The organism is Pseudoalteromonas xiamenensis (assembly GCF_017638925.1).
Classification (GTDB): domain Bacteria; phylum Pseudomonadota; class Gammaproteobacteria; order Enterobacterales; family Alteromonadaceae; genus Pseudoalteromonas; species Pseudoalteromonas xiamenensis.
The window spans coordinates 1-57671 of sequence record NZ_CP072133.1 but is presented as its reverse complement, the minus strand read 5'-3'; the positions used below and the strand labels follow the sequence as shown (position 1 = coordinate 57671).

The 57671-nt window shown below is 42.7% G+C and carries 40 protein-coding genes, 2 tRNA genes and 10 pseudogenes (1 of these 52 running past the window's edge); 22 read left to right on the top strand and 30 right to left on the bottom strand.

Annotated elements, in window-relative coordinates; translation table 11 throughout:
• From J5O05_RS00470 to J5O05_RS00400, 15 genes and pseudogenes are all read right to left on the bottom strand, one after another.
• On the bottom strand, nt 1-3390 hold the 5' portion of the coding sequence (locus tag J5O05_RS00470; RefSeq protein ID WP_208843128.1) for an NAD-glutamate dehydrogenase. The gene continues 1449 nt to the left of window position 1, outside the view; only the first 3390 of its 4839 coding nucleotides appear in the window; its start codon is at nt 3388-3390; its stop codon lies off the left edge, out of view.
• A gap of 201 nt (nt 3391-3591) precedes the next feature.
• Nucleotides 3592-5923 (bottom strand): annotated as a pseudogene (locus J5O05_RS00465) (efflux RND transporter permease subunit).
• Nucleotides 5923-6960: a WD40/YVTN/BNR-like repeat-containing protein gene (locus J5O05_RS00460; RefSeq protein WP_208843127.1), complete on the bottom strand. Its 1038-nt coding sequence runs from the start codon at nt 6958-6960 to the stop codon at nt 5923-5925. The pseudogene J5O05_RS00465 and the gene J5O05_RS00460 overlap by 1 nt, the downstream one beginning before the upstream one ends.
• A gap of 135 nt (nt 6961-7095) precedes the next feature.
• A pseudogene (locus J5O05_RS00455) lies at nt 7096-8465 on the bottom strand (DUF1329 domain-containing protein).
• A 10-nt stretch (nt 8466-8475) separates the two neighbouring features.
• A pseudogene (locus J5O05_RS00450) lies at nt 8476-10591 on the bottom strand (DUF1302 domain-containing protein).
• Nucleotides 10592-10817: 226 nt separating this feature from the next.
• Nucleotides 10818-11039, bottom strand: coding sequence for a DUF2835 domain-containing protein (locus J5O05_RS00445; protein WP_208843126.1), 222 nt, complete (start codon nt 11037-11039; stop codon nt 10818-10820).
• Nucleotides 11039-13628: pseudogene (pepN, locus tag J5O05_RS00440) on the bottom strand (aminopeptidase N). The gene J5O05_RS00445 and the pseudogene pepN overlap by 1 nt, the downstream one beginning before the upstream one ends.
• Nucleotides 13629-13677: 49 nt before the next feature.
• Nucleotides 13678-15140, bottom strand: a pseudogene (gene nhaC, locus J5O05_RS00435) (Na+/H+ antiporter NhaC).
• A gap of 329 nt (nt 15141-15469) precedes the next feature.
• Entirely contained in the window at nt 15470-17500 is a 2031-nt protein-coding gene (prc, locus tag J5O05_RS00430; RefSeq protein WP_208843125.1) for a carboxy terminal-processing peptidase, read from the bottom strand.
• A 13-nt stretch (nt 17501-17513) separates the two neighbouring features.
• Nucleotides 17514-18197, bottom strand: coding sequence for an RNA chaperone ProQ (gene proQ, locus J5O05_RS00425; protein ID WP_208843124.1), 684 nt, complete (start codon nt 18195-18197; stop codon nt 17514-17516).
• 15 nt (nt 18198-18212) lie between these two features.
• Nucleotides 18213-18491, bottom strand: coding sequence for a hypothetical protein (locus J5O05_RS00420; RefSeq protein WP_208843123.1), 279 nt, complete (start codon nt 18489-18491; stop codon nt 18213-18215).
• Entirely contained in the window at nt 18491-18949 is a 459-nt protein-coding gene (locus tag J5O05_RS00415; RefSeq protein ID WP_208843122.1) for a GAF domain-containing protein, read from the bottom strand. The genes J5O05_RS00420 and J5O05_RS00415 overlap by 1 nt, the downstream gene beginning before the upstream one ends.
• A 118-nt stretch (nt 18950-19067) precedes the next feature.
• A complete protein-coding gene (locus tag J5O05_RS00410; RefSeq protein WP_208843121.1) occupies nt 19068-19454 on the bottom strand; it encodes a hypothetical protein in 387 nt (128 codons plus the stop codon).
• 222 nt (nt 19455-19676) lie between these two features.
• A tRNA-Ser gene (locus J5O05_RS00405) sits at nt 19677-19767 on the bottom strand.
• Between the two features lie 44 nt (nt 19768-19811).
• Nucleotides 19812-19902: transfer RNA gene (locus tag J5O05_RS00400), tRNA-Ser, on the bottom strand.
• Between the two features lie 250 nt (nt 19903-20152).
• Between J5O05_RS00400 and J5O05_RS00395 the strand changes: the two genes are divergently transcribed.
• The 5 genes from J5O05_RS00395 to J5O05_RS00375 are packed head-to-tail and all read left to right on the top strand — an operon-like array spanning nt 20153 to nt 22167.
• A complete protein-coding gene (locus J5O05_RS00395) occupies nt 20153-20818 on the top strand; it encodes a Bax inhibitor-1/YccA family protein (protein ID WP_208843120.1) in 666 nt (221 codons plus the stop codon).
• Between the two features lie 55 nt (nt 20819-20873).
• Nucleotides 20874-21224 (top strand): DsrE/DsrF/TusD sulfur relay family protein, encoded by a 351-nt coding sequence (locus J5O05_RS00390; protein WP_208843119.1) that lies wholly within the window; start codon nt 20874-20876, stop codon nt 21222-21224.
• Entirely contained in the window at nt 21221-21577 is a 357-nt protein-coding gene (gene tusC, locus J5O05_RS00385) for a sulfurtransferase complex subunit TusC (RefSeq protein WP_208843118.1), read from the top strand. Before J5O05_RS00390 ends, tusC begins: the two co-directional genes overlap by 4 nt.
• On the top strand, nt 21574-21834 hold the full coding sequence (locus J5O05_RS00380; RefSeq protein ID WP_208843117.1) for a DsrH/TusB family sulfur metabolism protein: 261 nt from the start codon (nt 21574-21576) through the stop codon (nt 21832-21834). The genes tusC and J5O05_RS00380 overlap by 4 nt, the downstream gene beginning before the upstream one ends.
• A gap of 3 nt (nt 21835-21837) precedes the next feature.
• Nucleotides 21838-22167: a TusE/DsrC/DsvC family sulfur relay protein gene (locus J5O05_RS00375; protein ID WP_208843116.1), complete on the top strand. Its 330-nt coding sequence runs from the start codon at nt 21838-21840 to the stop codon at nt 22165-22167.
• A 95-nt stretch (nt 22168-22262) separates the two neighbouring features.
• Here the strand turns inward: J5O05_RS00375 and J5O05_RS00370 are convergent, their stop codons facing one another.
• The 3 genes and pseudogenes from J5O05_RS00370 to J5O05_RS00360 form a co-directional block, all read right to left on the bottom strand.
• Nucleotides 22263-25046 carry a collagenase gene (locus tag J5O05_RS00370; protein ID WP_208843115.1) on the bottom strand — a complete coding sequence of 928 codons (2784 nt, stop codon included), beginning with the start codon at nt 25044-25046 and terminating at the stop codon, nt 22263-22265.
• 410 nt (nt 25047-25456) lie between these two features.
• Nucleotides 25457-26251 (bottom strand): annotated as a pseudogene (locus tag J5O05_RS00365) (SDR family oxidoreductase).
• 9 nt (nt 26252-26260) lie between these two features.
• A complete protein-coding gene (locus J5O05_RS00360) occupies nt 26261-26527 on the bottom strand; it encodes a hypothetical protein (protein ID WP_208843114.1) in 267 nt (88 codons plus the stop codon).
• Between the two features lie 132 nt (nt 26528-26659).
• Between J5O05_RS00360 and J5O05_RS00355 the strand changes: the two genes are divergently transcribed.
• Nucleotides 26660-28222 carry a Na/Pi cotransporter family protein gene (locus J5O05_RS00355; RefSeq protein WP_208843113.1) on the top strand — a complete coding sequence of 521 codons (1563 nt, stop codon included), beginning with the start codon at nt 26660-26662 and terminating at the stop codon, nt 28220-28222.
• Here J5O05_RS00355 and J5O05_RS00350 read toward each other — a convergent pair.
• A complete protein-coding gene (locus J5O05_RS00350) occupies nt 28201-29661 on the bottom strand; it encodes an amidohydrolase family protein (protein ID WP_208843112.1) in 1461 nt (486 codons plus the stop codon). The two genes, J5O05_RS00355 and J5O05_RS00350, sit on opposite strands and share 22 nt — an antisense overlap.
• A gap of 233 nt (nt 29662-29894) precedes the next feature.
• Between J5O05_RS00350 and J5O05_RS00345 the strand changes: the two genes are divergently transcribed.
• The gene (locus J5O05_RS00345; protein WP_208843111.1) at nt 29895-30116 is read left to right on the top strand and encodes a hypothetical protein; all 222 of its coding nucleotides are present in this window, start codon (nt 29895-29897) and stop codon (nt 30114-30116) included.
• A gap of 24 nt (nt 30117-30140) precedes the next feature.
• Nucleotides 30141-30728: a type 2 periplasmic-binding domain-containing protein gene (locus J5O05_RS00340; protein ID WP_208843110.1), complete on the top strand. Its 588-nt coding sequence runs from the start codon at nt 30141-30143 to the stop codon at nt 30726-30728.
• Between the two features lie 18 nt (nt 30729-30746).
• On the opposite strand, the gene msrA is transcribed toward J5O05_RS00340, so the two are convergent.
• Nucleotides 30747-31973, bottom strand: coding sequence for a peptide-methionine (S)-S-oxide reductase MsrA (msrA, locus tag J5O05_RS00335; protein WP_244370036.1), 1227 nt, complete (start codon nt 31971-31973; stop codon nt 30747-30749).
• 196 nt (nt 31974-32169) lie between these two features.
• Between msrA and J5O05_RS00330 the strand changes: the two are divergent.
• From J5O05_RS00330 to asnB, 7 genes and pseudogenes are all read left to right on the top strand, one after another.
• Nucleotides 32170-33683 (top strand): annotated as a pseudogene (locus tag J5O05_RS00330) (leucyl aminopeptidase).
• Between the two features lie 77 nt (nt 33684-33760).
• Nucleotides 33761-34369: a 5-oxoprolinase subunit B family protein gene (locus tag J5O05_RS00325; RefSeq protein ID WP_208843108.1), complete on the top strand. Its 609-nt coding sequence runs from the start codon at nt 33761-33763 to the stop codon at nt 34367-34369.
• A gap of 32 nt (nt 34370-34401) precedes the next feature.
• The gene (locus tag J5O05_RS00320) at nt 34402-35343 is read left to right on the top strand and encodes a 5-oxoprolinase subunit C family protein (protein WP_208843107.1); all 942 of its coding nucleotides are present in this window, start codon (nt 34402-34404) and stop codon (nt 35341-35343) included.
• Nucleotides 35340-36074: a DUF969 domain-containing protein gene (locus tag J5O05_RS00315; RefSeq protein ID WP_208843106.1), complete on the top strand. Its 735-nt coding sequence runs from the start codon at nt 35340-35342 to the stop codon at nt 36072-36074. Before J5O05_RS00320 ends, J5O05_RS00315 begins: the two co-directional genes overlap by 4 nt.
• A complete protein-coding gene (locus J5O05_RS00310) occupies nt 36071-37087 on the top strand; it encodes a DUF979 domain-containing protein (RefSeq protein ID WP_208843105.1) in 1017 nt (338 codons plus the stop codon). Before J5O05_RS00315 ends, J5O05_RS00310 begins: the two co-directional genes overlap by 4 nt.
• Nucleotides 37087-37758 carry a pyroglutamyl-peptidase I gene (gene pcp / locus J5O05_RS00305; RefSeq protein WP_208843104.1) on the top strand — a complete coding sequence of 224 codons (672 nt, stop codon included), beginning with the start codon at nt 37087-37089 and terminating at the stop codon, nt 37756-37758. Before J5O05_RS00310 ends, pcp begins: the two co-directional genes overlap by 1 nt.
• A 254-nt stretch (nt 37759-38012) precedes the next feature.
• Nucleotides 38013-39682 (top strand): annotated as a pseudogene (asnB, locus tag J5O05_RS00300) (asparagine synthase B).
• A 78-nt stretch (nt 39683-39760) separates the two neighbouring features.
• Here the strand turns inward: asnB and pssA are convergent.
• Nucleotides 39761-41087: pseudogene (gene pssA, locus J5O05_RS00295) on the bottom strand (CDP-diacylglycerol--serine O-phosphatidyltransferase).
• Between the two features lie 255 nt (nt 41088-41342).
• On the opposite strand from pssA, the gene trxB reads away from it, so the two are divergent.
• From trxB to infA, 4 genes and pseudogenes are all read left to right on the top strand, one after another.
• Nucleotides 41343-42299 carry a thioredoxin-disulfide reductase gene (gene trxB / locus J5O05_RS00290; RefSeq protein ID WP_208843102.1) on the top strand — a complete coding sequence of 319 codons (957 nt, stop codon included), beginning with the start codon at nt 41343-41345 and terminating at the stop codon, nt 42297-42299.
• 92 nt (nt 42300-42391) lie between these two features.
• A complete protein-coding gene (aat, locus tag J5O05_RS00285) occupies nt 42392-43108 on the top strand; it encodes a leucyl/phenylalanyl-tRNA--protein transferase (protein ID WP_208843101.1) in 717 nt (238 codons plus the stop codon).
• Nucleotides 43101-43806: pseudogene (locus J5O05_RS00280) on the top strand (arginyltransferase). Before aat ends, J5O05_RS00280 begins: the two are co-directional and overlap by 8 nt.
• A 93-nt stretch (nt 43807-43899) precedes the next feature.
• Nucleotides 43900-44118, top strand: coding sequence for a translation initiation factor IF-1 (gene infA, locus J5O05_RS00275; RefSeq protein ID WP_005493784.1), 219 nt, complete (start codon nt 43900-43902; stop codon nt 44116-44118).
• A 138-nt stretch (nt 44119-44256) separates the two neighbouring features.
• On the opposite strand, the gene clpA is transcribed toward infA, so the two are convergent.
• Both clpA and clpS read right to left on the bottom strand, forming a co-directional pair.
• The gene (clpA, locus tag J5O05_RS00270) at nt 44257-46521 is read right to left on the bottom strand and encodes an ATP-dependent Clp protease ATP-binding subunit ClpA (RefSeq protein WP_208843100.1); all 2265 of its coding nucleotides are present in this window, start codon (nt 46519-46521) and stop codon (nt 44257-44259) included.
• A 29-nt stretch (nt 46522-46550) separates the two neighbouring features.
• Nucleotides 46551-46868, bottom strand: a complete 318-nt coding sequence (gene clpS / locus J5O05_RS00265) for an ATP-dependent Clp protease adapter ClpS (RefSeq protein ID WP_208843099.1) — start codon at nt 46866-46868, stop codon at nt 46551-46553.
• Between the two features lie 205 nt (nt 46869-47073).
• On the opposite strand from clpS, the gene cspD reads away from it, so the two are divergent.
• On the top strand, nt 47074-47289 hold the full coding sequence (gene cspD / locus J5O05_RS00260) for a cold shock domain-containing protein CspD (protein ID WP_208843098.1): 216 nt from the start codon (nt 47074-47076) through the stop codon (nt 47287-47289).
• Between the two features lie 319 nt (nt 47290-47608).
• Nucleotides 47609-49831 carry an NADP-dependent isocitrate dehydrogenase gene (locus J5O05_RS00255; RefSeq protein ID WP_208844433.1) on the top strand — a complete coding sequence of 741 codons (2223 nt, stop codon included), beginning with the start codon at nt 47609-47611 and terminating at the stop codon, nt 49829-49831.
• Between the two features lie 97 nt (nt 49832-49928).
• Here the strand turns inward: J5O05_RS00255 and J5O05_RS00250 are convergent, their stop codons facing one another.
• The 7 genes from J5O05_RS00250 to nagK all read right to left on the bottom strand — a co-directional run bounded on the left by J5O05_RS00250 (nt 49929) and on the right by nagK (nt 56951).
• Nucleotides 49929-50303, bottom strand: a complete 375-nt coding sequence (locus tag J5O05_RS00250; protein ID WP_208843097.1) for a PH domain-containing protein — start codon at nt 50301-50303, stop codon at nt 49929-49931.
• Between the two features lie 221 nt (nt 50304-50524).
• Complete coding sequence (locus J5O05_RS00245; protein ID WP_208843096.1) at nt 50525-51703, bottom strand: cystathionine beta-lyase; 1179 nt, start codon at nt 51701-51703, stop codon at nt 50525-50527.
• Nucleotides 51704-51707: 4 nt separating this feature from the next.
• Nucleotides 51708-52628, bottom strand: a complete 921-nt coding sequence (gene nudC / locus J5O05_RS00240; protein ID WP_208843095.1) for an NAD(+) diphosphatase — start codon at nt 52626-52628, stop codon at nt 51708-51710.
• Between the two features lie 96 nt (nt 52629-52724).
• Nucleotides 52725-53519 (bottom strand): glucosamine-6-phosphate deaminase, encoded by a 795-nt coding sequence (nagB, locus tag J5O05_RS00235; RefSeq protein WP_208843094.1) that lies wholly within the window; start codon nt 53517-53519, stop codon nt 52725-52727.
• 215 nt (nt 53520-53734) lie between these two features.
• Entirely contained in the window at nt 53735-54859 is a 1125-nt protein-coding gene (nagX, locus tag J5O05_RS00230) for a transmembrane glucosamine N-acetyltransferase NagX (RefSeq protein WP_208843093.1), read from the bottom strand.
• Between the two features lie 62 nt (nt 54860-54921).
• Nucleotides 54922-56043 (bottom strand): N-acetylglucosamine-6-phosphate deacetylase, encoded by a 1122-nt coding sequence (gene nagA, locus J5O05_RS00225; protein WP_208843092.1) that lies wholly within the window; start codon nt 56041-56043, stop codon nt 54922-54924.
• Nucleotides 56040-56951, bottom strand: coding sequence for an N-acetylglucosamine kinase (gene nagK / locus J5O05_RS00220; RefSeq protein WP_208843091.1), 912 nt, complete (start codon nt 56949-56951; stop codon nt 56040-56042). The genes nagA and nagK overlap by 4 nt, the downstream gene beginning before the upstream one ends.
• Before the next feature lie 246 nt (nt 56952-57197).
• Between nagK and J5O05_RS00215 the strand changes: the two genes are divergently transcribed.
• Nucleotides 57198-57461, top strand: a complete 264-nt coding sequence (locus J5O05_RS00215; RefSeq protein ID WP_208843090.1) for a hypothetical protein — start codon at nt 57198-57200, stop codon at nt 57459-57461.
• The last annotated feature ends 210 nt before the right edge of the window (nt 57462-57671 follow it).

The following is a 57671-nucleotide window of genomic DNA, read 5'->3' as shown; positions in this document are numbered from 1 at the left end:
TAGAATTTTCGCACCCAACTCACCACCGTTGATACGTAGTGCGTCGTTTGCACGGTCACCTACATCCGCATTCGTTTCTTTAGAATGCTTAATGTATGTACCGATACCGCCGTTCCACAACAAATCAACAGGCATTGTAAGTAATGCTTTAATCAATTCGTTTGGTGTCATCGCCGCTTTTTTCGTGCCGATCATTTTCTTCATTTCAGGCGTCAACGTAATTGACTTCGCTGCACGAGAGAAAATACCACCGCCTTCTGAAATTAACGATTTATCATAGTCTTCCCACGATGAACGCGGCAATTCGAACATGCGTTTACGCTCTTCCCACGATTTTGCTGGGTCTGGCGTAGGATCAATGAAGATATGCATGTGGTTAAACGCGGCTTGTAAACAAATATGTTTCGACAACAACATACCGTTACCGAATACGTCACCAGCCATGTCACCAATGCCTACCACGGTGAAATCCGTTGTTTGACAGTCAATGTCCATTTCGCGGAAATGACGTTTAACTGATTCCCAACCACCACGAGCAGTAATACCCATTTTCTTGTGGTCATAGCCGATTGAGCCACCTGATGCAAATGCATCGCCCAACCAGAAGTTATACTCTTCAGCGATACCATTTGCGATATCAGAGAATGTAGCAGTACCTTTATCCGCAGCAACTACAAGATATGGGTCATCTTCGTCATGACGAACAACATTCATTGGCGGAACGATGTCACCATGAATAATGTTGTCAGTAATATCTAATAAACCGCGAATGAAGATCTTGTAACACTCTTGGCCTTCCTTAAAGAATGCTTCACGTTCTGTCGGCAGTTGCTTACATACGAAGCCACCTTTTGAACCTACAGGTACGATAACCGTGTTTTTAACATTCTGCGCTTTAACAAGACCAAGTACTTCTGTACGGAAATCTTCACGACGGTCAGACCAACGAAGGCCGCCACGAGCCACTTTCCCACCACGTAAGTGAACACCTTCAACGCGAGGTGAGTAGACGAAAATTTCAAATGCAGGTAATGGCAACGGCATATCTGGAATGCCACGAGATTTGATCTTGAACGAGATGTAAGACTTGGCTTTTTCATCACGGTCTTTTTGATAGAAGTTTGTACGCAGTGTTGCATTGATCATGTCAACGTATAGACGGATGATACGGTCGTCATCTAGGTTTGCTACGTTTTCAAGTTCTGCGTATACCGCTTCAATAATTTTCTCTAATTGCTTCTCAGTACCTGGCTTCTTAGGATCGAATTTCTTCGTAAACAACTCAACAATCATCTGTGCAATGTGTGGATAATGCTCAAATGTTGCTTCGATGTAGTTTTGCGAGAATGTCACACCGATTTGGCGCATGTACTTCGCGTAAGCACGAAGGATTGAAGCTTCACGGCCTGTCATGTTACCAATTAGAACTAAACGGTTGAAGCCGTCGTTTTCTAAACGGTTGTTCCAAACGTTGGTCAGTGCCGCACGGAATCGAGCGGATACTTTATCAAAGTCAGCGATGCGTTTGCTGTCTAGGATCATAGAGAAATCCATGATCCAGTTTACTTTACCGTCAGTGGTTTTAACTGGGAATGGCGTTTCACCAATTACGCGCAAGCCAAAGTTTTCAAGCATTGGCATAACATCAGAAAGATGAATTGGCTCATCTTTGTGGTACAAGCTCAAGCGCACGATAGAGGTATTCGCTTCCTCTTGAGGACGGTAGAATAGAATTTCTAACTTGTTCTCTTCCGTTAATTGCTCAAGCTTTTCAATATCAACCACTGCCGCACTTGGTAGAACTTGATCTTTATATGAGTGTGGGAACGCATTCGTGTATTTACGTGTCAATTCGTTGCCACGTGATTCACCCGCACCTTCAAGCAACGCGCTTTGTAGTTTATCTTCCCACGTACGAGCAGCTTCTCGTAAATTATTTTCGATGTCTTTCACGTTAATTTCGATGTTATTGTCCGCCACGCGAACGATGTAATGAGTACGAGCTAGTGTTGATTCCGAGAAGAAAGTAGTAAATTCCACTTTTTCTTGAGAACCAAACGCATTAGCCAACAGAACTTGCGTTTCACGACGCAGTGCAGTGTTGTAACGTTCACGAGGAACATAAACCATGCACGAGAAGAAGCGACCATATACGTCTTTACGAACGAATAGACGGCACATGTCACGTTCTTGTACTTGCAGAACGCCTGTTGCGACTTCAAGCAATTCGTTTTCACGCGCTTGAACTAATTCATCACGCGGGTATGTCTCTAAAATGTTCAACACTGCTTTGTAAGCGTGTGTGCCACGTGCAAAATCACACATTTCCATGATGCGATTTATTTTACTTTTCAGAATAGGGACGTCGCGAGCACTGTTGTTGTAGAAGTTAGAAGAGAACAAACCGATGAAACGATCTTCACCAATTACATTGCCTTCCTTATCGAAACGTTTGATACCTACATAGTCGATGTAAGCAGGACGGTGAACGCGTGAGATAGAGTTCGTTTTTGTTAACACGAGTAAATTGTTGCTACGCGCTTCTTTTCGTGCGCCTTCTGGCAGACTCGATAAGAACAAACTTGCATCGTCCTCAGAGTTTTTCATCAGACCTAAGCTTGTACCGGTAACCGCTTTAAGTTCGTAATCACCTTTCACCGGTGTTAAGTCGTATTGACGGTAACCCATGAACGTGAAATTGTCGCTCACTAACCAATTCAAGAATTCAGATGCTTCTGCAACTTCATGCTCTGTACATTGATGTGGACGTGTTGGTAGAGATTTTGAAACTTCGACAAGTTTATCGCGGATAAGCAGCCAGTCTTCAACTGCAACTGAAACATCGCTTAGCGAAGATTTAAGTTCAGCCGTAAAACGCTCAATGACTTTATTATCCGTTTGACGGTCGATTTCAATAAAGAACACCGTTTTCGTTGACGTTGATTCTTGCTCAGCTTTCAAATTAGAAATAGCTGAAATAACGCCTTTTTCATTACGTTGTAATTTGAGAGGAGTATGTAACAACAGATGAGAAACAATGTTTTCGCGGTTCATCGCCATACGGACTGAATCAACCAAAAATGGCATGTCCTTTACGATGATTTCGACGATAGTGTGAGACGATTGCCATCCGTCTTTTGCTACCTCTGGGTTAAAAACACGGATGAATGGCTCATCTGTGTTATTTTTTTCTAGCGCATTCCAGAGACTAAGTGCAGCACCGTAGAGATCACTGTCGTTACGTTTTACCAAATCCTCTTTCGACATGTTGCTGTACAGGGATTTGGCAAATTTCTCAACGAGTGACACATGCTCAGCGTGAACTTTCTTTTGGATCAGCTTGCATACATTATCGAGGATAACTGATGCTTGACCTTCATTTTGTGTCATATGTGTTCCTTAATCTATACCACCTTTGAACGGTAGATTATTGTACAGCCATTTATTAGCGTGGAGTCAGGTGAATTTTAACCTTTCTTACGCTAATAAACAGCCTTTTCGACGAAAACATTTCAAGCTTTTTCAGCTGTTTGCTCATCTATTCACAAAATATAGATATAAATCGTTAATGACGACTTTTTCATGGAACATTTATTCACATTTATTTTTCTGGTCAGACCAGATGAAGGCTCCAATGGCTGGTAAAAGTAGTACTGCACCCAACATATTTACCAAAAACATGAACGTCAAAAGGATGCCCATATCAACTTGGAATTTAAGCGCAGAGAAGATCCATGTACTCACACCCACGGCCAATGTGATGCCGGTAAACAGCACCGCACTACCTCGTTCAGCGAGCGCATTACGATAGGCGATGTTCAGAGCAACACCCTGCTTAAGTTGCCCCATCATTGACGAAAGAATGTAGATACCGTAGTCGACACCGATACCAACTCCTAGCGCAATAACAGGCAATGTAGATACTGTTAAACCGATCTCTAAATGAACCATTAATGCTTGAGCTAACGTTGATACAATATAAAGTGGCAACACCACCGCGATTGTTGCACGAACGCTTCTAAAGCTAATCAAACATAAAACGATTACAGCACCATAAACATAGACCATCATTGGCATTTGTGCAGCAGACACCGATTCATTCGTTGCAGCCATTACACCAATCGGACCTGAAGCCAATTTAAACTGAAGTTTGTCTGTCCCCTCTTCTTTAGCAAACTCTTTTACCGAGGCAATGACGTGTTCGATAGTTTCTGCTTTATGGTCTTGCATGAACACGATAATAGGCATAACCGAGCAATCGCCATTTAGTAAACCTGTACTTGTTTCAATGCGAGAAGTTGCTTGTACCAATGATGCTTCATTACGAGGGATCATTTGCCACTTCAAATTGCCTTCGTTGTAACCTGCGTTCACCGATTGCGACACACTACTCAACGAAACAGCTGATTGCACACCTGGGAGGTTTTCTACACGCCATTGGAAGCGACTCACGCGTTCCATCACTTCATGTTCAGTACACGCGACGGGATACGCCTCCACAATCACTTTAAGGATGTCTGAGCTGATTGTGTAGCGATCGTTAATCAAAAAGGTATCTTGGTTGTAGCGCGCATCTTCGTGAAGTGCTGGTGCACCCGCTTGCAAATCACCAATCTGCATTTTTTGCGATTCAACATAGCCAAAGGCAAACAGTAGCGTTGCAACAGCTAAAATTATTGCGGCCCATTTTTTATCCGTCGCTTTTACCAAAATTTCCCGAAGTGTCGCCAGCACGGTATGTGAAGAGTCGTGTCCATCACCGATACGATGAATATGGCTAGAATCAAAATAAGACGCCATGACTGGCAACAATACCAAGTTAGTGAAGATGATGACGCCAACCCCTAAACTCGCTGTGATGGCAAGTTCACGGATAATACCGATGTCGATTGCAAGTAACGTTAAAAAGCCTACCGTATCCGATAGGAGTGCGATGCCTCCAGGTATTAATAAGGCTTTAAAGCTCCCTTGAGCGGCGACTTTACTCGTTACTCCTTCGCCCACTTTCTTACCTATCGCATTTATCATTTGCACGCCGTGTGATACGCCTATTGCAAAGACTAAAAACGGCACAAGGATAGACATTGGGTCCATTCCAAAGCCTAAAACAGACAATAAGCCCATTTGCCACACAACAGCTATCAGTGAACACAAAATCGGTAGCAGGGTCAGTTTTAAACTTTTACAGAACAGCCAAACCATCACAAACGTGAAAACGATGGCAATAGCAAAGAACAGCACAACGCCTTTCGCCCCTTCTGCGATATCGCCAGCCATCTTCGCAAATCCGATGATGTGAATGCTGACTTTATCTGTACTCAGTGGAGTCCCTAATTTGTTCTTCTAGCTTTTTAGCAAATTCGAGTGTATCGAGCTTTTCTTGAGTTTGAGGATCAATTTCCATCAGTTGAGCCGTTACCATCGCACAAGAATAGTCAGATGCAACCATGCGACCAACAACTTTTGCCTTCTCGATGTTTTGCTTTACAACGGCCAGCCCTTGTTCAGTCGGGGCAAAATTAGCAGGAATAATCGGGCCACCCGCGAAGCCATCCTCAACAACCTCAACGAAACGCGCACTTGGCGCAAAAATCGAGTTAACGAGAGGACGATTTACACCTGGAATGAAATACAACTGGTCATGGACAGCCTTCAGTTGAGTGAAGAAAGGTTCATTGAATATGTCGCCGTCATTATCACATACAGAAAGAAGTATACTGTTCGCACCACCAAATTGTTTCTCGTGCTTTAAATACACTTTCATGTATTCATGATTGAGCGGGATGTTTTTCGTAAATGCGGCGTCTAATTGAATATTGGTGGCTTTTAGCCCGAGCCAACCCGTCATCAAGACAAACAACACTAAAACAAATGCACGATGTCTAAAAATGACATTTTCCGTTAATTCTAAAATACTGCGCATTAGTTCTTATTCTCCACACTCTTGAGTCCACTTTCTGTTGCCAGGATCAGTTTTCCATTCGTCGCTACTGCAGATAAAATAGACTTGCCACTTTTCATACTGATTGTTTCTATTTGCTCGCCATTACGAATGAATATCAAGCCACTGTTCGCAACTAAAATCTCTTTGCCTTCAGACTCAACAATGCTGTTAATCGTCGACGTTTTATTTAATTCAATTCGTTGCCAGCTATCGTTAAGTAACTCATCAAACGTGGTCACAAACGCATTACCACGAAGACCCGCTACAATAACTTCGTTTTTGTTATTAATGGCAACGTCAAAAAAAGAACCGTTATAAAACTCATTTAAACGTGTCCATGTTTCACCTTTATTTTGACTAACCGCTACTAGCCCCATTTCGCCAACAATAATCCAAGTGTCGCCTTTAGCTGCAAAGCGATTGAAATGCGGTAGCATAAATGCGGTCTCATCTTTGTATGTTGCAGGGTCAGACTCTTTCAAATCCGCTAAGTAGACTTTATCGTCTTCCAATAACAAATCGTCTAAAAAACGTTTATGCCAATGTTCACCTGCATCGGTTGTCTCATACAACATGCCGTATGCGCCGATTGCAATACCATGTTTTTCATCTGAAAACGCGATGTCTAAGCATGGTTTGTCGACTTCGGGTAAATATTGTTGAATTGTCCAGTTATTACCGCCGTCCTGAGTGTGCAAAATAGTTGCATCGTGACCACATGCCCAACCTTGTTGTGCATCAGTAAAATAGACCGCGGTAAGCAGCGATTGTACAGGAGAGTTACCTTGAGTCCAGTTTTCGCCATCCTTACTAATAACGATAGTTCCGTGTTTACCCACAGCAACATAGGATGTTCCGTTAAATACCAGATCAGTAAACAGGGTTTTCTCAGGATGGGCAACCTGAAGCGCCGCTTCCGGCGTGAGCGTATCGGGAAGTCGAGTATCGTAATCGCCTGCGTGCGAAGCAAAACTTGCACACAACAACGCTACACTCGCTTTTAGCTTATACATCATAAAGAAGCTCTCTTAAACGGGTTCGGGAGATGAAGTCTTACAGGACAAGACAGGCAAGCGAGTGCTTGCCTGTTGCGGTTGGAACTAGGTACCCGATTGGAGCGACAACTCCAATCGTAGTCCCATATTACACGCTTATCGAGTACCCTCACGACGTAACGCATTTGGCGTAAACTCGTTGTCTTGGAACGTTTGGCTAAAATCGTACATCTTTTCTTCGTTATCCAAACCAATTGCTAGGTAACGGCGAGAGTTAAGATCGTGATATACGTCTAGCGTACTCCAATGGGTTGGCACTTCATAGTAATTTAGACCGTGCGCCATCGCGACACGATATAATTGATCACGGTTATCATACGAATCCGCGATGTGGATTTGCCAGCTGTCTTCATCAATAAAGAACACACGTTTCTTATAAATGTGACGAGTGCCTTCTTTTAGATTCGCTTCAACAACCCACACACGGTGTTTTTCATAACGGACGTGTTCCGGGTTAATATGGCCTGGCTTGATAATATCTTCATACTTCAGCTTGTCACTATGCAGTTTGTAGCTGTTGTACGGGATATACATCTCCTGCTTGCCTTTAAGCGTCCACGTGTAACGGTCCGGAGAGCCGTTAAACATATCGAAGTCATCGGTAGTACGAAGACTGTCAGACGCTGTTCCTGGTGCATCATAAGCAACGTTTGGTGCACGGCGTACACGTCGTTGCCCAGTGTTATAAGTCCAAGCTTGGCGTGGTGTCTTTACTTGGTCCATGGTTTCATGAACAAGTAATGCAGTACCAGCAAGACGTGCTGGTTCTGTTACGGCTTGTTTGAACTTAAATAGAATGTTTGATTCTTCAAGTTCTTTCGGCGTAACCGATGGTTCAGAGTACTTAACTAACAATTGCTCATCAAATCCAATGATATTGAAATCACCAGACTCAGTTGGCATAGCTTGACCACCAAAACGCGCAATTGAAAGGCCACGATAACGTAACAAATGGTTCCAGATAGCCTCTAAACCATTTTGCGGTACAGGGAAAGGAATACCGATTGCGGTGTTTTTAATACCGTTACCATCTCCAATTAGCTCTGCAGTCGTTGCATACGTTTTTGTTGCATCGTAAACGAACTGAGGATAAGCCGCACTGCGACGCGTTGGATAGATGTTCATTTTGAAAGTGTCTGGATACGCTTCAAACAATGCCACTTGCCCTGAGACTTCAGGTATTGTTTGTATTGATCTAGATTCGCTTTCGTAATTGTTAGAATAATTTTGTCATCTGCGTAGGGATCTGGATGGTGCATGCCAACCGTGTAACCTGCGATTGGTTTAGTAATACCGCCATCCCATGCTGGAATAGAACCGTCAGCATTACCCGCTTTTTCTGCACCGATTGGCGTTAAATCTTTGCCTAAACGAGCGGCTTGATCAGCAGTCATCTTTGCCATAACCACTGGTGCCGAGAATAACCCGATTAGGGCTGCAGCAATAAGAGTTGGTTTTTTAAACATACTTAAGCCCTTAGATTGAATACTTGATATTGAAAGACACGAAATCACGGTCTGCGAATGTATTAGTCGCGCCGCCACCCCAGAACGCGTTATAACCAAAGTCAAATGACCATGCGTTTTGGTAGTTAAAGTTAAGCGTTACGCCCAACGACTTTCTGTCTTCGACGAATAAGAACATTGGATCTGGTGTCGTGCCATTCACGTCGTGAGAAAATACAACACGTGGCGAGAAGTTTACGCCCGAGAATAGGTTGTTGTATTCACCTTTTGCAATTAAACGGTAACCCCAAGACGTTGCCGTTGGGAACGGATTCGTTTCAGGACCATTTGAAAGTGCAATGTGCAGTAAATCGTAACTATTGCCAGGGACACCTTCAATTGTGCCACTACGTCCAGTACCCGCGACGTTTAGACGTAATTCGTCGTAAGTTGGCATGTCTTTGATAGTTACAACACCAGCCTCGCCCACAACTGCCCAACTATCCGCTCCTAAAGATGGACCGAATAGATGTGTTGCAGTGAACTGTAACTGCATTGTATCGCGCTCAATGTAACCCTGTGCGATTTCACCTGGATTAACATAAGCGACTTGGTCACCCTGACTCATTTGCGATAGACCCGCAAAATCAGGACGAATACCAGCATAAGCCAATTGTTCAGCCATACCAGCATACAATAGCTCTACGTCATCAATCTGTAGAGGTTCACCTTTACGATAAGCAAATTCACCCGACACCGCCGTTTCACCAACCGTCGTATTGAAGCTTAAACCATATAGTTCGATATCTTCAGGGTAAACGATTTGGCCTTTTGTGAAGGCATTCAGGTTTGTAATGTTATCTTCAGTAATTGTATTTTGGCTGATGTAAGCCAAATCTTTCGCAATCGCCGCTTGAGTAAAGTTAGACGCTTTACCTGAAATAAGTGGTACTCGACTATGGTAATTCGTGTAGTACAAACCAAATTCTGTTTCATTTAGTTCAGGTGAATACCAAGCAAGCTTAAGACCGTACTGTCCTGCATCTTGTGGTTCTGTTTTACCTGCATCCCCTTTGCCTTTAAGCGCCACCTTAGTTGGGTAGGCTAAATACATTTGTGCAAGTAGAGACTGTGCAGATGCACTTGTTAAAACGGCAGGATCTGTTGCGTCTAGACCCTTCGCAGTTAACGCACCTTTCCAATATGTATCTAAATTATTTAGCACGGAAGTAAGGTGGGTTAAATCGATATCAGGATTTGACGTAAAGCCTAACTGGATATTTTGAGAGTAGCCGTTTTCAGATGCGAAATCGTTGGTTGAGAAGTAACTACCAGTAGCTGGAAGACGTGTTTCTTGCCACTTATATTGGTAAAACGCTTCTAGCGTTAAATTTTCCGTTACGCCTAATGACGCCCAGAACATACCTACAGGTATAAAGGCTTCTTTAAGTTCTGCACCTGCCGCTTTTAAACGGTCAATATCAACTGGGTTTACGTTGATACCGTGAGAAATTAACGTACTTTCACCCCAGTTTAGCACTTGTTGTCCAACACGTACCGAGAGTGGGTTATTACCGTTATTTAAATCAAAGTTTGCCCAAACAAATGCATCAAGAAGACGGAAGTCTGAACAGACTAATGCTGCTGTGTCATCGTTTTCACATGGGTCAACAGAAGCGCCAGAAACTGGATTTTTGTATGCGAAATCACCGTCTTCCATGGCAAAATCATAGAAGTACATGAAACGCGAAAAAATCCCCCAGTTTTCCTGACGGATTGAAAGTTCGTGTGTACCTTTGATTAATTGAGAGAACGTATCACCCGCGTCGAAGTTTAAATCGCCCGCGTCACCATTATTCGAGTATGCACCAGGTTGAGTCCCATACTTCTGAGGATGAGTATATCGTATTCCCTATCGCTGCATTATAGCCAGTCCAATTGAAGCGAGGATGGTTACTTTTACCGATGAAGGTAAAATCACGGTCTTCGATACGGATACTTTGACCGTAAGAAAACGTAGAATCGAACGTAACATCAAATTCGCCAACTTCAAAACTTGCAGCTTGAGCAGCTGTGCTGCCAACTAGCAATGCAGCACTAAGACCGAGCGTGATTTTATTTTTCACAAATTGCAGTCTTGTTGTCATTATTTCTCCCCCCTTTGGCGGGTAATTATTATCAAGTTATTGTTTTTTGTTGTCGTAACGATAGAAGCGAATTTGTAAAAATACAAATTGAACGCGTTCAATCGGTGCATATACTTGCTAATGTTGACACATTTTTACTTGGTAAGACGTCCAACCAGATAAGTTATAACACGTAATTTAAGTTTAGAACAAACCCATTTAACAAAAATACAATATTTATATGCGATTAAAGTATTTTTTCTAAGCTTTGAAACTGATTGTTTTCAGACAAGATTAATCTGAATCGACCACGTATCCCTATTGAACTGATAAAAGGACGTAATCGAGCAGCTGGGAAGCGTATTCGCTTCCCATCATCAGACATAACTTGTACAAACTGCACTGTACCTTGGTAATAATGCATACATTGATCATGCGTCAGTGCGAGTGAGAACAAATATTCCTTCATTAGCCCGCTAGCGCCTTTTCTACCTTTTCAAATAGATCGTCACTTAGATTCGGTAAATCGGCGAGTCGCTGTAGCTGAGACTTCATTTGTTCAGCCCGATGTCCATCAAAGCGCTTCCAACCCATAAATGGCGTTAGCATTCTTGACGCATTTTGTGGATTAATATCGTTTAACTCAATGAGCAAATCCCCAAGAATTTGATAACCCAGCCCGTCAATTCTATGAAAATGACGAACGTTTGCGCGTGCAAAGCTTCCGATCAAAGCCCTTACACGGTTAGGATTACTTTTATCAAAACAAGGATGTGTAAATAGCGATTTTAAGCGGGCAATTGCATTTTCATCTCTACGCATTGCCTGCATTGCAAACCACTTATCCATGACCAACAAATCATGTCGCCATTGACCATCAAAGCGAGTCATTGATTCTTCAAGTAATGAATGCGTGGCGCCAACCATCGCACGTAACGCGCCGAGCTTGGTCGTCATGTTTGCACTAAGCGCCGCGTTTTCCAACCAACCATCAATTTCAGCATCTGAAACTTTAGCAAGGTAATACAAACAAGTATTTTGAAGCGAACGGACGCCTACCCCTTGTGCATTTAGAGCATGATTCTCTGCCAAATTCGCATAGACAGTGCGCCAATATGGTTTCAGTTTTTCGGCGAGTTGCTGTTCAAAACCATCGATAATCTCGATAAGCGCGTCCACTGGTGTTGTATCAAACTGACTCGCGAGTGTTTCAAAGTTCGGCAGTATTAATAATTCGCTTAGTAATGCTAAATCACCAACGGGCTTTTCCAAAAGCGATTTACACGCATCAACTATTCTTGAGTCAATATCACGTGTTTCGTTATTTACTGCTTCAACAACCGCATGGGTAAAGATTTGCTGCATGGCTTCCCAACGAGAATAGTCACTTCGGGCAAATTTAAGAATATGGAGCTTATCTTCTAGGCACTGTTCAAATTGAACTTTAACGGGCGCGGAAAAATCTTCTAGCAACACGACGACAGGCTCATTTTGAATATTCTCAAACTCAAATGTTTGCTCGTAGTCACTTAATTGAAGAACATTATTAACAACGTTTGATGCATTGCTGAGGTCAATGTCGTTACCGTTAAGATCTAGCAATTGAATCGCAACTGGAATAAGTAGTGGTGGTTGACTGGCATTGTTTTTAGGTGGACGCTGAGTCAACGTCAGCGTAAAGCGACGGCTTTGCTCATCGAACTTCGACTTTGCATTTAACGTTGTCGTTCCATGCTGGTTGTACCACAATTTAAATTGGCCGAGGTCCACATTATTTGCATCGGACATTGCAGCGACAAAATCATCACAGGTCGCCGCTTGTCCATCATGGCGTCCTACATACAACTGCATTCCTTTTTGAAAACCTTCCTCGCCGAGCAGAGAATGCAACATCCGAATCACTTCCGCACCTTTGTTGTATACCGTAACGGTATAGAAGTTATTCATTTCAATTACTTTCTCAGGGCGAATTGGGTGCGCCATAGGCCCTTCATCTTCCGCAAATTGATGCATTCGCATGGCATTGACCGCATCGATACGATTGAGACCTCTCGAGCCAAGATCTGAACTAAATTCTTGATCACGAAATACGGTTAAACCCTCTTTCAAGGACAACTGAAACCAATCGCGACAAGTGATACGGTTACCAGTCCAGTTATGGAAGTACTCATGACCGACGATTGATTCAATTGTATGGTAGTCTCTGTCGGTCGCAGTTTCCTGATTAGCGAGAACGCAGGCACTATTGAAGATATTTAGTCCTTTGTTTTCCATCGCGCCCATATTGAAAAAGTCGACCGCAACTATCATGTAAATATCGAGGTCGTATTCAAGATTGAATCGTGTTTCATCCCATGCCATAGCTGCTTTTAACGAGTTCATTGCATGTGGCGCTTTTGGCAAGTTTCCTTTGTCTACAAATAAAGCGAAGCTCAACGTCTCTTCCTGAACGAGTTTTAAACGTATCTTTTAAAACGTCAAAATCACCTGCGACAAGTGCGAATAAGTAGCTAGGTTTACGATACGGATCATGCCATGTTGCATAATGACGACCGTCGCTTAACTGCCCTTCTTCTATCTTATTGCCATTTGAAAGTAGATAAGGGATATGTTGGGCTGCAATTACTTTAACCGTATAAACAGTTAATACATCTGGTCTATCAAGAAAATAGGTAATTTTCCTAAAACCCTCGGCTTCACATTGCGTACAGTATGCACCTGCAGATTGATATAAACCTTCCAGAGAGGAGTTGTTTGCAGGATCAATTTTAGTCTTAATTTCTAAGCTAAAACGCGAAGGTAGCGAAGATAGGATTAATTTGTTCTCACTCAGTTCATATGAGTCAAAGGCAACGCCATCGACTTTGAGCTCTACTAAATCCAAATCAACGCCATCTAAACTTAATACCGTTGTCGCATCAGATTCTGCTACCCAAATTGAGTGCGCTGTTACGAGCGTCTCATTTGGCGAGAGTTCAAAGGTCAGTTCGATAGACTCGGCATGGTGGCTAGGAGGAGTGTAATCCTTTAAATACTTTGCTTGAGGTTTTGTTGACATGATGACTTCCTTAAAAAAACGCCCCAACAATGTTGAGGCGAATTTTGCATTATTCTGCAGAGTCTTCCAAGTGCTTAGGCTTTATCTTCAATATTTTAATACCTAAGTAGGCGTAGACTATCGCAAGGACAGGATTTATTAAATTAAAGAACGCATAAAAGGCATAGTCAAATGGATTAACCATCAAAACGCTTTGCATATAAGCGCCGCAAGTATTCCAAGGGATAAGTGGAACTCGTGATCGTACCGCCATCTTCTAAAGTACGAGACAAGTTAACCGCTTTGAGGCCTCGCTTCTTATATTCCTCTTTAAACATTCTACCTGGCACAACGATTGCGATGTATTGATCCGCTGCTACGGCATTAGTGCCAATACACGTCGCGATAGTCGCGGCGATAAGCGAGCCTGTTCGACGTGCAACTTTCAAAATGCTTTTAACAAACATTTCAAGCAAACCTGTTTTTTCCATGATTGCACCGAACATGAGTGCAGTCATCACCAACCAAGTGGTCGTAAGCATACTCGCCATACCGCCACCGCTTAGCAGGTCATTCATTTTTGTGTCGCCAGTGTCAATACTAAACCCTGCGAAGAACGTTTGCCACACGAGTTTGAACTGCCCAATCAATTCGCCTTGACCAACTTCTACTTGTTTTGCAATTAAGTCACCTTGAAACAGAAGAGCCTCAAACGGCGCCTATCACGGCACCAATTGAAATTGCGGGAAACGCAGGCATCTTCCTGATTGCTAACGTCAATAGAACAATTAGCGGAACCAACATCACTAAACTGATGTTAAAGTTAGCTTGCAAAATACTGACTATCGCTTCTATTTGATGTGCCTCGCTCGACACTTCAGCATTAAATCCCATCACTAAGAAAATAATGAGCGCAATAACGAAACTAGGAACCGTTGTCCAAAGCATATGCTGAATATGGTCAAACAGATCAGCGCCAGCAACTGCAGGTGCCAAATTGGTTGTTTCAGAAAGTGGGCTTAATTTATCTCCGAAATACGCTCCAGAAATTACAGCACCTGCCGTGACTACATGATCTAACCCTAGACCGGTCGCAACGCCCAGTAATGCAACACCTATCGTTGCAGCGGTAGTCCAAGAACTACCGATACTCATCGCAACGATGCCACATATTAGGCAACTCGCAGCATAAAACCACTGAGGATCAATAATCTGCAAACCGTAATATATTAATGTCGGTACTGTGCCTGACAATAACCATGTGCCAATAAGTGCGCCGACCATGAGCAAGATCAAAATAGCGCCTAGTGATATTGTGATACCTTTGATCATCGCTTCTTCAAGCGTTTTCCATGTGTAGCCATTTTTCAACCCAATCAAGGCTGCAGTGAAGGTTGCAAACAACAACGCAATTTGGTTTGGACCTGACGAGGAATTATCACCAAACAGAAATACAGCAGCTCCAAGTAAGCTGACCAAAACTGTAATTGGAATAAGAGCGTCAATATAGGTAGGTTGTTTTATTTCTTTCAAGACTCGTTGCTCCGATGCGCAGCAAGATGCGCTTATTATTATTTTCTACTTTATGACTATTTCTAGTTTGCTGAACTGCCGATTACTCTCTATGGGTACTCTAGCCGAACTCACATTCAGTTGATTTACTTGCATGTCTCTCAGTTAGACTTCTTAGCGACCAAGGCTTACGTATCAGTTAACTTGCACAATCAACTAAAGACTTACCGTTGGCAGCCAACACCCTATTTGAACTAAGCACTGATAAATAGACATTGGTATAAAGACGCCATGATACCAAAGCAAGCGAGAGATGCGTAATAAAAAAGGCGCTAAGGCGCCTTTTTTGCTTATTTTGTATTCTTAGCCAGTCGGCCGTAGGTGATTAAATCCTGAGTAATCAGAGCGGCTTCTTCCAAAAATGGGTCAAGCTCAGCTAATACTTCAGGTGCATCGTCCAACTTTTCGATTTTATCTTTGCCAAGACGAGCTAAGCGTTCATTTGCTCGTTTCAATGCTCGTGCATCGCGCTCTTCTCGTTCTTGAATACGTTTAGCTTCAACAAGTGAAATCGTCTTATCGTCTTTTTCTTTCTTATAGCGTTCAATATCTTCGAACACGTAATTGAATTCTGGCTCAGATTTAATACGTTTGTTGTGTAATTCGCTTAAGTAACTTACCGCCCCACCTAATGCGTCAACTGTGCTGTACTTTGCGCGTAAAATACTATCCCAAGGTAATGCATTATCCTCTTGGCTTTCACCCCAATCAGCTGGATCAACTGCGGACGGGAACGAAATATCAGGCACAACACCTTTATGTTGGGTACTACCACCGTTAATGCGATAGAACTTCGCAATCGTATACTGCACGCTACCTAGAGGGTTATCATACAGATCATAAGCACGGCCAAGTGGTTTGTGCTGTTGAACGGTACCTTTACCAAAGGTTTGCTCACCAATGATAACCGCACGACCATAATCTTGCATTGCAGCAGCAAATATTTCAGATGCGGATGCACTGTATCTATCAACTAAAACCGTCATAGGGCCATCATAAAAGACAACGCCATCTCGGTCTTCTTGAGCTTCGATACGGTTGTTAAGCGTGTGAATTTGAACCACTGGACCTTGGTCGATAAACAAACCGGTTAGTTGAGTCGCTTCATAGAGCGAACCACCGCCGTTTTGACGAAGATCGATAATGATCCCGTCCACTTTCTCTTCTTTTAATTTCGCAATTTCTGCTTTAACGTCTTTAGAGAGGTTGTTATAGAAACTTGGTATTTCTATCACCCCTACTTTACTCGTTAAATTCGAATAATTTGCATGGAATACTTCAGATTTCGCTGCACGGTCTTCTAAACGGATTTTGTCACGTACGATTTCGACCACTTTTGGCGTACCGTGAGCGTCTGCACCTTTCAAATACTGTAAACGGACTTTAGTACCTTTTGGACCCTTGATGAGATCGACAACGTCGTCTAAACGCCAACCAATCACATCAACAAAGTCTTCTTTATCCTGTGCAACACCAATGATTTTATCGTCAGCTTTTATTTGCTCTGATTTATCCGCGGGGCCACCCGGGACAAGGCTGCGGATCACTGTGTAATCTTCGTCATAGCCAAGTACTGCGCCGATACCTTCAAGCTCAAGCTCCATGTCCATTTTGAACTGCTCTGCACGGCGTGGAGAGAGATAAGAAGTATGTGCTTCAATGCTGCGAGCAAAAGAATTCATGACGATTTGGAAAGCATCTTCTGCATTTGATTGAACCAAACGTTTTAACGCGTTTTTATAGCGTTTAGTCAAAACGTCTTTTATGCCAGCCCAATCTTTACCCGTCATTTTTAGACGCAACGCATCATATTTAACCCGTTGACGCCAAATCTCATCAAGTTCAGCCGTAGATTTCGCCCATGTGGCGTCTTCACGATCAAACTCGTAGTCATCTTCTTTATCGAACGTCATTTCCTTATCAAGTAAAGAAATGGCGTATTCGTAACGTTCAAAACGACGTTGTAGGGCTAAATTGAAAAAATCAAAAGCAAAGTCTAACTTGCCAGAAGTTAAACCATCGTCAAATGCGTTTTGGTATTTTTTAAAGGCTTCTACATCGCTTTGTAACAAGACACTTTTGTTAAAATCAATGGTGTCGACAAAGCGATCAAAAATTTGAGCTGAGAGCACATCGTTTAATTCGATGTGCTTGTAGTGCGCACGAGTAAATAAGTTTGTCACCCTTTTACTTGCTATTGCATGCTGACTTTCCTGTTTCAAATGGGGAATGTCTTTTTCCGTTATTTCATCTGTCGAAGCAATCGTAGCGAAAGATGCAAATGCTGCAGCGAAAGAAATGAGTGACCAAGTTTTACTCATACGCGACTCCTTTTTAGATAAAGTACAAACTGTCTGCTTTGGTTTTGACTTGCATTCCTGTGACGAGTTCAACAAATACTTCGTCTTTATTCACTTCAGTAATCGTGGCATTTACTAAAGTCTGGCCAAGCTTCACTTTAACCTTTGCATTTACTTTAACTTCAGAGGCAGGTAATAGCTCAACTTTGCCAGTACGCTTCACAGGCGCTTCAGCAGGTTTACTATTTACTCTAGCTCGTTTGTCGTCACCTTTGTTACGATCAAATGGACGCTTTTTGTAAGGTTTTGTGTCAGACGAACCACCTTCACGAGGTGCACCATCACGTTTCACAAATGGACGTTTGCCTTTAGGTGCTGGTTTTTTCGCACGTTTAGCACGTGATTCTTCTAACGCTTTTTGAGCATGTTCAATATGTTCTGCTTCGATTTTCTCTGCTTGATTACCGTCTAAATCGATACGGAATTCATTTTGAGTAACAGATTCAAGGTAGCGCCAGTTAGACGTGTACTTGCGAAGTGCTTGACGAACTTGCGTTTTGCTAACTTGCTCAGAGCCTTCAATACGCTCCGCAATATCCTTAAAAATACCCACTTTAAGTGGTTTGATGCCGTCTTTGGCTTTGAAGCAATTCGGGAATTCCTTATAAAGGAACTCCAACACTTCGTTTATGTCTTTTAGCTTGTTTGTGGTTTCCATTTTTGAACCTATTTATTACATCTGCTCATCGAGAGATGAGTGAACATATTGCGTAACCCAGTCAGTTAGCTCTTCAAATTCAGCGTCCAGCAAAGCCATGTCGCCGCGAAGATGCTCCCAAATACCATTTATAATTTCGTCTATCGTTTCACAATCAAGATCGTCCGGAAGAAGATCCCATGCAAAATGAATTAATTCGTTGAGTGTTTCGGCAACTTGCTCTTCTTCCCCTTCCCAATCACCTACATCAAAATGACTGAAAAGATAGTCTTGGACTTGAAGTAAATCTTTCATTAAAGCGTTGCCTCAAACGCTTTTACTAACGCTTCTAAACCAATTTTGTCCTGTTCATCAAAACGGCCAACGGAAGGACTATCAATGTCCAACACAGCGATAACTTCACCATTTTTATAGACAGGAATTACAATTTCCGAATTAGAAGCTGCATCGCAAGCGATATGACCTGCGAATTCGTGTACGTCAAATACAAGTTGAGTAGCGCGCTGCGCAACTGCAGTGCCACACACGCCTTTACCAACGGGGATACGAATGCATGCTGGTTTGCCTTGGAAAGGACCAAGCACGAGCTCGTTTGGAGAATCCATCAAGTAAAAACCAACCCAATTAATGTCTTCTAACGACATCCACAACAATGCACTGATGTTTGCCATATTGGCAATTAGGTTTGATTCCCCTTCAGTTAGCCCTCGAGCCTGAAGAGTTAAACTTTGGTAAAAATCTTGCTTCTGCATGAAGTACTTCGAAAATAAATACACAGAAGCTTAAGGTACTCTTTCATGGCGCTAAATGAAACCTTTTCCACTGAAAAAGTGTTATTTCTCTGTAAATTTAGCGCACCTAGGACAAATTTTAAGCAAGCTTTACGCTCGACCTGCGCAAACCGAATAAAAACAAACCAGCAGCTAATCCCGACATAATTGCATTGACGAGAAACGCCGCCCCAGATGTAGCGGCGAAAATATAACTGAACACAGCTCCACCTAACAAACCTGCAGTCAAAATCACACTGTAATTCACCATGCCTTTTTTGACCGAATATAGGTATATGGGTACCACAAAGAATGCCATGGCAAGACCAACAATATGCGCATTTGCCACTGCACTTAGTAATAAAGCAAAGAAGGTAGCACTAGACCCTCCTTCGAGTGTCAACGAATAAAACAGCCCCAGCGTAACGCCCACAATTACCGGCGACAAAAACGAATAACCTACGCCTTTTACAATATTTGCTTTCATATTGATCTCATTACTTCACATCATTACTAGACAGCATGGCGGAGATAAGCCGATATACAACTCGACTTTGGTATTATGAATGAGTAAGCCTAAATGAAAATTAAACGGGAAATTAAAAGATAAAAGAGAATGGTGAAGGCAAGCTGGCTTGGTGATGCAATCATTGGGATGGTATGGCGCAAAAAACAAAAAAGCCGCTACATCGTAGCGGCTTTCTATATATGGCGGAGAGATAGGGATTTGAACCCTAGATACGCTATTAACGTATGCCGGTTTTCAAGACCGGTGCTTTCAACCACTCAGCCATCTCTCCTAAACCGATGAACACTGTACCTCGGTACACTATTCTAAATTTGGTGGCGGAGAGATAGGGATTTGAACCCTAGATACGCTATTAACGTATGCCGGTTTTCAAGACCGGTGCTTTAAACCACTCAGCCATCTCTCCGCAGCGGGGCGAATAATAGAGAAACTATTTTGTAATGTGAAGTGTTTTTTTCAAAAACACGTTTAAGTGGTTACTTTTTGTCACATGCGTTTATAAAAGGATCATTTTGATTAAAATTTATCTACTTAGAACTTTTTAGGTCACTGTAGGTCTATATAATCGAGTTTAAATTGCCCTATGTGTCCAGTCTTGATAACCTTACTTTAGGTACCATATAGGAAATTAAATAGCTTTAACTAAGGAGTTAAGCATGGCGTTTAACCAGTCGTATCAAAATGCAAGACCCCTGTCGTCTTCTATCGAGACGAACAAGGTTCTTAAAAACACCTACTTTTTATTAGCAATGACATTGGCATTCAGCGCTGTCACTGCGGGAATTTCAATGACGATGGCTTTGCCTCGCTTCACTGGCATGATTTGTTCGTTAATTGGGCTTGTGTTGCTGTTCGTTATTCAGAAAAAAGCAAACTCATCATCTGCAATTGGTCTTGTATTCCTATTTACTGGGATCATGGGATTTGGTTTAGGCCCATTGTTGACTCATTACGCGACGATGCCTAATGGCGGTATGTTGATTATGCAAGCGCTTGGCTCAACGGCGCTTATTTTCTTCGGATTATCCGCTTACGCTTTAACTACCAAGAAAGACTTCTCTTTCATGGGTGGTTTCCTAATGGTCGGCTTAATTGTTGTGATTATCTCAAGCCTAGTTAACCTATTCCTAGGTAGCTCGTTGATGTTCATGGTTATCAATGCTGCCGTTGTACTTATAATGTCGGGACTTATCCTTTTCGATACGAGCCGTATCATAAACGGTGGCGAAACGAACTATGTCTTGGCAACCGTAAGTTTATACCTAAATATTTATAACCTTTTCACGTCATTGTTGGCTCTTTTAGGTGCAAGTGATGACTAAGCAAAATAGTTTGCTAAAATAAGCCCCAAATTTGGGGCTTTTTTTTGGATAACTTTTGGCATCGTTTGTTTTATCTCTGCACAGCTCACCAAGCGTGCTCAGCGCTTTACAGGCGCTTTCACGATTCGCACAAGCCGCATTGAAAAATGGGCATCGTATTGATTGTGTCTTTTTATATCAAGACGGCGTGTATCACGCTCAAGAGGGTATCAACCAACCAACAGACCAACTTAGTATTAATCAGCTTTGGTTAGACTTAAAGGCCTTATCGATTCCCTTACTCTTATGCGTTACCGCTGCGGAAAATCGGGGAGTAGCAGCAGATACTGGCCTATTCGACGTGGCCGGTTTAGCTGAATTTGCAATGAAAACCAGTAAAGCGGATAAATGGGTGCAATTCAAATGACAAAAGTCTTGGTAATTACAGAACACGCCCCCTACCATCTGAGCAGTTTAAAAGACGCTCTAGATATGGCACTTATCTTTGCTGCCGTTGATGCAGAAGTTGCATGGTTATTCGTCGGACAAAGTATTCATTCGCTTCGCAAAAACCAAAATCCTAGAATCCTTGGTATGAAAGATGTGTTTAAATCAATGAAAACGCTTGATATATACGACGTTGATCAGCTTTACGTAAGCCAACAGTGCCTTGAAGCGAGTGGTCTCACAGCAGATTGTTTAGTATTAGAGGTAAAAGTATTATCAAGTGATGAACAAAGCACATTGATAAACTCATTTGAGAAAGTGGTCACGTTATGATGAATACCTTGTACATCTTTACTAGCGCAGAATTGAAGTCGCATCAACTCGCAATGCTTACTGAAAACGATAGTGTATTGTTGACTCAAGATGCTAGTTATTGCGTTTCACGCTTCGTGGATTTAAAGGGCGATAAGTACTTACTTGATTCATGCGCACAAGCTCGAGATGTGAAAGCGCCAGCTCCCTTTAAAATGGTTACAGATGAAGAGTTTGTGGCTCTCGTACTCTCACATAAAACAAATATTACTTGGTAAGTCATGATCGAATTTAATGGCAACACAATTGAAACGGATAAACACGGCTATTTACTCGACCATACACAATGGTCTGAAGAACTTGCCGAATTACTCGCTATCGAAGAGAAAATCGTTCTTTCCGCTGCTCACTGGGAAGTAATTCATTTTGTCAGGAACTTTTACATCGACTATGAGACGAGTCCGGCAATTCGAATGCTTGTTAAAGCCATGGCCAAAGCACTTGGTGAAGACAAAGGAAACAGTATGTACCTTTACAAACTTTTCCCAAAAGGCCCCGCTAAGCAAGCCACAAAAATTGCAGGTCTGCCAAAACCCGCAAAATGTATATAAATATGAATAAAATAAAAGGCTGGAATATATTCCAACCTTTTAAATTTGACCCCAATTTATTTTAACTGGGTCTATGATGACGTGTAACATGCGGGCTAGTTGCACCACCCATCATTGTATTTAACTAAAATAGTGGCTCCTTGTGCGTTACCTGTCACCTTCAAGTAACCCCAGTATTGCGATTGATTTGACAGGTTAATACATTCGCCATTCCCTGTTCTAAACGAACTCGCCTCAACATTACTTTCTGTTGGCCATCCTGCATTACTGTATTCTAGACCAAGGTCACCAGAACCATTTGCGGTCTCAATACTAATGCTTTGTTGACCACTGACGTTTTCTAAACTCAACCAAATCGGGGCTGTATTTCCTAAACACGTCGCAACGCCTGCAGAGAGGCGTCCGCCAGTCACGGGACCCTGAGTAGCGCAAGCATCCGGTAGATTGCTCGCAGGAGAGGTATAATTTGCAACCAAGCTCACACTTGAGAAAGCGTTGTATCCGCGCAGCATAACATGGTAAGTCCCGGCAGTTGGTGAAGCAACATCACAGCGCTCGCTATTACCGCCAACATACGGTCGACAATCGAAACTTGTTGTGCTCGGTGCACTATCGAACTTGACGTAAAGATCCGCGTCACCAGTGCCACCGCTTGTCACAAAACTTAAATCGGTCGCGCCACTTGGTACATTGAACGTAAAACGCTTTTCTTCGTCCTGACTACCATTCACTGTTACCGCAACGCCCTTATTTAACACAGTACCTGTGTTACCAGCTAATACCTTAGCTGTCGTCGTAACTTGTGAAGATAATCCCTGATTATCCGTTACGGTGAGCTTCACGTTGTAAGTGCCTTCACCTGCAAACGTATGACTCGGATTGGCTTCGTTACTTTGCGTCCCATCACCGAAATCCCACAAATAGCTTGTGATTTGACCATCAGGATCGTTAGAGCCATTGCTACTGAACGCAATAGCTTGACCCGCCGTTGCCTCATATGGACCATTGATTTGTGCATTTGGAGCTTGGTTTGACGAACCCGACGCTAAGTCTTGAGTCCACTGTGTAAACTCGTTTGCATAGCTACTTGCCCAGCTGTTTGTTTTTGCTTTATAGCCCGCCCAATCCCCTACTCTCGTTTTTGACAGCATTGATTCGACTTCCGCAAAATGACGTTCAAACATAAAACGCACGGCTAAATAGCCCCAGCGATAAATACGATCTTGATCGAAACCATCGTAAGTTGTTGCAAATACTTCGCCAAGCGAATAGACACTGCCATCTTTTATCGTATCGATTGCAGCTTGGTTATCATTTTGATTCGCAATATATTCGGCAACCCCTTCACTCCACCAAACCACATCTTCTGTTGGCGCATTAAAATCACCATACATGTCAAATCGGCCATCTAGATAATGCACATACTCATGTTCTAAATTCCAGATATAGTGATCTGGCTTAGCGTAGCTGGCTTCATAAGCAATGAAGTTTGCTTGATTCCCTACTTTACTAGGGTCTCCTTCCAAATACATGCCTCCATTATTTGTGTCTATTTTGAAAATCGCTTTCGCGTATTTCTGATAATCCGCACTGCTATTAAAGATGTTTACCTGTAAAAACGTATTATTGTCGTTCGCAACCGGTTGGTTGTTTGTGGTAAGGCTCGTATGGAATCGAGATTCTTCTGCTTCCATAGTGGTACAGGCCGATTGTAGCTGTAATGCTGTCAGTTCTTGAGCACGGATTTTTATTGTAGAGCTACACTCATGTATTTGAGCAAGCACTTGTGATTCGAGCGTCTTATCAAAGTTACAAATAGTGTATTTGCTACAATCAGAATAGTAACTTGCAACATCTGCTGCATTTAACCAAAGAGCGTCACCGTATCCGTAGCTTTTATAAGTAGAAAACAGCGTATTAAGTGCAGCATCGACTCTAGTTTGAATATTACCATCAGAATACTTAGTTAAACGTGCAAGCTCCCCAGCCGCGTTGACCGCAAGGTATTCAGCATCCGAACCCACCATCCACGTTTTTTGTGTAAATTGCGCAAGAAGGTCGACAAGTTGCGCATCATTTTTTGCAAGGTTAACGTAATTAGTGTTCCATTGGCCTCGATATAAAAGCGTGAAGACATTATTTACCGCACGACGCATATTGCGTGTTGCTGCGTAGTTTTGATCCCATTTTGACAACCACGTTTTTACGATAGGCAAATACACATCCTGAAGCTCTGTGCTGTCCATAGCAATTAAAAATTCGCCCAGTACCGCACCATGAGCATCGCTATTGTCATAGAAATGGCTATTCGCAACAAACGCATCTATCGCGGCGCGAGCTTGTGTAGTCACTTCGGCAGAGAAGGTAACACCATCGTTATAAAATTCTGCATAGAAACCCGCTCGCAAAAATAAAATGAGCGCTTCGATATCGGCGTTTCCATCACCTTGGTAACTTTGCGCTGCCGCTTTTGTGCTTTGCGCTGCTGCAATCATTTTCTCCGACGTAAAAATACCAACTTGCTGTCCTGCACTTGCCGAAAATAAATCATTGACGCAATCAGGACCTTGATTGGTGATCTGCGAAACAACCGTTTGAGCTGATGCGTTCACAAACGCCGCAGTATCACATGTTGCAAGCGCGTCGGACGTTGCCACATTCAAAATTTGCTTACTGAGTTTGAGTTGGTGAGCGACATGCTCTGCTTGTTGAGATTTTTGAGGTGCTCGATTGTCGACCGTATTTATATGCGCATGTGCTGACACATCGATTTGCTCATTTTTTAACGGTGCAAAATCTCGAACGTCATTTGTATTCGCTTGTATGCTAAGGCTTAAGCCAAGAATCGGCATCGCCATCATTATTTTATTTAGTTTCATATTGTACCTTCAATGTTGTATCCAAACCCGATTGGGCGATCATAAATTAACACTAAATAAACAATGTATACAATATATTTTATATAACTTTAACGAATAAACTGCTTACTTCCTATCCAAACTTGAATTAACTAATTGTTTTAAATTGGTATTTTTTACATTGTAGCAGTTTGCAAAATAAAATGAGTTAAGAAGACTCTCAAGAATTACGTGTTAAAATTTGAATTTACGGTTTACTGAGTTAGCACTTGTAGAAAGCGAATAGCATTCGGAAGTAGTAAATCGAACTTTCGTTTTCGCATGGCGACCGATAAACTGGTCGCATTAACGGATTGGTTATATATCTAGTCTGTAAGACATACACAGCAAAACGACGTATTGACTGCGCTCGAGTTCTGTTTACTGGCGATTTAATTTTGAGGGCGAGCTGACGTCCCTGCGAGTAATCCGCCGTCGATGTTTAATTCGATCCCTGTAACGTATTTCGATTCATCAGAGGCCAAGTAAATGCATGCATACGCAACATCGTCTGGCTCGCCCATTACCTTTAATGGTACATCCGCCGCAATAGCGGCTTTTGCAACTTCAAGTTCCTCGCGGTCCGTTGGTAACATTTGAGCTCACATCGGCGTAAAAATTGCGCCAGGATGAACGGAATTACAACGGATTGAATAGCGCTTTTCAGCACAATACAGAGCGACTGATTTAGTATGGTTTCTGATTGCGGCTTTGCTTGATGCATACGCAGCCGCCGCTGGGATCCCAACTAAGCCAGAACGCGACGAAATGTTGATAATGCTACTCGCACCACGGTTTTTCATTGCACCAATGGCATATTTACACCCAAGCGCAACTCCCAGAAGATTCGTGGCATGCACGTGTTCCCATGCTTCAATACGAAAGTTTTCGGGGTCATGCGCTTCTGGAAATTCCTCAAATCCGGTTATGCCTGCGTTATTGACTAGCACATCCAAACCTCCAAACTGTGTGCTTACCCAATTAAATGTTTGTTGCCAATGCGTGTCATGTGACACGTCAAGTTGCATAAAATAGGCATTGTCACCCAACTCTGAAACCTCAAAAGGCAACGGGACCTTATCGGTTAATATCACGGTGGCGCCATGTTCTAAAAATCGTTTCGCTATTTGTAGACCAATCCCACGCGCAGTTCCCGTGATTAACGCAACTTTTTCTTTTAATCGCATAAACAATCCTTAATATTCGTTGATGCCTACTACTGCGCCAGCTCGCACCTTAACAAGCACAGTCGTTGATGATAGGTATATGGGATAACAACCATCCGACAAGTTCGTCGCGCAAAGACGATTTAGTTTGCCGATCAATTCTTGCAAATCTGCTGAGGGATCTAATGATTGAGGTAACGTTGAGGTGCTCGGCTTTGAATAGCGTGTAACAGCCTGTCTGAGTTGTTTTGCTTTTGAGATAAACGTTTGTAGTTTAACCATCTCCATTTGACGCATATTTACTAAATCCTTTAGTTATATCAAAGTAGTGTACCATAAATGTAGATATAGTAAGTCTGCTTTTTCTTACTTGGCTTTTTGAATTATGATTTCAAGATACGCAAAGGATTACAATCATATGGTCATCTTATGACAGATCAGTTACTTATTGCCTTCGGCGCACTCGGCTTGATACTGCTTGGTATGGAATGGATGAGTAGCGGACTCAAAGCTTCATCCGGACCTAAATTCCTACAAGCGCTTGAAACTTGGACCACTACGCCAATTCGAAGTGTGCTTTTTGGCACAACAGCAACGGTCGCTGTGCAAAGCTCAAGTGCGATTACTGTAGCGACAATAGGCTTTGTTAATGCAGGCGTACTCTCCTTGCGCAAGGCTGCATTTGTCGTATATGGCAGCAATGTCGGTACTTCACTTACAGGGTGGTTTATCGCGCTGGTAGGTGTGCAATTTAAAATAGACGCATTTGCGTTGCCGTTAATTGGGCTTGGCGCTGTTGCGAAGCTATTTGGTTCTAAAAGTGCCATCAAGGGTGCTGGCGATGCTGCAATTGGGTTTGGCGCCTTATTTTTAGGTTTATCTTTCCTCAAATCCAGTTTCGATGCCTCTGGATTTAGCTTAGACATTCCATTTTTGTCTGAGTCTGGACTAACTGGTTTATTGCTTGCGGTACTCATCGGTACTCTACTTACGGCGCTTATGCAGGCTTCTGTCGCCGTGATCGCTCTTGTATTGACGGCGGTGTCAACCAGTACTATGGACATACATGTGGCAGCTGCGTTTGTAATTGGCGCAAACCTTGGCACAACATCTACTGCTTTAATGAGTACGCTTGCGGCCACCGCAAATGCAAAACGGCTCGCGTGGCTACATGTTATTTTTAACTTGCTTACCGCACTAGTGGCGGTTTTATTGATGACGCCGATTCTGGAATTAATTCATCTACTTGAGGTAAAGCTTGCGATTGAGTCGAGTCCCGCTATCAGTTTAGCTATTTTCCATAGTCTCTTTAACATCATGGGAGTGCTGTTAATGTGGCCAATGACAGACCGACTCGTGGCGTGGTTGTCAAACCGTTTCAAAGGCAAAGCTGTAGCCCTAAAATACGTCGATACAAGCAGCCTTTTGCTGCCAGATACTGCGGTAAAAGCGATCGGCAATGAGCTGTTAGATCAACTTATGAAACTGGGGCATGTAGCCGCTCAGTCTGACAGTTCGGCCACATCTTTAGACAAAATCATGGATAGCATTCGTTCAAAACAAAAGCGCATCGCTGAATACTTAGATAAGTTGAGTGAAACTCCATTAACGAAAACACAAGCGCGGGCATTAACCGTTCTTGCAAAAAGCCACTTGCGTTTAGATACCGTGATCCAGTTAATTTCTAAATTAAACAATTCGTTAGCCCCTTTTAATGGAAACTTTGCAGAAGAACGAACGCTTTGGCAAAGTTTAGTAACTACGGATTATGATTCGACGAACTTTAAACGCGGATATCGAGCTTATTTAAAAAGCATTGATAAACAAAAACAGGCTATTTACAACGCCTCTTTGTCTCATAAACTTACGCATGAGAAAGCCACTGAGCTGGTCCTATCGATACATGAAGTAAAGCGGATGAATATTCAACTGATTAAAGCGTCTTCTGCGCTACGTAAACTTTTAGCTGATTATGAAATGACGGACTCGTAAACGCACTTACCATCAACCCAAGTTTGATTAACGTGAACTTCATCCAATTTGACTGAATGAACAAACGGATTCTCGGAGAGCACAACAAAATCAGCTGCGCCACCAGCTTGTAAAGCGCCAAATTGATTGGCGCTTTCAAGGCAACGTGCCGCATTTGTCGTTATGCATGCCAAGGCGCTCGATAACGGCAATGCTTCCTCAGGGTGCAACTTTCGGCGCGCAATGCCCACATATCCTGGCGCGGTCAGCATTTCTCGATTCACTGCGTGATTTAAGAGGCGAAGAGCACCTAAGGGTCGTTCTGGGAATTCACAGGAAAAAGCCATCATTGGCGATTGCTCAATTATTGTCCGATAAGGGAATAATGTTGCCGTATTAAGCTTGTCACCTCCCCGAGACAGGTTATATCCATCAAAGCCAATTTCATCGGGATACGCAATCGATGTTCCCATTAAACATGTAGGAACAGTGCTTGTGTCCTCTTGCAGTAAAGTCTTGCACACTTTTAACGGTTTTGCAGAGTGATTAACTAGGCTCAATAGACTTTCATCCGCCCTTACGCCAATGGCGGTGATCCCTTGTTTGATCGCTTCAAAAGCATAGTTCTGACTTAACTCATGCACAGATTGAAATGACAAATTTAGTTGATCTGCGGGGATAACTTTAGCTAACCACGAAAACTGGCGGCTTCTTAATCCTCTATTTTGCTCCAGAAAACGCAGAAACAGACGGATATTGGGATATCTCGCCCTCTCAGCGTCATCCAGTGTTAAATACAGTGCTGTTGCAGCAAGGCTATTCACATACGCGACGTTACCATGCTTCTCAAAAATGCAGATAGGTCGCTGCACCGCTAAGCTGTCTAGAAAGTTGATTAGATGTTCTTCTGTGTCGGTATTGTCAAATGGTGTATACGGAAGCAATTCCGCATCAAGACCGTATCCGATTAACCACTGATTCGCAGGTAGGCTCTTCTCATAATAGGAAATTGCTTTTCCGATATAGTTTAGATTGTAGTTAGGCATGGGATGTTGCCAATTTGCTTGCAGACCAAAAGGCCCTAGATGGATCCAGGAGTGTGTCGCAAGTCCTGCGAGCCAATCCACTCTCGGTAGTACGAATCCAGGTACAACACACTCACTTTCAGCTAACTCAATTGTATTTAGTTCTTTCGCGAAACCAGTATCTTTGGCAAGTTGCAATACGGACCAATAGTTCCCTATCGCTTCAACGATCCCGTTTTGGATGAATATGGCTTCGTGGTGCTGCTCTCCTGTGTAAATATTGCCTTTAACAATAAAAGTAGCGTTTAAATCTGATTTCTCTTCAATAGAGCAGACATCATTAAACCTATCAAAGACAACGTCCTCTTCGACCACCTTTTGAATACAATCAAATCGGTACTGGACTAGCGGATTAAACAACAACGCACTTGGCATAACTTACTACTTCACGCTCAAACTCAACTGACGTAATTTTAGTTCTGATGCTCGGTTTTTCCGATTACACTTCATTACAGCAAAGGTAACTTGTTTCTCACATTGCCAAAAACAACATTTTTCTCCTAAACTGAACGAAAGCCGAATCAAATTATGTGAAACATGTGTACCGATTGTTGTTGATATTCAGTTTTTTTCTTCCTTTTACTAGTTCTGCTGAAAGACCATTTAATGTGACTTATGAATATGAGTCAGAGCTTCATGTTGTAACTGGAAAAGCCTATAAAAATGGCATTTTATTTAATAATGACCGAGAAAATGTCGTTCGATTAGTCACGTTAAACTGGCCACCTTACATTGATGATTCACTTTGTAACAAAGGATGGGTCTACCAGCTCACCGTTGCCCTCTTCCACCAAGCGGGTTACGGCGTCTATATTGAATTTTTGCCTTGAACTCGTGCGGTAAGGGAAGCAGAATTGGGTAAAGCGGATGTACTGTTCCCCGAATACTTTATTGAAGCCAATGCTCCTTCTGATGTCGTTACAGGCATGCACAGGACAGATTTGCTCAGATTATCCGCACCGATCCCTGGTGGCGAAATCAACTTTTTGAAACTTAAAGATACTGAACTTGAATTCAATGGTAATCTATTGAGTATTATCAATAAAATGATAGGTGTGGTTCGTGGGTATCAAAATACGCCTGAATTTGACGCGTTGATGGACGCTGGGAAACTAAATATCGTTGAGGCGGTCGATGACCTCCAATTATCACGCCTGCTGATGAATAAACGTGTTGAGATCATTATCGGGGATCCTCAGGTCATTCAAAGCAGCATTTTGATGTCTGAAGAAACATCGGCTCAAAAAAGGCAGTGGCTCACCGAATTAGACATCGTCGAGCCAAGTTTAGCCTACAACCCACTCTATTTTGCCATTAGCAAACGGGTTAAAAACAGTTACACCATCCTAGAAAACATTAATGACGCTATTAATCGATTCAAGCAAACTGGAACACTTAACCGAATAATTGAAACTGCAAAATCACAGTGTCACCAGTACTAAGTTAGGCTGAGCAAAAGGTTATTTTTTCTCGACAAAATCTAAAACAGTAGCATTAATACAGTATCTATCTTCACCATTTGGTCCCTCACCTTTAAAAACATGCCCCAAATGAATACCGCTCGACTTGGAACGCAGCTCAGTTCGCACCATGCCATGACTCAAATCTTGATGAAATGTTACACTTCCCTCTACCGGTTTTGTAAACGATAACCATCCAGTTCCTGAATTAAATCTATCCGACGTTCTAAAGAGTTCCGCACCACTCAACTTATCAACGAATGTGCCTTCTTTGGTATATTTAAACAATTCGTATTGCTTACAGAACGGTCTATCGGTACTTTTCGAAAATGCCACGTGGAATGCTTCTGTATCGCCTAGTTTGAACGCGCCCAGCGCTTTATAAAATGAATCTCGGTCCATAAATCCTTGCACGCCATACACTTCTATTCCATTGTCCATGAATAAAATAGTGGGTGTTGCCCAAGTCGCCGTTTTCACAGTGAGGCCGTCTAGTTGGTCTGCAAAACGGTAGGTAATCTGAATATCACCTTGATAGTCATTAACTACTTTGCCTTTGAACTTTTCGCAGTACGGACAATAACTTCGCGACTCTATTACCACTATGTGCTTACCCTTTTTAAGTAAGCTATTGTCCACCGCCATTTCTTTCTTTGCTTTAAAAACAACCCCTGTGCTGTGGTCTGGGCAATAGCCATTTGGATTTTTCGCAAGATAGTTCTGGTGATACTCTTCAGCTGGAAAGAAATTGCTCAAAGGCTTTATGATTGTCGTTATTTCGCCATACCCTCCGCTTGTCAACAAGCGTTGATACTCCTGCTTGACCTGTTTCGCTTCTCGAAGTTGTTCATCATCCGATGTCAAAATAATCGAGCGATATTGCGTCCCTATGTCGTTACCCTGCCGATTCAATTGAGTAGGATCATGGCTTTCAAAATAGGCCTCAAGTAATTTTCGAGTCGCCAACTTTTGCGTGTTGTAAGTTACTTTCACCACCTCCGCATAGTTATTAGGATCCATTTTACGTGATCGTTTTGTTATCTCTCGGTAGGTCGCCATGAAGCCGTTCCCATCCGCATAACCCGATTCCGCGTCAATCACGCCATCAAGCGACTCATAACGTTTTTCAGCACCCCAAAAACATCCTGAACCTAACACGATTGTCTTTAAATGGGTGGATGCCTGAGTTTCAGTCGCGGCTAGAGTGTGACCTGAAGCAATAAGCATTAAGCCTAAAATTAATGATATTAATACGCGCATTACATTTCCTAAATTGACGTGCTCTGAAAATAGAGACCTTAGAAACGATTAAGATATTTCACCAATTTATCTATCCCAAATTTTCATAACTTCACCGCGTGGAAATAGGCACACCCAATAATTTGCTGTAAAAAGCGCAAGTCAAATTATTTGGAGATTTGCAATGTCTACTATCCGTACAGTCGCATTGACTGCTGCAATGATAGCGAGCGCCTCCGCATTTTCTGCGGACGTTCAGTTTTCACAAAAGCTAAACGCTGAAGCCGGTACATTAGTACTGTTTAAGAATGAACTCATTAGCGCAAGTTACCCTTTCTTGCATGAAATGACGCAACAACAGCTCGAAAAGGCAATGCAAGCTGCTCAGTTCAATGGTAAACACGGTGATTTTATTGAGGTGCTCGCACCAACAAACAGTAACTATGACCGCATCGTCATTGCTGGCATTGGCCATAAAAATGAGTCTCAATGAAAGTACGATGACGAAACTCGGCGGCAATCTCCACGGTTATTTAATCAAAAAAATGGTCAAGCAAGCCGAAATCGCATTTGATGATGTAGAGGGCGCTATCCCAAATAACGAGTCTCGCTGCAGAATTAGCGCACGGTATTCGTCTACGCGACCACACCTTTGACGAGTACAAAACTTCAACCGTCTCTCACGATTTGCGCTATCTTTTCGATGTTAAAAACACCGATGCTACAGAACGTGCGTACCAACAACTAATGCATATTCAACAAGGCGTATTTTTAGCGCGTGACTTAACTTCCGAAGTTGCGAGTGAAATGACACCTGTAGACTTTGCGAATTCAGCTAAAGAATTGGAATCCCTTGGCGTTACGGTAACCGTCCTCACACCAAACGAAATGAAGACGTTAGGTATGGGCGCGCTAGAAGGAGTTGGGCGCGGAAGCGTTGATGGCGCTCGACTTGTTGTTGCACATTATAAGGGGTCAGACACATCACCCATCGCGCTAATTGGAAAAGGGATCACATTTGATTCCGGTGGATACAGCATAAAAACAGGTGCTTCTATTGCGCGTATGAAGTCTGACATGGCGGGGGCTGCAGCAGCACTAGGTACAGTAAAAGCGATGGCCCTTAGCAAAGCAAAAGTTAATGTAGTGGCTGTAATGGGTATGGCTGCTAACATGGTGTCTCAGTATTCTATTGCGCCCGGTGACGTACTTCGAACCGCACAAGGCACTACGGTCGAAGTCGTTAACACAGATGCCGAAGGCAGACTCGTTCTAAGTGATGCCATGTGGTATGCGAGAACCTATTTTAAACCAGATATCATGATTGACATCGCGACATTAACCGGCTCAAAAGTCAGTGCGCTTGGCGATCGCTATGCTGGCATTTTTTCAACAGATGATGAACTCGTTACGCAACTAACCATTGCAGGAAAAACGGTTAATGAGCAAGTGTGGCGTTTACCGCTTGGGTATGAAGACCAGCTCAAATCAGATATTGCCGATCTAAAAAATATTGGCAGTGGTGGCCCTGGCGCAACAACTGCCGCGGCATTTTTACAGCATTTTGCTGGAGATACGCGTTGGGTACACTTGGACATTGCGGGCAATGCTTTAGCGTCGAAAAGTCAGGGTGAAGTACCGGCTGGTGGAACCGGATTTGGAGTTCGTTTGCTGAGCGAATGGCTTTTAAGTAACTAGTCGTACCAAAAAGGTCATGCATTTGCGTGACCTTTTCGTTATTCTCAAATAAAAATAATTAAGCTGTACAAAACACTATGCTGAATTGCTATGTCCTTTCACCATCAATATTGGTCTTTGACGCTATTGCTGGTAAGCCGTCCACGGAATTAGTTGATCCGTTGACCTTCCTTGCAATTCAACAACATTGTACGTTATCGGAAGATTTTATCGATATTGTGCCTACGGCAAACAGCATCACGTTGTATTTGAGAGATCTAAAACGCCGTGAATTCTGGCAAAATTATATTCTGGAACATTATCTAAAATTTGAATACCAACGTGCCAATGCCACAGTCCATCACGTACCCACCCGCTATGGTGGCGCCTATGGTGTTGACCTTACTGCCTTGTCTGCTCTATTGAACCTGTCAGTCGATGAGATAATTACGCAGCACAGTTCTTTCGAATACATCGTCTCATTTATGGGTTTTTTACCCGGATTTGGCTACCTAACTGGTCTACCTCCTGCTCTTCACGTTCCGCGGAAAGCAGTTCCATCAACCAAAGTCCCTCGTGGTTCTGTTGCTATTGCCGAAGCACTAAGTGCCATATATCCAAGTGCATCGCCGGGTGGTTGGCATGTGATTGGTCAAACCGATTTAAAACTTTTTGAGCTCCACTTCACCTCACCCATGCCTGTTTAAACCAGGCGATGTTGTTCGATTTGAGGCACTCAATGATTGAAGTAATTAACCCTGGTCCACTTTCCACGGTTCAAGATTTAGGACGATTTGGTCATCGACAACAAGGTATTCCGCAGTCAGGAGTGCTTGATCCTCTCGCCTTGATCATAGGGAATCGTTTGCTCGGTAATGAGGACGACGCTGCTGCTATTGAAATAACGGCAGGCAACGCTGTTTTCCGTTTTATGGAAGACTGTTCATTTGTGCTGATGGGCAGCAGTCTCAATGCAACACTTAACGACATGCCAATACACAGTGGATGGTGCATGCAAGCCAAACAAGGCAATGTATTAAGACTCAAAGGATCCCAACATGCGTTGAGAAGTTATTTATGCTTCGCTGGTGGCATCGATGTTCCGCTGGTTTTAAATTCCCGCTCTACGGATATTCAGGGGCAGTTTGGTGGGTTGTCTGGAAAGCCATTACAATCAGGCACTGTTATTTCGTTATTTAAACCACACCAAACACAGGTATCCGCACAAGGCGCACTTCAACCGCCCTACTTCAATCACATCCGAGTTTTACCTGGTCCTCATCTCGCTTGTTTTGACGAACACTGGAAGTTACGGTTTACTGAAAAACCATGGTCGGTTCAATTATCGAGTAACCGCATGGGTACTCGCTTGATACGGGATGATGTCGAATTTTTTAACCACAATATTCGCATTCCATCTCAAGCCGTTCATCCAGGTGTGATCCAACTCCCACCGAGTGGAGAAGCGATGGTTTTACTAGCAGATTGCCAAACGACAGGGGGTTATCCAATCATCGGACAAGTGATTGAGGCGGATTTGCGGCATTTTACTCAACTGGGTGCAAGTGAACCTGTTTACTTTGAATTTGTGGATATAAACACAGCAACAAAAGCACACGAAACGACATTATTCCATTTAAATCGAATTAATATTGCAATAGAGAACAACAAGAAAAAATGACTGAATTAAATTTGCTCCCTCTCATTGGGATCGTGGTCGTTGTCGCGGGATTTGCCTTTCGCTTCAATCCTTTACTGGTAGTCACTTTAGCAGGCCTAATTACTGGTTGGGCCGTTGACTTAGATTGGCTATCGCTTATTTCAACGTTCGGCGAAAAATTTATGAACGCTCGCCAACTCGCGAGCCTACTGCTCATTCTGCCTATCATCGCATTACTCGAACGCTATGGACTACAACAACGGGCGAAAGACTGGATAGCAAGTATCAAAAGTGTAACGAGTGCACGCATCTTAATGGTTTATTTTGTTGTCCGCGAATGTTCATCCGCACTTGGATTACTGAGTTTGGCAGGTCAAGCGCAAACCGTTCGTCCACTGCTTGCTCCAATGGCTTTAGGTGCTGCTGCGAATACCTATGGTCCACTGCCAAAGGAAATCCAAGATAAGATTAGTGCACATGCAGCAGCCTGCGACAACATCGCGATGTTTTTTGGCGAAGACATCTTTATCGCTTTTGGTGCTGTATTGCTTATGGATGCGTTCTTAAGAGAAAATGGAATTCAAGGCATCGAACCACTCCATATTGGACTGTGGGCTATTCCGACCGCACTTGCTGCGCTGATATTTCATTGTTTTAGACTTGCTCGTTTAGAAGCCTCGCTCAGTCAAGACGTGCAAAAATATATCCAACAAAAGCAAGAAACGTCAGTGGTTGAAGGAGAAATGCAATGAATGTCATTTCAACCACAACTTCATTGGCACCGCCTGCCGTGTTTGAAATTAATCATGTCTTTCTTGTCATCGGCTTGCTTGTCGCCTTTCTAGTAATTAAAACACTTAAAGACAAAGGTCATCCCAAACGCTACTCCACCGCATTATTTTGGGGATTATTTGGTAATGTTTTTTTGTTTGGTGATATATCAATAACTCTTTTTGGCGAGCAAGTCACTCACGTGTGGGTTGGCTTTTCCGTCATTGCAATAGCCCTACTAGCCGGCTTTGGGTATGTATCACAGGGCACATACGAGCAGTTATCCGAACAACAAAAAAAGCAAAGTGCCGATAGCATAGGTAATAAACTTTTTATTCCTGCTGTACTGATCCCCATCATTACCGTCATTAGCACAGTACTTTTGTCAGATATCAATCTCTTTGGTTTGTATTTATTTGATCAACAGCACATTACTCTTGGAGCGTTAACATTAGCTTGCCTCGTTGCGTTACTTGTTGGTTGGAGATACACCGGTGGTTCACCGTTGATCGCAGTAGGCGAATCAAGGCGCTTAGTCGATTCAATTGGCTGGGCAGCTATTTTACCTCAGATGCTTGCGATGTTGGGCGGAGTGTTTATCGTTGCGCAAACGGGCGATTCAATCAAAGAACTGGTCACGCTATTTGTTACACCTGAAAACAAATTTATGCTTGTGGTTATTTATTGTGTTGGAATGGCTATATTTACCATGATAATGGGCAATGCTTTCGCCGCATTTCCAGTCATGACAGCGGGTATAGCTATGCCGTTCCTGATTGAAATGCACGGCGCGTCCCCTGCTCCTTTAGTCGCACTAGGCATGTATTCAGGCTACTGTGGTACGTTAATGACACCTATGGCCGCCAATTTCAATATTGTGCCCGCGGCATTACTTGATTTGAACGACAAGTATCAGGTCATTAAAGTGCAAATTCCAACTGCTTTAATGCTGCTGACTTTTAATATTGTTTTAATGTATTGGGTAATTTTCTGATGGCTAAACAAGCAAAACCCTGCGTTTTAGTAACTGGCTTTGCCCCTTTCGGTGGCGAAACAATTAACCCTTCTTGGGAAGCGGTAAATCAACTCGAAGGTCTCGCGATTGGCAGACAAGAAAGCCATATTATTCATACCAAAGAACTGCCCTGTGAATTTAATAGCGCTTTGGATGCGCTTTATCAAGCAATCGATAAGTATCACCCCAGTGTTGTATTGTGTGTCGGTCAAGCAGGCGGGCGAAGTAGCATAAGTATCGAGCGCGTTGCGATTAACGTCGATGATGCTCGTATTCCTGATAACGCAGGAAATCAGCCGATCGATACACCAATTGTTCAAGATGGACCAGCCGCGTATTTCACTGCATTACCGATCAAACGCATACTCAAAACCTTACAAGAAAATGGCATACCGAGCGAAATTTCAAACACTGCAGGTACTTACGTTTGCAATCATGTCATGTATGGATTATTGCATTACTTTCAGAGCCAGCAGTTGTCTTGCCAAGGCGGTTTCATCCACATTCCTTATTTACCGACTCAGGCAGTGCACCATTCCGGTGCGCCAAGCATGTCACAAGAAATGGTGAAAAAGTCGCTTCTCGCCATACTCAATGAATCACTTGAGTATAAACCAGACCTAAAAATAAGCGCGGGGACAACCCATTAACCCGTTTGCACCAATTTAGTTCAAATTGCGCACCACATCAGTGCGCAAATTACACTAAAAAACTTCCAGTTAACATGTGACTTACGATTTCTTTTCTGTTAAATGTAAGGTGACTCAGAGCTAGTTTGTCTAAAACACTTGAATATGCCAGTTTAAATAACGACTCTCGTTGATTTAAATGTCACTGTTGATTATTTCAAGTTATCTAGATAAGCCTGGCATCTTAATAACATTAACACAGGAATGAGGTCTCTATGTGTTCGATTTTTGGTGTACTTGAGCTTCGCAGTGATCCTGCAGAGCTTCGAAGTCAAGCAATTGAAATGTCTAAACGACTACGTCACCGTGGTCCCGATTGGTCTGGCGTATACTCATCAGATAAAGCGATTTTGGTTCACGAACGTCTCGCCATCGTTGGTGTTTCGAGTGGTGCTCAACCACTTTACAATCCTGAACGTACTCATGTTCTCGCCGTTAATGGTGAAATTTATAACCACAAACAACTCGCTAAATCTCTCAACGTCGATTTTGAGTTCCAAACCGAATCAGATTGCGAAGTTATTCTCGCGCTATATAAAGAGAAAGGCCCCGAATTTTTAGATGATTTAAATGGCATTTTCGCGTTTTGTTTGTATGACGAAGAACAAGATGCTTACTTAATTGGCCGTGACCACATTGGTATTATTCCGTTGTACACAGGGCGAGATCAGCATGGTAACTTCTACGTCGCTTCGGAAATGAAGGCGCTTACACCAATTTGTACTCAAATTGAAGAATTTCCACCTGGCCACTATTTATATTCAAAAGAAGGCTCGCCAAGACGATACTATCAACGTGAATGGCAAGCATATGATGCCGTTTCAGACAACGATGCATCGCCTGAAAAAGTCAGAGAAGGCTTAGAAGCCGCGGTTAAACGCCAATTGATGTGCGACGTGCCATACGGCGTATTACTTTCAGGTGGCCTAGATTCTTCTGTTATCTCTGCCATTACACAAAAATTCGCGGCTAAGCGAATTGAAGATGACGACGCATCTGATGCATGGTGGCCCAAACTCCACTCATTCTCAATAGGCCTAGAAGGTTCTCCTGATTTAGCTGCCGCGCAAAAGGTGGCTGATGAAATAGGCACGGTTCACCACCCTATTCACTTCACCGTCCAACAAGGGATTGATTCACTCAAAGAAGTTATCTATCACCTTGAGACGTACGATGTGACAACGATCCGAGCATCAACACCAATGTATCTGATGGCACGTTACATTAAAGCCATGGGGATCAAAATGGTACTCTCGGGTGAAGGTGCTGATGAGTTATTTGGTGGTTACTTGTACTTCCATAAAGCGCCAAACGCAAAAGAGTTCCATGAGGAGTTGAACCGTAAAATCAGCAAACTACATATGTTTGACTGTTTGCGTGCTAATAAATCAATGGCCGCATGGGGTGTCGAAGCTCGCGTGCCGTTTTTAGACAAAGAGTTTGTCGATATCGCGATGCGCGTTAACCCTGAACAAAAAATGTGTAAAGACGGTAAGATTGAAAAACACATAGTTCGCAGTGCATTCGATGGTTATTTGCCTGATGAAGTCTTATGGCGACAAAAAGAACAATTTTCCGATGGCGTCGGCTATAGCTGGATAGATTCACTGAAAGAATTTGTCGAGACACAAGTGTCAGATCAGGACTTAGCAAATGCGGCTTTCCGCTTCCCAATCAACACGCCAGACAGCAAAGAAGCGTACTACTACCGCACCATATTTGAATCGCATTTTCCTGGGGAAGCTGCAGCTAAATGCGTCCCTCATGGTAAATCAGTCGCTTGCTCTACACCAGAAGCACTTGCTTGGGATGCAAGTTTTGCAAACAATGCTGACCCTTCAGGGCGCGCAGCGGTGTGCATAACGCAGCTTATAAACAAAAGTAATCGAAAAGCAAAAAGGCTCTTCTAGAGCCTTTTTTCATATCGAAACAAGATATTTAGTTTGTTGTCGATTTGCGTTCACTAAATAAACCGTTTAATAATGAAATCTACTTTCACTCGTTTCGCTTGACCCAATAACTTTTTAACCGGTGTCGGGTAGTCATCCATCGTTTCTAAGCATTTTGGACCTGATAAACGACGACAGTGCGCGAGAATCGTTTCTTTCTCTTTTAAGACTGCATCTTTAATAACACCTTGCTTATCCTCAATCAAAATACCATTTTCGATATCAAGACCCCAAGCACGTGGATTTAGATTGTGACCGCTCATAAGATGAAGGCGGTTATCCTGACAAACCCCTTTTAAGTGAAATGAGTTATTTTCATCTTTCCACAGATAAACGTTTAACAAACCTGAATCGATAAAACGTTTTTGGCTCGTCAGGAACTTGTACAAAATTGTTTCGTAAAGATAAGGCAATGCACCGATTTTACTGAAACTTTCCTCAGGCGAGATATAAAAATCGTTTGCGGTTTTGTCACCCACAACAATCGTCACTTTTTTGCCCAGTTTCAGCAATCGACGAAGGGAACGCAGCAATGGTGCAGGGAAATTAAAATACGGTGTATACAGTACTAATTCCTGTTCAGTTGTATCAAATAAGTACTTAATAAGGCGATTAAGTTTATTCGAACGTCGTCCAAAACCTAAAAATGCACGCACATTCAATGGCGAATTGCTCTCAAACGTACCGCTTTCATACTGAGCACTTTTAAGTGTTTTCATCAATTGTCGCTGAGCTGCCTTGATGTCAGCAAAGCTTGGCAACGGCCGAATATCCAGTCTAGGTACTGCCTCTGAGTCTCAACAGATACATGTTGGTGAATTTGCAAATTGCATCACAAAGTTGAGATTGTTGGAGCAAAAAGTATCGGTCTAAACGATATCTAGATTCATACTGCAAGTAGACGTTATTTAAACTGGCGCCGCTGTAAAGCAACGTATCATCGATAACGAAGCCTTTGACATGCAAAACACCAAATAACTCTTTTGCTTTGACGGGCACACCATAAATACGAACATTCGATTGATGTTGTTCAAGCGCATCACAATATAATTTAGCATTTCCTTCACACTGAGCTTGGCCGATTAAGCCTCGTTGCGCGCGATGAAAATCGACAAGGACTGTGATTTCTAATGCAGGATTCGCAAGTGACGCCTGATGAAGTGCTTCGAGAATTTCTCGCCCTGCTTCATCGTCTTGCAAATACAAAGCTGTCATAACAATACGACGTTTTGCATTTTTAATTAACGACATTAACGCGCTACGATACTCGCTCGCGCTCGTTAATATTTGTACGTCCGTTGCATCTAACCCAAAAGCGGGTTTTTCTTGCCAAAAAACCATAATTACCTAATCAAGTTCGGCTGTCCATAATAGACACCATACAGAAATTCGCTAGAACATAGCAAAAAATATTAAAGAGGTCATGATTTAACGATAATAAACACGTTTAAAGGCTTAAAAATTACTCAAGTACAGTTTTTTTGACATCTTGCTTATTTAGAAAAAAACAAAATCGCCATTTTTGTTTACTTCGCTCTTGAATTACTTAGAATCAGTCGCATTGTACAGTTATTAAGAATTCGATGGGAAAAATCCATGAGCAACACGAAACACAGTAAACTACTTATTCTTGGTTCAGGTCCTGCAGGTTACACCGCAGCCGTTTATGCTGCACGTGCAAACCTAAACCCTGTTTTGATTACAGGCCTGCAACAAGGAGGACAATTAACGACGACCACAGAAGTAGAGAACTGGCCTGGTGACGCACACGGTTTAACCGGCCCTGCGCTAATGGAACGCATGAAAGAACATGCGGAACGTTTCGAAACAGAAATTATTTTTGACCATATCCATACCGTTGACGTAACCAATCGTCCTTTCACATTAAAAGGTGACTCTGGCACTTACACTTGTGATGCACTTATTATCGCAACAGGGGCGTCTGCTAAATACCTTGGTTTAGAGTCTGAAACAGCATTCCAAGGCCGCGGTGTTTCGGCGTGTGCAACGTGTGACGGTTTCTTTTACCGTAATCAAAAGGTAGCTGTTGTCGGTGGCGGAAATACGGCCGTTGAAGAAGCTTTATACCTCTCTAACATTGCAGCTGAAGTTCACGTTATTCACCGCCGTGAGACATTCCGCAGTGAAAAGATCCTTGCAGACCGTCTAATGGATAAAGCTCAAAATGGCAACGTTGTGCTACACCTAAACAAAACGTTGGATGAAGTACTTGGCGATGAAATGGGTGTAACTGGGATCCGCATTAAAGATACTAACTCTGGTGAAACCAATGATTTGGATTTGGCGGGTGTATTCATCGCGATTGGTCATAAACCAAACACGGATATTTTTGCAGGTCAACTTGAAATGAAAGACGGCTACTTAGTCGTTCAATCAGGATTGAATGGCAATGCTACACAAACAAGTGTAGAGGGTGTATTCGCCGCAGGTGACGTAAGTGATCACATTTACCGTCAAGCAATTACCTCTGCGGGCACTGGCTGTATGGCAGCTCTTGACGCAGAACGTTACCTAGACAATTTAGGTAAATAAGTTAGCATTAAAAAGGCGCTTCAGGCGCCTTTTTAATTGTCTATATTGATATATGCGTTATCTTGGTTAGGCGTAATACATGAAGTAGCATAATGAGCCAACAGTTAGTCATCTTGTCACACTCCAACATCACATTCCCATCCCCCTCACAAGCATTGACCGATCCAGATGGTTTGCTCGCCATTGGGGGGGACCTTTCTATTGACCGCTTAAAAGCAGCCTATTCGCAAGGAATATTTCCTTGGTTTAACGATGAAGAACCAATCCTTTGGTGGTCACCGAGTCAACGAGGGGTAATTGAGTTAAATGACTTTCATGTCTCTAAATCAACCAAAAAGACCTATCGCAAACTCAGACTCGAGGTCTCTGTAAATAAAGCCTTTGCACAGGTGATAGAAGCCTGTAGAGCGCAGCGCCTCGACAAAGAAGGCACTTGGATTAACCCAGATATGATTGCAGCTTATCAATTGGCACATAAAGCTGGTATCGCACATAGCCTTGAGATATGGCTCGAGGGGCGCCTTGTGGGCGGTCTGTATGGAATAATGCAAAATGGTGTTTTTTGTGGCGAAAGCATGTTTTACAACATAACCGATGCATCTAAAATTGCGATGTGGCAACTCGTGCTGTGGTTAAAGCGTCACAATGCACATTTCATCGATTGCCAATTATTGAATCCATACTTAGCGACATTAGGCGCAAAATCTATATCACGTGAAGAATTTTTGACTAAACTTAAAGCTGCGAGGAATTACAACGTTCCCAACACAATGTGGCAACCCCAATCGCTTGGAGAGATATATGACTGATCACTTTCCTGCTAAAATTGGACTGAGTCAGCAGTTTCCGTGCAGTTATTTGGAAGACAAACAGGAGCAACTCCTTGTCATCCTAGACCACAATTATTTTACCGCTAAGCGGTTCGAGTCCCTATTAGAAATGGGCTTTCGTCGAAGTGGAGACCAAATATACAGACCGCATTGTCCTGCATGTCATGCTTGTCAATCCGTTCGTGTGGTTGCGCCTCTATTTTCGCCAACGAATTCACAAAAGAGAAAGTTAAAAAAAGCGAATAATCAATTTCAGTTTGTGGTATCACATCAGGAAAGACCGGAATACTATGACTTATACGCTAAGTACATCACTGAGCGTCATCAAGATGGCTCTATGTACCCACCAAATCGTGTCCAGTATGAAAGCTTTCTATTCTGCCGTTGGCTCCCCGTCACGTTTTTAGAGTCTCTGGTACCATGATACCCTCATTGCAGTAGCCGTAACGGATACAATGCCAAATGCGTTGTCTGCAATTTATACTTTTTACGATCCCTGCTTTGAAGATTTCAGTTTGGGCACTGTAATGATTTTATTGCAGATTGAACATGCAAAAAAACAAGGGAAACAGCATGTTTATCTTGGTTATCAAATAGATGACTGCAAGAAAATGAGATACAAAACCCAATTCACACCAGCAGAACGACTACAAAACGACCGTTGGTTAAACATTTAGCTAACATTTAATTTAGTCCTGTCCTTTACTTATTGGTCGCTTTTCGGCAAAATCTGCAGCGTTTCACTTTAATCTAGAGGTATAACGCTACACATGGCGAAAGAAGACGTTATTGAGATGCAAGGCACAGTCCTTGATACTCTTCCAAATACAATGTTCCGCGTAGAGCTTGAAAACGGCCACGTGGTTACGGCTCACATTTCAGGCAAGATGCGTAAAAACTACATCCGTATCTTAACTGGTGACAAAGTAACAGTTGAATTGACTCCGTATGACTTATCAAAGGGTCGCATTGTCTTCCGCGCTCGTTAATTGTAGTCATGAATTCCTGTTCGCTTTGACTTTGTCATAGCGGATAAACAAAAAGCCTGAAAATCAGGCTTTTTGTTTTGTTACTTGAAGTGTAAGACCAACAACCTTTCTATTTTAAAAAAGCAATTGGTCTATGTGTTAAGCGGTTTCTAGCTCGACATCGAAATGGAAATCCAATTTCTTATCTTTCAAACTCACTTTCACATTACCACCATCAACTAATTCTCCAAACAGAATTTCATTAGCTAGCGGCTTTTTAAGTTGTTCTTGAATTACTCTCGCCATAGGTCTTGCGCCCATTGCTTTATCATAACCAAGATCAGCCAACCATTCTCTTGCTTCAGACGTCAGCTCTAGACTCACCGACTTCTTGTCAAGTTGAGCTTGTAATTCAACCACAAACTTATCGACGACTTGAAGAATGACGTCTTTATCCAAATGGTTAAACCAAATAATGTTGTCTAAACGGTTGCGGAACTCCGGCGTGAAAACCTTATTAATCTCAACCATCGCATCATGTGAATGATCTTGCTGCTGAAAGCCAATAGACTTACGTACCGTTTCTTGAACACCCGCATTTGTCGTTAACACCACAACCACGTTTCTAAAGTCAGCTTTACGACCGTTGTTGTCCGTCAAGGTACCGTGATCCATTACTTGTAGCAAAATATTGTAAATATCAGGATGCGCTTTTTCGATTTCATCCAACAACACAACAGCATGCGGATGTTTAATAACGGCTTCCGTCAACAATCCCCCTTGCTCAAACCCGACATAGCCTGGAGGTGCACCGATCAACCGACTCACCGCATGACGCTCAGAGTATTCAGACATGTCAAATCGAATGAATTCCACGCCCATACATTTGGCAAGTTGTTTCGTCACTTCGGTTTTACCTACGCCCGTGGGACCCGCAAATAAGAATGAGCCTATTGGCTTATCTTCGTTTGCAAGACCTGAACGCGATAATCGAATTGCAGCCGTTAACGCATCGATAGATTGATCTTGCCCAAAAACAAGCATTTTTAAGTTACGGTCGAGCGTTTTAAGCACTTCTTTATCGCTTGATGAAACACTCTGCTGTGGAATACGAGCAATTTTAGAGATAATTTGTTCAATATCCGCAACATTAATCGTTTTCTTACGTTTTGACGGTGGTTGTAAGCGCTGGCTTGCACCTGCTTCATCAATAACATCAATCGCCTTATCCGGTAGATGGCGCTCATTGATGTATTTAGCACTCAGTTCAGCCGCAGCACGAAGCGCTTTTACCGTGTAACGCACCCCATGATGTTCTTCGTACTTGTCTTTCAGGCCCATTAGAATCTTAGTGGTGTCCTCAACACTTGGCTCAACCACATCAATTTTTTGGAAACGGCGTACTAACGCTCTATCCTTTTCAAAAATATTTTTGAATTCCGAATAGGTTGTTGACCCCATACATCTTAATTTTCCACTAGAGAGAAGCGGTTTAATCAAGTTCGATGCGTCCATCACACCGCCAGAAGCCGCACCCGCACCAATAATGGTGTGGATTTCATCAATAAACAGAATTGAGTTCGGTTTCTTTTGTAATTCTTTCAAAAGCGATTTAAACCGCTTTTCAAAATCACCACGATATTTCGTGCCGGCAAGTAGTGCGCCCATATCTAGAGAATAAACGACTGCATCCGCAATCACTTCTGGAACTTGTTCGTTTACAATACGATATGCCAAGCCTTCAGCAATAGCCGTTTTACCAACACCAGCTTCACCAACGAGAAGCGGGTTGTTTTTCTTGCGACGACAAAGCACTTGAACCGTACGCTCAACTTCTTCATCACGACCGACTAATGGATCAATTTGACCCGCTTTTGCTAATGCATTTAAGTTACTGGTGAAGTTTTCAAGTTTAGTTGACTCTTCACCCGCGACTTCACTGGATTCATCCTGCATTTCTTCGTGATCTTCATGATCATCGTGGTCATCTACTTTCGAAATACCGTGTGAAATGTAGTTAACAATGTCTAAACGACTAATGTCTGCCTTTTTGAGTAAATAAACGGCTTGGCTTTCTTGCTCTGAAAAAATTGCTACAAGGACATTAACACCAGTAACTTCGGTCCGTCCAGACGACTGCACGTGAAACACAGCTCGTTGCAATACCCGTTGAAATCCAAGTGTAGGTTGTGTTTCCCTGTCTTCTTCCAAGTCAGGGATGACTGGTGTTGTCTCGTCAATAAAATCAGATAGCTCTTTTTTCAAGTTATCTTTGTCTACACCACATGCACCAAGTGCGTCTCCGGCAGATGGGTTATCAATTAGCGCGAGTAGCAAGTGTTCAACCGTCATAAATTCGTGACGGCGTGCTCTTGCTTCACGAAACGCTGCGTTTAATGTAATTTCTAAATCTTTATTTAGCATGGCAACCCCCCAAACGAGATTTAAATAGGTTATTCCTGCTCACAACTACAAAGCAGCGGATGCTCATTGTCTCGAGCAAAACGATTTACCTGTTCTACTTTGGTATAAGCAATGTCTGCAGGATATATGCCACAGACCGCTCGCCCTTCATGATGTACTCGATACATCACATCAGTTGCTCTTTCGCTATCCATATTAAAAAATTTCATCAGCACTTCGATGACAAAATCCATTGGGGTGTAGTCGTCATTGTTTAAGATGACTTTATACTTTCGTGGCGGCTTTAGCGCTTGCTTCTGCTTTTCACGAGTCGTTTCCATTACACCAGAATCTTTGAGTCCACTCATAATTAAATATAGTCTTGTCTTCTAATCTCAAGCAAATATGAATTTAAAAATAAATAAAATGTTAAAAAAGATGAGTAATTCGCTTGACTGTATGGCGATATAATCTACAGTCTAAACAGATTGTTCAATCTATGGGCAGTCTAGCAAATTACAATGGTTAGATTAACTCAAATTTAGTCAACTTAGATAGAAGGATGTATGAAGTATGGCTTGCGGAAAAGTCAAATGGTTCAATAATGCCAAGGGTTTTGGTTTCATCGTAGAAAATGGTAACGAAGAAGATATTTTCGCCCACTACTCGACGATTGTTATGGATGGCTACAAGACACTCAAAGCTGGTCAAGATGTAACATTCGAACTACAGCAAGGTCCAAAAGGCCTGCATGCAACTAATATCGCCCCAATCGAAGGCATGGTTTGATATTGTGCATAGTATGACTAAAAGCGAGTTGCCGTGCAGTCTCGCTTTACTTCCCCCTCCTCCATTAGACCAATTCTCTAGCTCACTGTATTAATTGTCATTAGCCCTTTGCGCTTACACTTGTTAAACTAGTACGGATTTAGATGTTGCAGGTTAGTTAGATTTTTTTATTTGGCCTCCAGTTGCTGCTTTCTTCCGCCAAAAATTGACAGTGTTTTAGGTAAGAAGTAAAAAAACCTAACAAACTTGCCCTTTGTAGTAATACAAAGTGGCCTATTGCATTGTTGAAAGGCGTACAGCCTCAAATCTAGGAACGATGATGACATCTAAAATTATTTACACTAAAACTGACGAAGCGCCGGCGCTCGCCACGTATTCGTTGTTGCCAATCATCCAAGCATACAGTAATGCTGCAGGTGTAGAAGTAGAAACTCGTGATATTTCGCTTGCTGGTCGTATCATCGCGAACTTTCCTGAGTTTTTGTCAGAAGAACAGCGCATTGGCGATCATTTGGCTGAACTAGGTGAACTAGCAAAATCACCTGAAGCCAACATTATTAAACTTCCGAACATTTCTGCTTCTATTCCTCAAATGAGAGCAGCTATCAAAGAACTTCAATCAAAAGGTTATGCACTTCCTGACTATCCGGAAGAGCCAAAAGATGAAAAAGAAGCGGCTATCAAAGCAACTTACGACAAGATCAAAGGTAGTGCAGTAAACCCTGTGCTTCGTGAAGGTAATTCTGACCGTCGAGCTCCTCTTTCAGTAAAAGAATATGCACGTAAAAACCCTCATTCAATGGGCGCTTGGGCTAAGGACTCTCAGTCTTACGTTGCAAGCATGGAAGACGGTGATTTCTTCGGTTCTGAAAAGTCAGTTACTGTCGCACAGGCAACAGACGTTCGCATCGAACACGTTGCAGTCGATGGTTCTGTGTCGGTACTTAAGGCAAGTACACCTCTAAAAGCGGGCGAAATCATTGATGCTTCACGTCTAAACGTGAAAGCGCTGCGTCAGTTTATCGCACAAGAAGTTGCAGCTGCAAAGGACAAAGGCGTGCTGTTCTCGCTGCACATGAAAGCGACGATGATGAAAGTATCTGATCCAATCATCTTCGGTCATGCTGTTAAAGAATTCTACAGCGACGTTTTTGCCAAACACGGAGCTTTGTTTGAGTCACTTGGTGTTGATGTAAATAACGGACTTGGCGATGTTTACGCAAAACTTCAATCGCTTCCAGACGCAGAGCGTCAAGCTATTGAAGCTGATATTCAAGCTCAATACGCATCTCGCCCAGCAATTGCAATGGTTGATTCGGATCGCGGTATCACAAACCTACACGTTCCTAGTGACGTAATCATTGACGCCTCAATGCCTGCTGCAATTCGTGCGAGTGGCCAGATGTGGAATGCTGAAGGTAAACAACAAGATACAGCGTTTGTAATCCCAGACCGTTGTTATTCCGGTGTATACCAAGCAACGATTGAATTCTGTAAAGAAAATGGCGCTTTTGATCCTCGCACGATGGGCACAATTCCTAACGTGGGTTTAATGGCGCAAAAAGCAGAAGAATATGGCTCACACGATAAAACGTTTGAAGTAAAAGCTAACGGCCAAGTTCGTGTCGTTGATACTGACGGTAACGTTTTACTTCAACACGATGTTGAGCAAGGCGATATTTGGCGTATGTGCCAAACTAAAGATGCACCGATCAAAGATTGGGTCAAGTTAGCGGTAAACCGCTCACGTCTTTCAAATACACCAGCCGTTTTCTGGTTAGATAAAAACCGCGCACACGATGCGGAGCTAATCAAGAAAGTTGAAGCGTACCTCCCAGAACACGACACAACGGGCTTAGAATTACACATTTTAGCTCCAGTCGAAGCAACGCAATTCTCACTTGCTCGCATGGCTAAGGGAGAAGATACGATTTCTGTAACGGGTAACGTTTTACGTGATTATCTAACAGATTTGTTCCCAATTCTTGAGTTGGGTACAAGCGCGAAAATGCTTTCAATCGTTCCTCTTATGAACGGTGGTGGTTTATTCGAAACGGGTGCGGGTGGTTCTGCGCCTAAACACGTCCAACAGTTCGAGAAAGAAAACCACTTACGTTGGGATTCTCTTGGCGAATTTTTAGCACTAGCGGCTTCCCTTGAGCATCTATCTCAAGTTTCTGGTAATGCTAAAGCGCAAGTTCTAGCGGATACATTAGACAAAGCTACCGGCAAATTCCTTGACGAAAACAAATCACCTTCACGTCGCGTTGGTGAGCTAGATAACCGTGGTAGCCACTTCTATCTTGCTATGTACTGGGCACAAGAGCTGGCTGCACAAAGCGATGATGCTGAATTAAAAGATTTGTTTACAGTTGTTGCTGCTGATATGTCAGCAAATGAACAAAGCATTGTTGACGAGCTTAATAATGCTCAGGGTACATCAATGGATATCGGTGGTTACTACCAGCCAAACGATGAACTAGCGTTTGCGGCAATGCGTCCAAGCCAAACCTTGAATGCTATTTTGGCAAAATTAGCCTAAGTAGACTTGCATAAAAAAAAGGGTCAGTTTCTGGCCCTTTTTATTTAATTTGACCCATCCGAAACCGCGTCGACGCTTATTTCAGAACTTGTCGTGTCTATAAGCAATGCTGAGATAAAATCCGATAAACATCATTTATATTATCGCCTGCCTTAAATTCTCTCGACAATGGTTCTGATTCTGAGCCTACCCAAATTTTAAGCTCTGCATCTAAATCAAAATGGCCTGCTGATTCTTTGCTAAATTTTGTGATTTTACTATACGGTATTGTCAACATTTCGATTTTCGACCCAGTCATTCCTTGCTTGTCTATGAGAATTAATCGTTTATTCGTAAAAACAAACATATCACGGATAACGCGGTAGGCTTTTTCAATGTTTTCATCTGGTATCAATGTATTACTCAATAACTTACCAAGTTCGTTCTCATCGACCTCACTGGCGTTGCCCATTAAGCCACTTAGCAATCCCATTTTGTCTTCCTCCCAATGCTTTGTTACAAAGGTATCCCTAATTTAAATCTTTTCTCGATGCCAAACTGCCGAATAAAGAAACGTAAAATCAATACATTCCATCTTTCAAAAGTGGATGCTGATTCAAGAAAAATGGCTCTTTAGAGCCATTTTTTAAGTGTAGTCATGTTTACTCAATTTAGTTGAATGACCTATGAATTTATTGAGCAAACTCTTTATGTTCACGAACGTTGAAGTACTTCCTCAAATTTAGCGAGACCTTGCTCTAAATCGTTTATTAAATCATCGCTGTCTTCAAGTCCAATATGCAAACGAATCACGGTCCCCTTCGACCAACCCGTTTTACTTCTGAGTGCAGGCATATTGGCGTTAACGGTAATTAGACTTTCATAGCCGCCCCATGAAAATCCCATTTTGAAATGGTGTAAACTTTCAACAAGCACTTTAAGAGCTTCAGGCGTTGATTGTGTTAACACAAATGAAAAAAGACCATTACTGCCATCAAAATCGCGTTTGAAGTGTTCGTGACCTGGGCAAGTCTCGAACGTGGGATGACGCACATGATCTACTAGAGGATGAGCTTTTAACCAGTTTGCGACTTTCAGTGCAGAGCGCTCATGTTGGTCTAATCGAACACTCATCGTACGTAATCCTCTGAGCGCCAGATAAGCATCGTCTGCGGAGGTGCATTGACCGAGCAAATATGCATGTTCTCGAAGCGTTGGCCAGTATTTTTCATTCGCGACAGCGACCCCCATCATGACATCTGAATGACCAACAATGTATTTCGTTGCCGCCTGCACACTAATATCGATGCCAAATTCTAATGGACGGAAATGAAGACCATTCCCGTAGGTATTGTCCAAAACAGTGAGGATATTACGTTTACTTGCAGCGCTGACAATGGCGGGTACATCTTGAACTTCCATCGTGATAGAACCGGGAGACTCCAGAAATATCATTCGCGTGTTGTCTTTAAATTCTTTCTCGATCTCGGCGCCAATTAACGGGTCATAGTACGTCGTTTCAATGCCATAACGCGTTAGAATTTTTTCACATAAATCGCGGGTTGGCTCATAAACAGAGTCAACCATTAGAAGGTGATCACCTGCCTTCAAAAAGCACAGTAACGTTTGTGCGATTGCGGCTGCACCACATGGAAACAGGGCGCAACCGGCTCCTCCCTCTAATTCAGCTACGGCGTCTTGAAGCGCAAAATGTGTCGTTGTACCTCGACGTCCGTAAAACAGCGTTCGATTGTGTCGTTCTTTCGCGGCGGCTTGAAGTTCATCCATAGTTTCAAATACAACGGTTGAGGCGCGTTGTACTACAGGGTTAACAACCCCATGGGTGTATTGTTTTTTACGACCAGAAGCGACGATTTGCGTCTGCTTTTTCATTGACTCATTCCCCTTGGTTACGCCAAGTTTCAACTAAATAACGAGATATTGAATCTTTGCGTGTTAATTTGTAGCCTGGTTCTTGATGACCCCATTCTGAAAAATCATTGAGATCCTTCCGACTAAACCATTTTGCATCGTCAAGTTCGTCTTTATCGACGTAGATTTCTGGATTATTCGTTTTAGCAAAAAATCCTAACATAATAGAGGATGGAAATGGCCACGACTGTGAAGCAACGTATTCAACTTCCTGAACTTGAACGCCTGCTTCTTCTTCAACTTCTCGAATAACTGCCTGCTCTAATGACTCTCCCGGATCAACAAATCCAGCCAAAGTAGAATAGACGCCTTCCGGCCAGGCTGCTTGTCTTCCCATTAGGCATCGCTCCACTCCGTCAGGAAAGACATGCGTGACCAGCATAATCACCGCGGGGTCTGTACGAGGGAAAGTCATATGTTTGCAGGCATCATTTGTACAAAGCCTTGCATGCCCTGCTTCTATTAATTTGTTTTTACTACCACAACGCCCACAAAAACGGTGAGTAGCATGCCAATGACAAAGCCCTCGGGATAAGGATGCAATCGACCCCAATGCCATGTCTACAACCATACCGTACGAGCGAATATCCTTGAACTCGTGCTGCTCTGTATACGTCTCAAGCACGTCATCCGCAACTTCAGAAACATCTATCGCAAAATAACCACTGTTCTCCATTGCTCCTAAAAATATCGCGTCCCAAAGAGGTAAGTTTCTTACCTGTTCATAATTGAGGAAAACGAGTTCTGGTTGGTCTTTTTTGAATAGCGATTGGTTGTTTTTTACTAATACCCATCGGCTGTTACTTGTCTGCTTTTGTAAGAGCCAATTAGAGTCTTTTCTTTCCTGTGAATGTCTATTGAGAGGTAGTTGAGTATAGAACAGCATTAACCGAGTCCTTGAAGGTAAGTGGCATCAAAATTAACACAGAGTCAGGCAAAAAAAAAAGCCCTTTCGGGCTTTCAACCTACAGTGTAAGTCACACTACAGAGAGGCAAGATAGGCTTGAAGCTTTTGATTCTCAGCTTCAATATGCAAATAGAAATCGATATCTTTAAGTTGGCTTGCAGCTGCCATATCAATCACAATTACCGCATATTTGTGAAGTTGTAATGCTGATGCTGGACAGGCAGCCGTTAAAGGCCCTTCAACCATCGCTTTTACTGCTTCAGCTTTATTTTCACCGGTAGCTAATAATACCACTTTTCGAGCATCCAAAATGGTTCCAATACCCATTGTGATCGATAAATGCGGTTGGTATTCATCTTCTTTAAAGAAACGGGCGTTGTCATCAATCGTTGCTTTTGTCAGCGTTTTAACACGAGTACGCGACGTTAAGCCTGACGACGGCTCATTAAAACCGATATGACCATTTCGCCCAATGCCTAAAAGCTGAATGTCTACTCCACCTGCCGATGCAATTTTAGCTTCATATTCTTGACATGCGATGACAGGATTTTTTGCATCACCCGGTGGAACATGTGTTCTGTCTTTATCAATATCAATATGATTGAACAATTGCTCATTCATAAAATAACGGTAGCTCTGAGGGTGTTCACCCGACAAACCTAAGTATTCATCCAAGTTAAACGTTGTTGTTTCTTTAAACGTCACCATGCCCGTTTGATTACGCTTGATGAGCTCTTGATACAAAGCGACTGGCGTAGAACCTGTAGCCAATCCCAACACGGATTCTGCTTTGCGTTGTAACTGAGAAGTAAAGATATCAGCACCATAACGTGCGACTTCGGAAGCATCTTTTAGAATTACGATCTGCATGGTGTCCACTCAAAATTTGGCGACTAAAAAATGGGACCTGGCCTTGCGCCGCGTGCAATCAGTACAAGGACAGGTCAACCTTAGTGAGATACAACAAACTAAGTTTACCATTATGACAACGCTGTCATTATTGACCTATAATTTTTGTTTGTAAAGTAATAGTGAAGATTTTTTTTACATTTTTTTGTAATGAAAGGCAGAACTCGCTGCCTAATTTATACACTGATAAAGAGTTTGCGTTTATACAACCAGTGAAGAATAAGTAACTGCACAAACAATAGAGTAAGTACAAATAACAGCGGCTGCCAACTTTCCGGAAATGACCGAATGATCCCTCCAAATAAGCTGTCTCTCATATAATTCCAATTGATTAAACTTGATGCTAAATAAATGATTATTGAGTTTGCCCCGATAATAATAAACGGATAAGAAATGCGTGTTCCTGGCAATATGTCGACTAATACATAAAATATGCTCAGCAATATTGCACTCCAACCGACTGTGACTAGTACAAATGAACTTGTCCACAACTCTTTGTTCACGGGAAATACATAATCCCATCCCCAACCAAGTGTTAAGGCAACCAAACCAGATATGCAAAGCCATGCTGCGGTTCGCCACTCACCACGTAAGTTGCTTGATGCTATCAACTGCCCAGCAAACACACCAGCAATTGCATTAACAATTGCTGGGAAATTAGATAAAAGTCCTTCTGGGTCAACTGGGCGATTTTGATACCGAATACCTGGGAGTAGATTTTGGTCAATCCACGCATTCCATGTGCCGTTCGGGGTTAAATCACCTGCACTACCGCTTGGTACTGGGATGAAACACAATATTATCCAGTAGCAGATTAGAATGCTCACTCCAACTATAGCGACATTCCGAAGTGAAAGATGCCAAACTAGTAACGCACAAAATAGCCATGCAAATGCTATACGTCCAAGTACGCTTGCGTAGCGTATCTCTTCAAAGTCAGCAGGAATACCCGTTCCCCATCCATGGTTGTAAAGAATACCAAGCAAACACAGCAAGAAAAAACGCTTCACCGCTTTTTGGTAGATTGGTAGGCGTTCACTAAGTGGTAAATGGTCAATGCGCTTTGGCGATAGACCCATAGCCACGCCTGAAAGGAAAATAAAAAGAGGAAAAATTAAGTCGTATGCCGTGAACCCGTGCCAGGCACTGTGCTCTGTGTGAGCCTCAAATGCCTTCCACCCTTGCCAACCTGTTAACACGAAAAGTGCTGCAAATATGGATTGTCCGCCTAAAATCCACATCATGTCAAAGCCTCTTAACGCATCTAAAGAAGCTAATCTTTTTTTTGTATTTGTTGTCATTTTACTACCTAAAAATAAAAAAGCCCCGCGTTACTGCTGCGGGGTTTTCATCCAGGGAACTACTACTTTTCTATTCCTGCTATATACGTTTGAATCACATGAAGCTCACCGTCTAAGACAACGAAATCTGCGTCAAATCCTTCTAATAATCGTCCTTTATTCTTCAAACCAAGATATTGTGCTGGATAGAGTGAAGCCATTCTTAAGCTTTCCGCTAACGTTACGTCTAATGTTTGCACTGTGTTTCTTACTGCAGAAGCCATGTCTAAAACGCTTCCTGCAAGTTCACCGGTTGTGGAGTTTAGTCTGTCGCCAGTGCGAATGACTTTGCGACCATCAAAAAAGTCAAATTCAGTCATATCGGTACCAACAGGCGGCATAGCGTCCGTAACCAAAATCACTTTACCTTGTTGCTTTGTACGGATGGCTAATTTTGCTGAGGCAGCATGTACATGATGACCATCCACGATTAGTCCGCACCAGCTATTGTTATCCCAAAGAGCAGCACCAACCACCCCTGGCTCACGAGATGTAAACGCTGACATTGCATTAAACAAGTGAGTAAAACCATCCACTCCCGCGTTTAACGCATTCATGGTTGTTTCAAAGTCTGCATTGGAATGGCCAATACAAACCTTTACGTCCAGTGACAACAAACGTCGAATGTCATCAAGTGAAACAGTTTCAGGCGCTAAGGTCACCATTTTTATACCAAGATCTTGGCGCGCATAAACATCAAATTCAGCTTCCGAAATAGGTCTCAGAAACTGCTCACTATGAGTCCCTTTTTTTGGATGTGATAAATGTGGTCCTTCAAAATGGATGCCCAAAATCCCACATTGACCTTCACTAATTGCCTTCGATACCGTATCCGCTGCACGTCGCATTACCTCTATATCATCGGTAATAAGCGTTGGCATCAAGCCGGTTGACCCAAATTGGCTGTGGGCATCAACGATAGTAGCTAGACATTTTTGTGTTTGCTCAGCATTGAAAAAACCGCCGCCCCCACCGTTGACTTGAACATCAATGAAACCGGGTACAACTAAGCCGTGTAGCTTCTCAGCACTAGTAGGATCGATATTTTCAAAGTGAATTTTTCCGTTGGCTACACTAAATAACACGTTGTCTCTGAAGTTTTCGCCATCGAACAAACGTTCTGCAATGTATGTTTTTTGCGTCATGCAAGCTCACCCTGTTGTTGTGCTAGTTGGTGTTGAGCAAAATAGATTGCCCCCATTTCAGGCGGTTGAATTGCAGGCTCCACTCGAGCTGAAATTTGTGGGTCTAACCATTTCTGCAAAGGTTCAGCTAACCCGCCTATCATGGCAAGTCGTGGTGGTTGATTGGCAAGCAACTTATGCGCTAAGCGACTAATATAGCCTGCGCCTTCTTGAACTATCCGTATTGCAACTTCATCACCGCGCTCTGCTTCAGCGAGAACAAATCGAGCTAACTTAGCATAGGCGCTTGATGGTTGCCCAGCCATTTGCTCCGCGATACCCATCGCACTTTTCGTTTGGAAATGTTCTTGCAGTACAATAGACAACGCTGTCTTTTCAGCTAAACCATCCAACGACTCTAACACCGCTTTGACTGCTTCAAGTCCCATCCACGCACCACTACCCTTATCACCCTGCGCAAAACCATGGCCGCCTAAGTTACATGTTTTTCCTGAAACAATGGAAAAACCACACGATCCAGTTCCTGTGATAATTACCGCGCCATCTTTTCCTTCATGGGCGCCGATACAGGCGGTGTGCAGATCTGTTGTGAGAAACAATTGTTTAAATGGGTGATCCCATTGCGTAATTCGGTCGAATAGTTGGGGTAAATTTACACCTGCTAATCCTGCCCCAGCATAAAGCTCATGAACTTGCTCAAGCTTTAAACCTGCATCTCGCATTGCTAGTTGAGTTGACAACATAATAGACTCTAATGCGCGTTCAAAACCATGGAGAGGATTTGCAGGCCCACCAAGTCCTGTTCCCAATACCCCTCTTTCAGCAGAATAAATAGTTGCGCGACATTTAGTTCCACCACCATCTATTCCTATAAACAACTGATCATGTTTAGCGCTTTTAGCCATCATGAACGACCCCTAACTAAGCTTTTATTATTGTGACCAAAATGGCACTGAATTTTTCATGTTGATTTAATGTTACACAAAGAATGACAGCGTTGTCATTCTTTTTTTCATCTTTTTTAATCTCAATTATTACAAAAATACTATTACATAGTTTGCAACATCTGTCTTGATTATTTTCTCTCTTGCCTTGGAAACCAAATATAGTTACATTTATTTATGTAACCACATTAAGTTACTAGCGAGATTGCAATGAATGGAACCGTGATTAGCGGAGATATAATTAACTCCCAAAAGTTGTCAAAGGACAAACTAACAGAAATCATCAATCAACTAAACGAATGGTTTGAATTTCTGGCGCAGAGCGCCCAATATCAATATTACTTCTTTCGTGGAGATGGATTTCAACTCTATACCCCTACATCAACAAGTGTTTTCGAAGTCGCTATCGCTTTGAGACTTATTGTTCGCGCTTGTGGTAGCGATGTAAGATTAAGTATCGCTGAGAGTCCGTAGAACAACTAAAAAGCCCTCTAGCAACCTCTACGGGATGGGCTTTTGTCCATTCAGGGCAAGGATTAGACCAAATGAAGCCATTCGCGTTACGGTATCAACAGTACGGAACTGAACTATGCCCTCATTTTGAGTTAAATATACAACTCATTGACCACCTAGTTGGCGAAACCACCGTAAAGCAAGCAAAAGCGCTCTATTATTATATTTCTC

What these genes read in the sequence shown, in the direction of transcription:
- J5O05_RS00460 (WP_208843127.1), bottom strand. Translation starts at nt 6,960, where the DNA reads ATGATGTATAAGCTAAAAGCGAGTGTAGCGTTGTTGTGTGCAAGTTTT.
- J5O05_RS00445 (WP_208843126.1), bottom strand. Translation starts at nt 11,039, where the DNA reads ATGAAGGAATATTTGTTCTCACTCGCACTGACGCATGATCAATGTATG.
- prc (WP_208843125.1), bottom strand. Translation starts at nt 17,500, where the DNA reads ATGAGTAAAACTTGGTCACTCATTTCTTTCGCTGCAGCATTTGCATCT.
- proQ (WP_208843124.1), bottom strand. Translation starts at nt 18,197, where the DNA reads ATGGAAACCACAAACAAGCTAAAAGACATAAACGAAGTGTTGGAGTTC.
- J5O05_RS00420 (WP_208843123.1), bottom strand. Translation starts at nt 18,491, where the DNA reads ATGAAAGATTTACTTCAAGTCCAAGACTATCTTTTCAGTCATTTTGAT.
- J5O05_RS00415 (WP_208843122.1), bottom strand. Translation starts at nt 18,949, where the DNA reads ATGCAGAAGCAAGATTTTTACCAAAGTTTAACTCTTCAGGCTCGAGGG.
- J5O05_RS00410 (WP_208843121.1), bottom strand. Translation starts at nt 19,454, where the DNA reads ATGAAAGCAAATATTGTAAAAGGCGTAGGTTATTCGTTTTTGTCGCCG.
- J5O05_RS00395 (WP_208843120.1), top strand. Translation starts at nt 20,153, where the DNA reads ATGGCGTTTAACCAGTCGTATCAAAATGCAAGACCCCTGTCGTCTTCT.
- tusC (WP_208843118.1), top strand. Translation starts at nt 21,221, where the DNA reads ATGACAAAAGTCTTGGTAATTACAGAACACGCCCCCTACCATCTGAGC.
- J5O05_RS00380 (WP_208843117.1), top strand. Translation starts at nt 21,574, where the DNA reads ATGATGAATACCTTGTACATCTTTACTAGCGCAGAATTGAAGTCGCAT.
- J5O05_RS00375 (WP_208843116.1), top strand. Translation starts at nt 21,838, where the DNA reads ATGATCGAATTTAATGGCAACACAATTGAAACGGATAAACACGGCTAT.
- J5O05_RS00370 (WP_208843115.1), bottom strand. Translation starts at nt 25,046, where the DNA reads ATGAAACTAAATAAAATAATGATGGCGATGCCGATTCTTGGCTTAAGC.
- J5O05_RS00360 (WP_208843114.1), bottom strand. Translation starts at nt 26,527, where the DNA reads ATGCGTCAAATGGAGATGGTTAAACTACAAACGTTTATCTCAAAAGCA.
- J5O05_RS00355 (WP_208843113.1), top strand. Translation starts at nt 26,660, where the DNA reads ATGACAGATCAGTTACTTATTGCCTTCGGCGCACTCGGCTTGATACTG.
- J5O05_RS00350 (WP_208843112.1), bottom strand. Translation starts at nt 29,661, where the DNA reads ATGCCAAGTGCGTTGTTGTTTAATCCGCTAGTCCAGTACCGATTTGAT.
- msrA (WP_244370036.1), bottom strand. Translation starts at nt 31,973, where the DNA reads ATGCTTATTGCTTCAGGTCACACTCTAGCCGCGACTGAAACTCAGGCA.
- J5O05_RS00325 (WP_208843108.1), top strand. Translation starts at nt 33,761, where the DNA reads ATGCTGAATTGCTATGTCCTTTCACCATCAATATTGGTCTTTGACGCT.
- J5O05_RS00320 (WP_208843107.1), top strand. Translation starts at nt 34,402, where the DNA reads ATGATTGAAGTAATTAACCCTGGTCCACTTTCCACGGTTCAAGATTTA.
- J5O05_RS00315 (WP_208843106.1), top strand. Translation starts at nt 35,340, where the DNA reads ATGACTGAATTAAATTTGCTCCCTCTCATTGGGATCGTGGTCGTTGTC.
- J5O05_RS00310 (WP_208843105.1), top strand. Translation starts at nt 36,071, where the DNA reads ATGAATGTCATTTCAACCACAACTTCATTGGCACCGCCTGCCGTGTTT.
- pcp (WP_208843104.1), top strand. Translation starts at nt 37,087, where the DNA reads ATGGCTAAACAAGCAAAACCCTGCGTTTTAGTAACTGGCTTTGCCCCT.
- trxB (WP_208843102.1), top strand. Translation starts at nt 41,343, where the DNA reads ATGAGCAACACGAAACACAGTAAACTACTTATTCTTGGTTCAGGTCCT.
- aat (WP_208843101.1), top strand. Translation starts at nt 42,392, where the DNA reads ATGAGCCAACAGTTAGTCATCTTGTCACACTCCAACATCACATTCCCA.
- infA (WP_005493784.1), top strand. Translation starts at nt 43,900, where the DNA reads ATGGCGAAAGAAGACGTTATTGAGATGCAAGGCACAGTCCTTGATACT.
- clpA (WP_208843100.1), bottom strand. Translation starts at nt 46,521, where the DNA reads ATGCTAAATAAAGATTTAGAAATTACATTAAACGCAGCGTTTCGTGAA.
- clpS (WP_208843099.1), bottom strand. Translation starts at nt 46,868, where the DNA reads ATGAGTGGACTCAAAGATTCTGGTGTAATGGAAACGACTCGTGAAAAG.
- cspD (WP_208843098.1), top strand. Translation starts at nt 47,074, where the DNA reads ATGGCTTGCGGAAAAGTCAAATGGTTCAATAATGCCAAGGGTTTTGGT.
- J5O05_RS00255 (WP_208844433.1), top strand. Translation starts at nt 47,609, where the DNA reads ATGACATCTAAAATTATTTACACTAAAACTGACGAAGCGCCGGCGCTC.
- J5O05_RS00250 (WP_208843097.1), bottom strand. Translation starts at nt 50,303, where the DNA reads ATGGGATTGCTAAGTGGCTTAATGGGCAACGCCAGTGAGGTCGATGAG.
- J5O05_RS00245 (WP_208843096.1), bottom strand. Translation starts at nt 51,703, where the DNA reads ATGAAAAAGCAGACGCAAATCGTCGCTTCTGGTCGTAAAAAACAATAC.
- nudC (WP_208843095.1), bottom strand. Translation starts at nt 52,628, where the DNA reads ATGCTGTTCTATACTCAACTACCTCTCAATAGACATTCACAGGAAAGA.
- nagB (WP_208843094.1), bottom strand. Translation starts at nt 53,519, where the DNA reads ATGCAGATCGTAATTCTAAAAGATGCTTCCGAAGTCGCACGTTATGGT.
- nagX (WP_208843093.1), bottom strand. Translation starts at nt 54,859, where the DNA reads ATGACAACAAATACAAAAAAAAGATTAGCTTCTTTAGATGCGTTAAGA.
- nagA (WP_208843092.1), bottom strand. Translation starts at nt 56,043, where the DNA reads ATGACGCAAAAAACATACATTGCAGAACGTTTGTTCGATGGCGAAAAC.
- nagK (WP_208843091.1), bottom strand. Translation starts at nt 56,951, where the DNA reads ATGATGGCTAAAAGCGCTAAACATGATCAGTTGTTTATAGGAATAGAT.
- J5O05_RS00215 (WP_208843090.1), top strand. Translation starts at nt 57,198, where the DNA reads ATGAATGGAACCGTGATTAGCGGAGATATAATTAACTCCCAAAAGTTG.